Origin of the sequence: Enemella dayhoffiae (genome assembly GCF_002250625.1) — a bacterium.
Taxonomy (GTDB): domain Bacteria; phylum Actinomycetota; class Actinomycetes; order Propionibacteriales; family Propionibacteriaceae; genus Enemella; species Enemella dayhoffiae.
In genome coordinates this window covers 1-57,671 of record NZ_NMVQ01000043.1, presented here as the reverse complement: position 1 = coordinate 57,671, position 57,671 = coordinate 1, and the positions used below count along the sequence as shown (strand labels likewise).

Below are 57,671 nucleotides of genomic sequence, written 5' to 3'. Positions count from 1 at the left end.
ATCTCCTTCGTGACCAACACCAACTGGCAGTGGTACGGCGGGGACAACGCCGTCGGGCACCTGGCCCAGATGGCCGGCCTGGCGGTGCAGAACTTCGTCTCCGGTGCCACCGGGATCGCCGTCGCGTTCGCCCTCGTCCGGGGATTCGTCCGGACCGACAGCGAGCGACTCGGCAACTTCTGGGTGGACCTGACCCGGGTCACGCTGCGGGTGCTGCTCCCACTGGCGATCCTGGTGGCGCTGCTGCTGGTCGCCGGGGGAGCCCTGCAGAACCTGGCGGCGCCCTACACCGTCGATGCCCTGGCCGGTGGGCAGCAGACGCTGCCGATGGGCCCGGTGGCCAGCCAGGAGGCGATCAAGCAGTTGGGCACCAATGGCGGCGGCTTCTTCAACGCCAACGCCGCCCACCCGTTCGAGAACCCGAACCCGGTCACCAACGTGCTGCAGATCTGGGCGATGCTGGTGATCCCGTTCTCGCTGCCCCACACCTTCGGGCTGATGCTCGGGGACCGACGTCAGGGGCTGGCCATCGTCGCCGTGCAGGGCGTGCTGTGGCTCACCTCGGTGGTGCTGATCACGTGGTCCGAGGTGACCGCCCGGGGCGCGGTGCCGCAGGCGGCGGGTGGCGCGCTCGAGGGCAAGGAGTGGCGCCTGGGCGTGTGGGCCTCCGCCCTGTTCGGGGCCTCCTCGACCGGTACCTCCACCGGTGCGGTGAACTCGATGCACGACTCGTTCACCGCCGCCGGCGGCGGGATGATGATGCTGAACATGATGCTGGGTGAGGTCTCCCCCGGCGGTGTCGGCACCGGACTCTACGGGTTGCTGCTGCTGGCGGTGCTGACCGTCTTCGTCGGTGGGCTGATGGTCGGGCGTACGCCGGAGTATCTGGGCAAGAAGATCGGCCAGCGGGAGATCACCATGGTCGCCCTCGGCATCCTGGCGATGCCGTTCGCCCTGCTGCTGGGCGCCGCGATCAGCATCTCGACCCCGTCGGGGCTGGAGTCGCTGGCGAACGACGGTCCGCACGGGCTGTCGGAGATGCTGTACGCCTATGCCTCGGCGGCCAACAACAACGGCTCGGCGTTCGCCGGGCTGAGCGCGGGCACCCCGCTGCTGAACATCGGGCTCGGCCTGGCCATGCTGTGCGGCCGGTTCCTGCCGATCGCGTGCGTGCTCGCCCTGGCCGGCGCCCTGGCCCGGCAGCAACGGGTCCCGGTGACCGCCGGCACCCTTCCCACCCACGGCCCACTGTTCGTGGCCTTGACCGTGGCCATTGTCCTCATCGTGGCCGGTCTCACCTTCTTCCCTGCGCTCGCGCTGGGACCGATCGCGGAGGCGCTGCTGTGACCGGGCTGGGCGGGCTGATCAGGCGGGCGCTGCCCACCGCGGTGCGGCGGCTGGACCCGCGCCACCAGTGGCACTCCCCGGTGATGTTCGTGGTCTGGATCGGCTCGGTGCTCGGCACCGTACTGGCCGTGCTCCGGCCTTCGGTGTTCGCTGTCTCGCTGGTGCTGTGGTTGTGGGCCACCATCGTGTTCGCCAACCTGGCCGAAGCCGTCGCCGAGGGCCGCGGCAAGGCGCAGGCGGCCAGCCTCCGGGCGGCCAGGACCGAGACGATGGCGCGCCGGATCACCGATGGCTTCGAGACCCAGGTACCCGGCACCGACCTGGTACCCGGGGACAAGGTGGTGGTCGAGGCGGGCCAGATCATTCCTGGTGACGGGGACGTGATCGAGGGCGTCGCCAGCGTCGACGAGTCCGCCATCACCGGCGAATCCGCACCGGTGATCCGGGAGTCCGGCGGCGATCGCTGCGCGGTCACCGGCGGCACCACCGTGCTGTCGGACCGGATCGTGGTGCGGATCACCCAACGGCCCGGCCAGTCCTTCCTGGACCGGATGATCGCACTGGTGGAAGGTGCCTCACGGCAGAAGACACCCAACGAGATCTCGTTGAACATCCTGCTGTCGGCGCTGACGATCATCTTCACCCTGGCGGTGGTCACGCTGCAGCCGCTGGCTGCGTACTCGCAGGCCAAGCAGGACCTGCTGGTGCTGGTGGCGCTGCTGGTCTGCCTCATCCCCACCACCATCGGGGCGCTGCTCTCGGCAATCGGGATCGCCGGCATGGACCGGCTGGTGCAGCGCAACGTGCTGGCCATGTCCGGGCGTGCCGTGGAGGCCGCCGGTGACGTGTCGGTGCTGCTGCTGGACAAGACTGGCACGATCACCCACGGGAACCGGCGGGCAGTCGACTTCCACCCGGTCGACGGCCACGGCCGGGAGGTGCTCGCCAAGGCCGCGCTGCTGTCCAGCCTGGCCGACGAGACCCCCGAGGGGCGTTCCATCGTCGCCCTGGCCACCGAGCAGTACGCGGGCCTGGAACGCTACCGGGACACCGACGGGGAGGTGATCCCCTTCTCGGCCGAGACCCGGATGAGCGGGGTCGACCTGCCCGAGGAGAGGCTGATCCGAAAGGGCGCTGCCTCGGCCTGCCTCGCCTGGGCCCACGGGCAGGGGGGCCACTCCAGCGACGAGGTCGACCGGGTGGTCGAGCAGGTGTCCGCCCGTGGCGCCACCCCCTTGGTGGTGGCCAGCAGTGACGGGCACCGGGGCGCGCGTGTGCTGGGTGTGGTCGAGCTTGCCGATGTTGTCAAGGACGGCATCCGGGAGCGGTTCGACTCGCTGCGGGCGATGGGCATCCGGACCGTGATGATCACCGGTGACAACGCCACCACGGCGCGGGCCATCGCCGCGGAGGCGGGGGTCGACGACTTCCTGGCCGAGGCCAAACCGGAGACGAAGGTGGCCCTGATCGCCCACGAACAGGCCGGCGGGGCACTGGTGGCGATGGCGGGTGACGGCACCAACGACGCTCCCGCGCTGGCCCGGGCTGATGTGGGGGTGGCGATGAACACCGGCACCTCCGCCGCCAAGGAGGCGGGCAACATGGTGGACCTCGACTCCGACCCGACCAAGCTGATCGAGGTGGTCGAGATCGGAAAGCAGCTGCTGATGACCCGCGGGGCGTTGACCACCTTCTCCATCGCGAACGACGTGGCGAAGTACTTCGCGATCATCCCGGCGATGTTCGTCACCACGTTCCCGCAGCTGCAGGCGATCAACATCATGCGGCTGCACTCTCCGACCTCGGCGATCCTGTCGGCGGTGATCTTCAACGCACTGGTGATCGTGGCGTTGATCCCGCTGGCGCTTCGCGGGGTGGCGTATCGGCCCCGCTCGGCCGCTGAGCTGCTGCGCCGCAACCTGTTCGTCTATGGGCTTGGCGGACTGGTTGCCCCGTTCCTCGGCATCAAGCTGATCGATCTGCTGGTCGGGCTGCTGCCCGGCCTGTGAGAGGAGTTCAACCATGAAGCAACTGTTCCGTCAGCTGCTGCCCGGTGTCCGGGCGGTGGCCCTGTTCACCATCCTGCTGGGAGTGGCGTACCCACTGCTGGTCACCGGAGTCGCCCAGCTGGTCTTCCCCAGCCAGGCGAACGGGTCGGTGATCGAGGTCGGCGGTCGTCAGGCGTCGACCCACCTGGCCCAGCGCTTCGAGGGCCCGCAGTGGCTGCAGCCGCGTCCGTCGCAGGCCAGGAACTCCAGCGACCCCGATGACCCGGGTTGGAACGGGCTGTACTCCGGCGCCTCCAATCTGGGGCCGAACTCGAGTGACCTGCTGGCCCAGGTGCAGCAGCGCCGCGTCGAGATCGCCGCCGCCAACGGCGTACGCCCCGACCAGGTGCCGGCGGACGCGCTCACCGCATCGGCGTCCGGGTTGGATGCCGACATCTCCCCGGCGTACGCCGAACTGCAGGTGAACCGGATCGCCGCCGCCCGGGGCGTACCGGCGGACACGGTGCGGACCGCCGTCCTGGCCGGCACCCGCCAGCGTCCGCTCGGGTTCCTGGGTGAGCCCACGGTCAACGTGGTCGAGGTCAACGCGGCCCTGGCGCGGGGCTGAGTGGGGCTGCCCCCGATGAGCGAGACATCCCCGATGGGTGAGACTGGGGCGGTGAGCACAACCGGCACCCTGCCCCGCGGCGAGCTGCGGGTGCTGTTGGGCGCCGCCCCCGGGGTGGGCAAGACCTTTGCGATGCTCAACGAGGGACGACGGCGGGCGGCCCGCGGTACCGACGTGGTGGTCGCGTTCGTCGAGACCCACGGGCGCCGGCTCACCGCCGAGCAGCTCGCCGGGCTGGAGCTCATCCCCCGCCGCAGGGTGACCCACTCCGGCGCCGGCTTCACCGAGATGGACCTGGACGCGGTGCTGGCCCGCCGCCCGCAGGTGGCTCTGGTCGACGAGTTGGCGCACCACAACGTGCCGGGCTCCCGAAACACCCGCCGCTGCGAGGACGTGGAGGAGCTGTTGGCGGCCGGGATCGACGTGATCACCACCGTCAACGTGCAGCACCTGGAGTCGCTGAACGACGTGGTCGCCCAGATCACCGGGATCCGGCAGCGGGAGACCGTGCCAGACGCGGTGGTCCGCTCGGCCGACCAGATCGAGCTGGTCGACATGGCCCCCGAGGCGCTGCGCCGGCGGATGGCGCACGGCAACGTGTACGCCCCGGAGAAGGTGGACGCGGCGCTGCGGAACTACTTCCGGCCCGGCAACCTGGCGGCGCTGCGCGAACTGGCCCTGCTCTGGGTGGCCGATCGGGTCGACGCCGGGCTTACCGCCTATCGGCGGACCCACGCGATCGACGCCCCCTGGGCCACGCGGGAGCGGGTACTCGTCGCCCTGTCCGGCGGACCCGAGGGCGCCCACCTGGTACGCCGCGGTGCGCGTATCGCCTCTCGCGGGGTGGGCGGTGAACTGGTCGCGGTGTACGTGGCCCGCTCCGACGGGCTCGTTGATCGGGACCAGGCCCGGCTGGGGGCGCAGCAACGGCTGGTCGACGACCTGTCCGGCAGCTTTCAGACTGTGACCGGGGAGGACCCGGCGGAGGCCGTGCTGGAGCATGCCCGCTCGATCAACGCGACCCAGATCGTGGTGGGCCTGACCCGTCGCCGACCCTGGCAACGGCTTTTCGGCGCTCCGGTCAGTCAGCGGATCATCGAGGGCTCCGGCGACATCGACGTGCACATCGTCAGTCACGAGGAGGCCGGCCGCGGCCACGGCTGGCACCGCACCGCGGAACTGCCCCGGACCCGTCGGCTGGCCGGTACGCTGCTGGCCCTCCTCCTGCCGGTGGTGCTGACGATCCTGCTGGCTGCGTTACCTCCGGAGCACGTGCACCAGCTGGCGCTGATGGTGTTCCTGTCCAGCACGGTGCTGGTGGCCCTGGTCGGTGGGCTGGTCCCGGCGGTGCTCGCGGCGGTGGCGTCCTCGTTGCTGGTGAACTGGTTCTTCACCCCGCCGCTCCACACGCTCACCATCGCCGACCCGGCGAACATCGCCTCGCTGGCCATCTTCGTTCTGGTCGGGGTCGCCGTGGCCACCGTGGTCGACCGGGCCGCGACCCGCACCCGCCGGGGCGCCGAGGCGCGGGCCGAGGCGGACACCCTGCTCTGGCTCACCTCGCAGACTCTCGGGGAACGGCTCACCGTGGCAAGGGTGCTGGACCAGGTGCGGCGCACCTTCCTGTTGTCCGGGGTCCAGTTCCGCACTCGCGAGCAGGCCACCGCTCCGTGGCGGGTGGTGGAGCAGTCCGGCAGCCCGGTGGGCGACCCCGACTCGGTCCTCGCGCTCGACGACAACCGCGAGTTCGCCGTGTTCGGACGCGGCCTCACGGTGGCCGAGCAACGGGTGCTGGCCGCCTTCGGCGTCCAGGTGATGAACGAGCTGGAACGCGCGGGACTGGCCGAGCAGGCCGCGGCGGCCGGGGAGCTGGCCGACCGAAGCGCCTTCCAGACCGCGCTGCTGGCCGCCGTCTCGCACGACCTGCGCACCCCGTTGGCCGCCATCAAGGCGTCCTCCTCCTCGTTGCTGGCCAGCGACGTCGAGTTGTCGGCCGAGGATCGTCGTTCCCTTCTGGACATGGTTGACGACAACGCCGACCGGCTCGGCCGGCTGATCGGCAACCTGTTGGACATGACCCGCCTGCAGACCGGCACCATGTCGGTGCAATCCCGCCCGGCCCTGCTCGACGAGGTGGTCCGCCCGGCGCTGGTCGGGCTGCAGGACCGAGTGGTGTTCGAGCAGGAGCCGGGGCTGCCGCTGCTGCAGACCGATCCAGGTCTGGCCGAGCGCATGGTGGCGAACGTGGTCGACAACGCGCTGCGGCACCAACCGGCGGACCGTCCGGTACGCCTCTGCGCGGGCCTGGTCGGTGGCCGCGACGGCGGCCGGATCGAGCTGCGGGTCAGCGACAACGGCCCCGGGGTGCCGCCGGGACGCCGGGAACAGATGTTCCAGCCGTTCCAGCGACTCGGTGATGCACCGGCCGGGCAGGGTCTCGGGCTCGGACTGGCGGTGGTGGCCGGCTTCGCCCGGGCCATCGGTGCGACTCTGGAGATCGATGACACCCCCGGCGGCGGATTGACCCTGGTGCTCGGGTTCCCAGCAGGCAGCGACCATGACTGACCGGCCGACGATTCTGGTCGTCGACGACGAGCCGAGCCTGGTCAAGGCCGTCGAGATCAACCTGCACGCCCGCGGCTTCGCCACCATCAGCGCAGCCTCGGCGGCCGGGGCGCTGCGGGCCAGCAGCGAACGCCACGTGGACCTCGTGCTGCTGGACCTGGGGTTGCCGGACGCCGACGGCCTGGACGTCATCGCCGGCATCCGGGGCTGGTCCCAGGTACCGATCATCGTGCTCTCGGCCCGGCACACCAGCGATGACAAGGTCGAGGCGCTGGACGCCGGGGCCGACGACTACGTCACCAAACCTTTCGCGATGAACGAGCTGCTGGCCCGGATCCGGGCCGGGTTGCGACGCGCCGTGGCGACCGGTGGGGACGAGGCGCGGGTCGTCACGGCCGGCCCGATCGCCATCGACCGGAGTCGCGCCGAGGTCACCGTGGACGGAGTCGCCGTGCGGCTGACCCCGACCGAGTGGCGGATCCTGGACCTGCTGGCGCGCAACGCGGGTGCCCTGGTCAGCCAGATCCAGATCCTCAACGACGTGTGGGGTCCCGGTCACGAACGTGAGACCCAGTACCTGCGCGTCTATCTGGCCACGCTGCGCCGCAAGCTCGAACCGGACCCGAGTCACCCGGCGTACCTGATCACCGAACCCGGCCTCGGATATCGGCTGATCGCTGATTCGCAATCGCGAATCTGACCCCGATCGCAGCCTACGCTGGTGGTCATGACCCAGCCGTCCATGTCGTACCCGCCGCCGCAGCAGTCGCCGATGCCCTACCGCCCAGCGAGCCGCCCCGGCTGGCCGGTGATGCGCAAGAAGCAGATGCTCGTCCTGCCCATCATCACGATCATCCTCGGCTCCCTGGTGATGGGGGCGCTCGTGCTGCTGACCACCATCGGGACCAGCAACAAGGGGATCGCGCTGCTGGCAATCCTGTGCAGTGCGCTCGTCTCGAGCATCGGTGTCCTGCTGCTGCTGTGGCTCGACCGCTGGGAGCCCGAGCCGCCGCACCTGCTAGTGGCCGCCTTCTTCTGGGGTGGCGGGGTGTGCCTGATCCTGGTGGTGATCTTCAACCTCCTGCTGTCGGCGGTCGGCGGCAGTGGCGACTTCTTCGGCGCGACGATCGCGGCGCCGCTGGCCGAAGAGTCGGCGAAGGCGCTGTTCCTGGTGCTGATCCTGCTGACCAGCCGACGTGGCCGGGGTGAGTTCAACAGCCTGACCGACGCCCTGGTGTACGCCGGATTCATCGGGATCGGCTTCTCCTTCATCGAGGACCTGATGTACATCGCCGGCCAGAAGACCGTCGGCGAGGCGCTGCTGCTGGCCGGAATCCGGCTCGGCCTGGGCGCCTTCTCGCACTCGATCTATACCGCGATGACGGCGATCGGGATCTGGAAGGGGATGAACTCCCGCGGCGCGATGCGGTTCATCTGGCCGTTCCTCGGCTGGTGCGCGGCGGTGCTGCTGCATGCGCTGCACAACGGATCGACCTTCCTCGGCATCGGCGCCTTTTTCGGCATGCTCGTGCTGGTGGCGCTGCCCGCCTTCATCTGCATCGTGGTGATGGCCGTCTTCGCGTTCCGCCGCGAGGGCCGGGTGGTGCAGCAGCAGCTGCCGGTGATGGTGCACTCCGGTTGGATCTCGCCCACCGAGGCCGGCTGGCTGGGTCACCTGAAGGGCCGCAAGCAGCAGTTGGCGGCTGCGCAGTCGCGGGGCAAGGAGGAGCGGACCCGGCTGCAGGCGTTCCGCGACAACGCCACCGAGCTCGCGTTCGTCCGGGACCGGCTCGACGACCAGCAGCGGCGCAACCAGCAGCTCAGCCCCGAACTGCTCACCCAGCACGACGGACTGGTCGGCCTGCTCAGCAACAACAAGCAGTGGGTGGATCAGCAGTTGGCCCCGCACGCCAGCGGCTGGTCACCGATGCCGGGGGCGCCCGGCACGGCGTACCCCATGGGCTGAGCCTGTAGATTCTGGGCCGTGACGATCCAGGTAAGGACCATCTCGACCGCCAAGCACCTCGACTTCATCCGGGCCCAGCCCTCGGCGAGCTTTCTGCAGACGCCGGCGTGGGCGAAGGTGAAGTCGGAGTGGGGGTCGGAGTCGCTGGGCTTCTTCGACCTCGACGCCGACGGCAGCCCGATGGTCGGTGCGGCGCTGGTGCTCTACCGCCAGGTGCCCCGGTTGAAGCGCTATCTGGCCTACCTGCCGGAGGGGCCGGTGGTGGACTGGGCGAGCGTCGACGTCGAACGGCTGCTGCCGGCGTTGGTGCGGCACTGCCGCAATCAGGGCGCCTTCGGCGTACGCATCGGACCCACCGTGCTGGTCCGGGCCTGGGACGCCGACACGATCAAGGCCGCGATCTCCGACCCCGCGATCCACGCGCTGTCCGACGCGACGCCCGACGAGACGAACCTCGACGCGACCCGGGTGCGCAACCAGCTGCGCCACCTCGGCTGGCTGCCGCCGAAGCCGGAGAGCGCGGGCTTCGCGGCCGGGCAGCCGCGGTTCAACTTCTGGCTGCCGCTGGCGCATCCGAACGGTACGCCGAAGACTCCCGAGGAGCTGTTGAAGCGGATGAACCAGCTCTGGCGGCGCAACATCAAGAAGGCCGAGAAGGCCGGCGTGCAGGTCCGCCTCGGCGGGCGCGCCGAGCTGGGGCGTTTCCACGAGGTGTACGCCGAGACCGCCGAGCGGGACGGGTTCACCCCGCGTCCGCTCTCCTATTTCGAGACGATGTGGGACGCGCTGACCGCCGAGGACGGCGACCGGATCCGGCTCTATCTCGCCGAGCACGAGGGCGATCTGGTCGCCGCCACCACCTGGGTCCGGGTCGGCCAGCACGCCTGGTATTCCTATGGCGCCTCCACCAGCCACAAGCGCGAGGTGCGCGGTTCCAACGCGGTGCAGTGGCGGATGATCACCGACGCCCTGGCCGCCGGCGCGACCGTCTATGACCTGCGCGGGATCACCGAGGGACTGGAGGCCGACGACCCGCACCTGGGGCTGATCCAGTTCAAGGTCGGCACCGGCGGGCGGGCGGTGGAGTACCTCGGCGAATGGGACCTGCCGATCAACCGGGCGCTCTACCGCGCCTTCGACGCCTACGTGAACCGGGGCGCCCTGGTCGCCGCGGCCCGCGGCCTCGTCCGCAACCCGATGCGGGTGGTCACCGGGGCGGTGGGGGCCGGGCGCGGCCCGGCCCGGGCCGTGGGCCGCCTGGTCCGCGACGCGCAACGGTCTGAATGAGACAATTTTAAGGTTTTGCCCGGCTTTTCACGGCGCAGGCGTACAGTTGCGCAATGGCTACCACACCAACCGCCGCCCGCACCCCGCGGCGCGGCGAGGGGAGCTACGACGAGCGGCGCGACCGCCTCGCAGATTCTGCTCTGCGCACGCTCGGTGAGTTGGGATACGCCCGCACCAGCCTCCGCGAGATCGCGTCGAACTCGCCCTACACCCACGGCGTGGTCCACTACTACTTCCGGGACAAGACCGAGCTGATCCGCTACTGCGTGCGCCACTACAAGCGACAGTGCGTGCACCGCTACGACTCGGTGGTGGCCGACTCGAGTACACCGGAGGAGCTGCTCGAGGCCTTTGCCGACAAGCTCATCCAGACGATCCGCGACGATGCGCCGATGCACCGGCTCTGGTATGACCTGCGCACGCAGAGCATGTTCGATCCGCAACTACGACGCGATGTGCTGGACATCGACGGGCAGTTGGCGCAGATGATCGGCCGCGTCCTCGACCGCTACGCCGACCTGTCCGGGCTGGCGCTGACGATCCCCGTTGCCACGGCGTACGCGATGCTGGACGGGGTGCTCGAGCGGGCGCTGCTGCGCTCGCTGGCGGATCAGCCGGGCGCGCTGCCCGAGTTGCACCAGACCGCCACCTCCCTGCTGCCGACCCTGTTCGGCTGACCGGTTGGGCCCACCCGGTCCCTCGGATCGGGCGGTGCCGCATCGGACAGACACCGGGCTCGGTAACGTGGCATCCGTGACCGGACTGACACTGACCATCGACGTCGACCGCTGGCGCCAGCACCTGCGCCGTCAGGTGGACCGCACTCCCGGCCTGGTGCCGGTGGCCAAGGGCAACGGCTATGGCTTCGGCCTGTCCCGACTGGCCGCCGAGGCCACCGCCCTCGGCCTGGACACCTTGGCCGTTGGCACTCCCGGGGAGGCCGCCTCGATCAAGGACGAGTTCGCCGGCGACATCGTGATCATGCTGCCGTGGGAGCCGAACGATCCGCACGCGGTCGCCCAGGCCCGCGATCCGCGGGTCGTGGTGACCGTGTCGCGGCTCACCGATCTCGAGGTGCTCGCCAACCTGGGCGGGGACCGGATCCGGGTGCTGGTCGAGGTGTTGACCAGCATGAAGCGGCACGGCCTGCCGAGTGAGGACCTGCAGGCGCTGGCCGCTTGGCAGGAATTCCTGCAGCTCGACGGGTGGACCATCCACCTGCCGCTGGCCGGCCGCGGCAATCGGCAGGAGGCCGAGACCCTGGCCCGGATGGCGCGCGACGTGGCGGATGCGCCGGTGTGGTTCTCCCACCTGAGCACCGAGGACTACCAGGCGGTGAACGCCCAGCTCGGCGCCGGCCGGTGCCGACTGCGGATGGGGACCCAGCTCTGGCTGGGCGACCCCGGGGCGCTGAAGACCACCGCGACCGTGCTGGACGTGCACCCGGTCAAGCGTGGCGAGCGGATGGGTTATTGGCAGCGCCCTTCGGTGACCGACGGTTATGTGGTCGTCGTGTCCGGGGGCACGTCGAACGGGATCGGACTGGAGGCGCCCAGTGCGGTGCACACGGTCCGGCAGCGGGCGATCTCCTTCGCCACCGGCGGCCTCGAGGCGGCCGGCCTGGCGCTCTCGCCGTTCACCATCGGCGGGTCGAAGCGTTGGTTCGTCGAGCCGCCACACATGCAGACCTCCCTGGTTTTCCTGCCCAGCAAGGTGGATCCGCCGCAGGTGGGTGAGGAGATCCCGGTCGAGGTGCGCAACACGATCGCCACGTTCGACAACATCGTCGAGGCCTGAGGCGAGCCCCGCTCAGCAACCGGGGAACTCGGCCTGCTGCCAGCGGGTGAGCTGCTCCCCGGAGACCGCGACCCGGTATCGCTGACAGCCGGTGCCGATCACCGTCAGCGTGGCCACCGCCTCGGCACCGTCGGGCTCGACCTGGGCCGACACCACCACCCGTCCGGTCCAGTCGCGGGCCAGGCCCTCGCGCGGATGGGTCTGCTTCGCCTCCCCGTCGAGCTGGGCGTACGCCTCGTCGAGGCGGCCGGCGTTCAGGGCGGCGACCAGCCGGCCGATCGCCGCCCGGGTCGGCTCCGGAGCGCCACCGGTCACGGTCGGGGGAAACTTCGGGCCGGCCGGATGGGGGCAGCCCGCGGGCGGCGGAGGTTGCCCGGTCGGGCCGAGCAGCGGATCGATCAGGGCGCCCAGTTCGGCCAGTTGGAACTGGTGCGGGTTGGTCTGGTCCGGGGCGGTCTCGATCACCATGCCGAGCAGGGTCCCGTCCCGCCCCAGCACGGGAGCACCGGCCAGCCCGGGGTCGAACTCTCCGCCCATCCGGCTGATCTGCGCCTCCCCCTCCGGTGCCGGGGCGCGTTGGCCGACCTCCTGCACCTGACCGGTCCGGGCCGCGGGGCGACCGCGCAGCGGGTCGGGGCCGCGGGCGCTCCGGCCCAGCACCAGCGCCTCGTCGCCCACGGCCAGCGGCCTGGTGCCGATCGACAGGGCGGGGGCGCCGAGCGGCCGGGCGGTGCGCAGCAGGGCGAGGTTGGCCTCGGGCTGCACCTTGACCACCTCGGCCGACACCACCCCGGCGGCATCGACGACACCGACGGACCGCGCCCCCGCGACGGAGTGCCAGGCGGTGGCGAGGGTGTCCGGGCCGACCGCGTACGCCGACCCGATGCCGGTTCCGGAACAGGTGCTCGCGATCACCCGGCGTACGCTGCCGTCGGCTCGCGCGGCCACCTCCGCCCAGGCCCCGTCCAGGGTCGGTTCGGGCGGATCTGGGGCGACCGGCGGGGTGGGCGCTCGGGGCGTCGGACCGGGTGGGGACGTCGCGGAGGACGTGCCAGGGCTGGCGGAGGCGGCCGGACCCGAGCCGAACGGGTTCTGTCCGCGCAACTGGAAGGCGGTCAGAATCCCGGCGATCACGGCCAGCACGAGGAGCCCGGCGGTGACCGGAATCATCGCCCGGGCGCGTGGGCCCCGGGATTGCTCCGTGGGCTCGGCCAGGTGGGTCTGCGGACTGGGCGCCCGATGGATCGCGGTCGCCTCCTCGTCGCGACGGGGCAGGCCGCAGTTCGGGCAGGTGGGTGCCGCCGCAGTCACCTGCGCCTGACAGTTGGGGCAGCGGTCCACGGCACCCCCTTCCCTCACACTGGTCGGGACGTTACCGGGTCGACGGGCCGGGCCGGGCGACCGCGGCGGTCAGTCGCGGAGTTTGGCGCGCATCGCCCGGGTGTCCTCCTCGCGCCAGCCGAGGGTGTTCAGCATCGGTTCGATTCCCCCGTGCTCGCGGGTGGCGTACGCCAAGAAGGCGCGCATGGTCTCCGGACGGGTCATGTGCGAGTCGAGGCTGCGTCCGCTCAGGTTGGCCCGATAGGTCTCCGAACCGAGCAGCCGACCGATGATCAGCTCCATCCGTTCCGATGAGGCGGCATAGTCGGCGATCACCGCTTCCTCCTCGGCGCCGGCGAGCAGCAGGGCGAGAGCGACCGCGGTCCCGGTCCGGTCCTTGCCGGCGGCGCAGTGCACCAGGGTCGCGCCCTCGGCGTTGGCGATCACCCGCAGCGCACCGATCACCGACTCCGGCCGTTCGGCCAGGAAGGAGAGGTAGGTGGAGGCGTACGCGTCGTCGACCTGGATGCTCGGTTTCTTGCCCTGGAAGGGAAGCGCGTCACCGGGCAGTTCCTTGCCTGCGGTGTCGCGGCGGGCGCCTTTGCGTTCGGTGTTGTCTGGCAGCACGTCGTCCAGGTCGTCGCTGTCGGCGGCGTCATAGCGCTCGGGGATGAACGAATAGTGGTGCAGGCGGACTCGGTCATCGCCGACCAGCGGCCCGGCACCGGTGTGGTGCACCTCGTAGGCCGAACGCAGGTCGACCACGTCGGTCAGCCCGAGGGCCAGCAGCTGGTCGACATCGGCGGTGGTGAGGTCCTGCAGGTTGTCGCTGCGCAGCAGCCGGCCGGGGCGGATCTCACCGCCGTCGGTGGTCGGCGTACCACCGACATCGCGGGCGTTGACCAGGGAATCGAATTGCAGCCAGTTCACGTTCGCGATCCTAGGAGGCCCGGGTGAACCGTCAGTGACCGGTCTGCGACCTGGGTGCGGGCGACGATGATCACCCCCCGGGGGAGCGTTACGGTCCGCTCCATGCCACAGACCGTCGCCGAGATGTGGGTCCCGGTCGCACCGGAGGTCGCCTTCGCCGTGTCGCAGACCACCGGCCCGACCAGGCTCCGGTGGGACCCGTTCATCCGGCGCCAACAGCATCTCGACGGGGCGGTCGGCGGCGGCAAGGGAGTGCGCACGAAGACGTGGTCACGGCTCGGGCCGGTGATGGTGAGTCGGTACGCCGCCTGGCGTCCCCCGACCTCGGTCGGGATGACCATGGAGACCGGTCCCTGGTTCTTCGCCAGCTTCGCCGGGGGCTGGCGGTTCACCGCCGAGGGGTCGGGAACGCGGGCCGTGTGGAAGTACAGCTGGACGATCCGGCCGGGGTGGCTGCGTCCCATCGCCGAACCGATCGGCCGTTGGCTGCTCGGCCGCGAGATCCGCGCCCGGATCGCCGGCTTCGCCAAGGGATGCGAGGATCCCGTCGTCCTCGCCCACGCCGGCTGAGCCCGCCGAAGTCACTTTCCTAACCTCTACGTTCCACGAGTAGGTCAGGGAGCGTTCGGGTCACGGGGTCGGGGTATTCGGAAGCGGGCATGGCGGGTGGGCTTCCGGTCCGCGTTGAAACACGTCGGCGGGATCACGAACGGCAACCCGTCGGTGTCGAGTCTGATGGCCCAGCGTTCGGGGTTGTCGGCATTCCAGGGTCGGTCGCGGGCGGGTTCGACCTGGCGGTGGTGGTGTGGGCACAGCAGCACCAGGTTCCACAGTTTCGTGGGGCCGTACGCCCACCACGGTTGGATGTGGTGGGCCTCGCAGTCCTCGGGCGGATGGGTGCAGCCGGGGAACACACACCCCTTGTCGCGGGCCACGAGAGCGGCCCGGATTTCGGGGGTGACGAGCCGCTGCGGGGTGCCGACCTCCATCGGGACGCCTTTGCCGTTCATCACGATTGGCAGGATGTCGGCATCACACGCCAGCCGGCGGAGTTCGGTGGCCGAGAGGTGTTCCCCGCACGACACCTGCGCCGTACCGAGCCCGGTGCGCAACGTCTCCAACGACACCAGCACAGAGATCCGGGGACGATCACCGCCGTTGCGGGGTGCATCACCGACCTTCGCGGCCCGGCGGATGAGGATCATCAACGCATCCGCCCGCATTTGTGCCCGGGTCGGCGGGACCGCGTCGGTTCCCGTGACCACTCGCCACAGCGCCGACTCGTGGGCTTTCAACAACGCGGCGAGTTCTTCCCCGTCGGCGAGCGGGAGCTTGCCGGCCAGGAGGTAGGAACCGTGATGATCCGGCGCCAACGACAGCCGCCGGTTCTTCTCGGCCTGCAGCCGTTCGGCTTCCAGACGGGCGGCTTCGGCGGCGTCGGTGCCGTCGGGATCAATGGTTTGACGGACGTGCAGGGAAAGTTTGCGCAGGTCGTCGGGGGCGAAGTCGGCGGCGAACCCGACCATCAGCTCCTGCGCCTGCTGCAACTCTGCGGCCGACAGAGTCTCGGGGAGGTTCTGAAGCCCGTTGAGGATGCCGCGGATCTGGCTGTCCGACAGCAACCCCGCGCAGGCGGCGTCAGCGATCGTGGTGAAGCGGCCGAACAGAGTCGTTGCCTGGTTCACGATCCGGCGTGCCTCGCGGCTGCTGTGCCGATGCTGCCGAGTCAGGAAGGTGGCGGTCGAGCACAGGTGCAGCCGTTCGGCCGCTTCGCGCTGCTGCGCCTCCGCGACCAGCTGCGCGCGAGCGGTCTGGGCCGCGGCAACCTGCGCATCGGCCATCTCGATCAGGGCCAGGATTTGTTCGTCGGTGAGCAGTGCGAGGTTGTCGAGCTCGGGCAGCATCGACACCGCGGTGATCACCGTGGGGGTGGCGGCTGTTGTGCTCATGGTTCAAGTACATCAGTCGGGTCTGACAGTCCGACCCCTAAAACGGCCCAAAACCGCTGTGTGGGCAGAAAAAGTTCGGAAAAACTTTGGCCACTCCAGTCACAGCGCTTCCCGAGAGGCCTCGACTCACAAGCTCGCTCAGCCAACGTTCTGTGGGAAAGCGGCTTCGACAAGCTCAGCCACCGTGCGGCTTCTCGCAAGCTCGCTCAGCCACCGTGGGCCTGAAACTGGACGTTGGGCGCTGAGGTGGTGGAGGCGGAAAGGGCGTCGGGGCGTGGTCGGGCGTACCGAGCTGAAGACCAGACCGGCGGCAGCACAAACCCAGACCGCCAGCGAGGTGGGCGGGAGGCCCTTTCCGCCGCAACCACCGGAGGTGACCAGGACAAGCTTTCCCGGCAGGACCAGACCCCGGACCCGCTGCCGGTGCAGAACCCGCCGCCCCGCCGGTGCCCGGTGGGGAGCATACGCAACCGATAGAGCGGATGCCGGGTGAGTGCGGTCGGATCGTTCCACCGCTCGCGGAACAACGTGTCAACGTCATACACCGCCGGCCCGGTGATCGCCGCCTGCGTGTCGTGCCACGGCGGGGTGTCCCCATATTCCGCCGACATCGGCAGGCCCTGCTTATCCCCGTCGTGGCGAGCCGTGTCCCGGCGCGAGTGGCACAGGTCGATCCCACCCACGTAGGCGATGTCGCGGCTCGGGTCCTCGCCGTGCCTGATCACCACGAACTTCTGGTGGTGCGACCCTCCGGTGCGCACCCGCATGTCGAGCAGCACCTCGGCCCCGGCCTCCTGCAGCAGCTTCCCCATCTGCCGGTTCTCCGCGGCGGAGAAGGCGAACTTGTCCCAGTGCGAGCGCCAGATCAACCCGCGCACGTCGACCCCGCGCTTGGCCGCGGCGCTGAGCACGTCCTCGATCTCCGACTCGGGGTCGTCGGTCAGCTTCTGGTTCGCGTCCCCACGCCAGACGGTGAACAGCACCAGGTCTCCTGGGCCGGTCTCCTGCAGCCGCTGGTAGAGCTCGGCGAAGTAGGTCGCCCCGTGGATCAGCGGCCGCACCCGGTTGCCCGAGCACCACGCCTCGCCGTTCGGGTGGCGCTTGTCCGGGATCGTCGTCGGGTTGCCGCGCTCTGCCGCGGTGATCAGCCAGTCGGTGTAGTGGGCCACTCCACCAGCCAAGTTGCAAAACGGCGCAGGTCAAGGCGTACGCTCGGCGAGCGCTCGGGCCACCCGCTCCGCGACCTCGGCGTACGCCTCCGGCAGGATCACCTGGTAGGCCCACCGCCGACCCCCCACGATCACCTCCACCGACCCGACCAGGGCCGCCGGCAGCACCATCGCGGCAGCGGGGTGCTGCGGCTCTCCCTCGACGGCGGCGAGACCTGGTCCCGGTCGCGCACCCTGAACCCCGGCCACCACGTGTACCAGTCGATGACCGTGCTGCCGGACGGTTCGCTGGCGGTGCTGTGGGAGAACGAGATCCAGGGGCTCTACCTGACCGTGCTGCCGACCGACTGGTTCGACTGATCCCGGGCGCCGGGACCGCGCGTTTCGCTTTGGCTCGGCGGTTTGCTTTACTCAGCCGCGTCGTGCCCGTCGGGGCGGGAGCGGAGGAAGTGCAGATGTTCGAGCGGGTACGCCGCCGCCTCGCCACGCAGCCGGCCAGCGCCTGGGGCGGGGCGCTGGGGTCGTTTGTGATCTACACGCTGCTGTCCACCCTGCAGTGGCGCCGTTACGAGTCGCCGTCGTGGGACCTCGGCATCTTCACCCAGGTGGTGCAGCAGTACGCCCGGCTGCAGCCGCCGGTGGTGCACATCAAGGGTGCCGACTACAACATCCTCGGCGACCACTTCCACCCACTGCTGGCCGTGCTCGCCCCCATCTACGCGCTGGCACCCTCGGCGTACACGTTGTTGGTGCTCCAGGCGCTGCTGGTCGCGGTCTCGGTGTTCTTCATCGCCAAGGCCGCGCACGAGCAGCTCGGCCGCGCCGGCGGGTGGCTGATCGGGATCGCGTACGCCCTGTGCTGGGGGGTGCAGCAGGCGGTCGCGGTGCAGTTCCACGAGGTCGCCCTCGGCGCCCCGATCCTCGCCATCTCGCTGTGGGCGATGCTGCGGAGGTCGTGGTGGACCGCCGCGATCTGGGGCGGGCTGCTGGTATTCGTCAAGGAGGACCTCGGGCTGACCGTGCTGGTGCTCGGCCTGGTGCTCGCCTGGCGGTCGAAGAACTGGCTGCTCGGGGGCGGGCTGGCCGCCTGGGGACTGGCGATGTTCGCGCTGACCACCAAGGTGATCCTGCCGGCGCTGAACCCGAAGAACCAGTACGACTACGACAAGTATCTCGATTTCAGTGAGGTGCTGGCGAACCCGTTCGGGCACCTGGCGGAGATCCTGACCAACGACAAGAAGATGGCGACGGTGCTGCTGCTGCTCGCCTGCACCGGCTTCTTCCTGCTCCGCTCCTCGCTGGGCTTCCTGGTGCTGCCGACCCTGGCCTGGCGGTTCCTGTCCAACAACGACGGGCACTGGGGCCAGACCTGGCACTATTCGCTGCTGCTGATGCCGATCGCGTACGCCGCAGCGGTCGACGGGATCGCCACCCTGCGCGACTCGAAGGTGCCGTTCTTGAAGGCGTACGCCACCCACGGCGCGGTGGTGGTGCTCACCTTCGCCCTGGCCATCTCGAACCAGCTACCGCTGTTCGAGTTGCGCAACCCCCAGCAGTGGGTCACCGGAGGCCGGCAGGAGTCGGCCCAGCGGGTGCTCGACCTGGTGCCGCCCGAGGTGACCGTCGGCACCGACGTGTCCCTGATGGCCTACCTGGTCAGCCGACGCGACGTCTACTACATCGGCCAGGAAGGCAACCCGGTCGAGGACTACCTGGTCATCGACAACGTCGGCGGCGGCTGGAGCCAACAGGTCGACGTCGCCACCTACGGCGGCCAGATCCACCCCGGCACCCAGTGGCGCAAGATCTTCGACGAGAACGGCTACCAGGTCGCCCGCCGCGCCTGACCCCTCCCAGCGGTGCGGGTCAGGCGGTACGGGTGCGCGGCGAGACGACCGGGGCGACCCGGCGCCGCGCCACCGCGGCGATCGAGGCACCGAGGCCGACGACCAGCCAGAGCAGGGTCATCCCGACCGCACCGGCCACACCGCCACCGTCGGTCATCACCGCGCGGATCCCCTGCAGCACCGGCGTCAGCGGCAGGAACGGGACCACCGTGTCGAAGAATCCCGGTACCGCCGAGGTCAGCCCCGCGGCCGCCGTCAGCGTCACCAGCACCACCGACACCAGCCGACCGAAGCCGCCCCACCACGCCGCCAGCGCATGGTTCAGCACCGCGAACGTGGCCCCGCCGAGCAGCATCAGCGCCAGCACCCCCAGGGTCTTCGGCAGCGACAGCCCGAGCACCAGCTGCCCGACCACCGTGAGCAGCACCGCCTGCACCGCGGCAATGGCGGCACCGGGTGCGATCGCCCGGGCGGCGAGCTGCCAGGTGGGCCGGCGTGAGGTGAGCACCCGGGCGGCCACCGCACGCACCACCAGATAGGTGGCCAGGCCACCGAGCCACAGCGCGAGCACCATCAGCAGCGAGGTGGCGGTGGACTGGGCAATCAGCTCCGGGGTCCCCTGGCCGGCGACCGGCTGGGCGACGACCCCCTTGAGGTTGCCCCGGTCGGCCTCGGTGTAGTGCGGCACCTTGTCCGCACCCTCGGCGACGCCGTTGGCCAGGTCGCGCTGGCCCTTGGCCAGTTGCTGGCCACCGTCGGCGGCCTTGGCCAGTCCGTCGGCGAGCTGGGTACCACCGTCACCGAGCTTGTCGGCGCCGGGCTTGAGCCCGGTGGCAATGCCCTCGGACAGCTTGTGCGCGCCGTCGGCGGCGGTACCGATGCCGTCGACGTACTGGCCGACGCCGTCGGACAGCTTCCGGATCCCGGGGGCGAGTTGACCGACTCCGTCGGTGTACGCCTTGGTTCCGTCGGCGAGCTGGCGTACGCCGGCCGCCTGGCCGGGCAGCCCGTCGAGCTGGCTGATCAGCCCGTCGGCAAGCTGGTTCACCCCGCCGACATACTGAGTCAGGCCACCCGAGAGCTGGCTGGCCCCGTCGGCCGAGGCGGCCACCCCGGCGAAGTACTGTCCGGTCCCGTCCCGGTACTGCTGGGCACCGGCCTGATACTTCTGCACCCCCTGCTGGTACGCCGCAGCGCCCTGCTGGAGCTGGGTCACGCCGGGGCGGAGCTGGGAAACCCCGTCCCGCAGCGGTTCTGCCGCCTGGCTCAACTGCTGGGCACCCCCGGCCAGCTTCTGCCCTCCGGCCGGTAGCTGGGAGCCGCCCTGGACCAGGGTGTTCCCGCCCTGCTTCAGGGTCTGGCCCTGGCTGGACAACTGCTTGGATCCGGCGGCGAGGGTGCTTGCCTGCTGGCGGAACTGGGCCTTCTGGGCATCGCTCATCAGGTCGTACTGCCCGCTGGAGATGACGGCGAGATATTGCTGCAGGCCCGCGTCATAGGTCTTCACCCCGTCGGCGTACTTGCCCACCCCGCTGTTGAACTGGGTGACTCCGCCGACGTAGCTGCCGACCCCGTCGGCGTACTGCTTGGTCCCGGCCGCCTGTTGGGAGAGGCCGTTGCTGAAACCGCCGACCCCGTCGACCAGCTTGGCGGTGCCGTCGACCGCGCGGCTCAGCCCGCCGCCCAGGCCGGCCGCTCCCTGCCCGAGCTCGGCGGCGCCGTCGGCGAGCCCGACCGCCCCGCTCTGCACCGCGGGAGTGTTCTGCTTCAGCTGCTGCATCCCGTCTGCCAGCTTCGCGGCGCCACCGGCAATCGGCGCTCCGGCATCGCGCAGCTGCTGCACCTGCGCCTTCTTCTGGTCCGCGCCCGCGGCCTGCTGCTCGAGCCCGGCGGCCACCTGCTCAACTCCACCGGCGAGCTTGGGGCCGTTGGCGGCCAGCTGTTCGGCCCCCGAGGCGGCCTGGCTGGCACCGGTCTTCAGCTGCAGACCGCCCGTGTGAGCCTTGTCGAGCCCGTCGGCGAGCTGGCTCGAGCCGGTCGCGGTCTGTCCGATGCCGTCGGCCAACGACTTCTGACCGTCGGCCAGTTGCCGCGACCCGTCCTTGGACTGGTTCAGCCCGTCGGCCAGCCCCTGACCGCCGTCGGCGAGCTTGGCGGTGCCGTCGGCCAGTTCCTTGAACGACTCACCCGACTTGTTGAAACCGAGGTACACGTTGTCCAGGTAGGCCTCGGTGAGGGTGGTGTTCAGCTGCGCCCGGGCGGTCTCGGCGATCACCTGGGCGACCCCGGCGTCGGCGACGCCGACGGTCTCGGAGGTCTGCACCCGGATCGTCGCCCGGCGCGCCTTGGCCGGGTCCCCGGCGTACGAGGTGGCGTTGGCGGAGAAGTCCTTGGGGATGGTGATCACCGCGGCGTAGCGACCCGACTTGAGCCCGTCGCGGGCGTGCGACTCGTCGGCGAGCACCCAGTGGAAGTTGTCGTCGCGGCGCTCGGTCAGCCCGGCGGCAAGCTGGCGGCCGAGCGGCACCTTCTGCCCGTTCAGCTCGACCATCTCGTCCTGGTTGACGACGGCGGCCTCGACCCGGTGCAGGCGTTCCTGGGAGTTCCAGGTGGCGCCGAGGAATCCGAGCGCGACCAGGATCGGCACCAGCAGTACGCCGATGATCGACCACCAGCGCACCGGCTGGTCGTGGCCGGACCGCTCCAGGCTGAACAGTGGGTTGCCCATCAGTGCTCCTGCTTTCCGTTGCTGGCAACAAGTTCTGAGGTCTGGTGAGAGATGGGTTCGGCCAGGGTGAACGCGTCGAACCCGCGCGGGGCGAGATCGGCGACGACCTCCACGTCGGCGACGCCGAGGATCACCCCGGGACGTCGCTCGCCGTCGCCGGCCTCCTCGATCAGGCTGGCGATGGCGGCCCGCTCGTCGTGATCGCCGACCGCATCGGCCCCGTCGACGATGATCAGCTCCACCTTCTCGTCGCGCAGCGCCGCGGCCAGGTCGCCGCGGATCGACGCGTGGGCGGCGGTCCCGTCGGGGTGCCGGGCGTCGATCAGCGCGACCCGACGGCGTACCGCTCCCGCCTGCTCGGGCAGCACCAGGCCGGCCACCTTCACCTTGCCGTCAACCGCCCGGGTACGCCCGGCCAGCCCCAGTAGCAGCGGGCTGCGGACGTCGGGCTGACCCTCGATCACCAGCACCTGACCAGGCGCCAGGTGCAGATCGGCCGGTGCCGACAGCGGACCGTGGTGATCGCGTACGCCGAACCCCTCGGTGTGCAGCACGTCGGTGCACCCCGGGCAGGGCCAGTTCCGCAACGACAGCATGTGCTCCAGCGCCTCCCCCTCGACGTCGAACGCAGGCAGCCGCTCGTCCAGCCAGCGCGGCAGCCACCATGCCTTCTCCCCGAGCAGGGCGAGCACCGCGGGCACCAGGGTCATCCGGACGATGAACGCGTCGACGGCCACACCGACCGCGAGCCCGAACGCGATCGGCTTGATCGGGCCCTCGCCGTTGGGCACGAAGAACGCGAACACCGCAAACATGATCACCGCGGCGGCGGTGACCACCTTGGCCGAGCCGACGAATCCCGTGTGCACGGCCTTGTTGGCCCTGTTCGGGTCTCGCGGGTCACCGTGCACGTAATCCTCGCGCATCCGCGAGACCAGGAACACCTCATAGTCCATGGCCAGGCCGAACAGGATGCCCATCAGCAGGATCGGATAGAACGAGATCACCGGCTGCGGCTTCTCCAGGTTGATCAGCCCGGCGAACCAGCCATAGGAGAACACCATCGCGGTGGCGCCGAAGGCGACACCGACCGACAGCAGATAGCCGATGGTCGCCTTGATCGGCACCGCGATCGAGCGGAACACCATCGTCAGCAGGATCAGCGAGAAACCGACCACGAAGATGCCGAACGGCACCAGGGCCGCCGCAAGCTTGTCGGAGATGTCGATCTGGATCGCGGTGACCCCGGTCACCGCGGTGTCGGTGCCATAGCGCTGCAGCCACTCGTCGTGCTTGTCCCGCAGCGCCTGCACCAGTTCCTTGGTGGAGTCGTCGGTGGGTCCGCCGGTCGGCACGACCTGCAGGAAGGCAGTGTCGGCATTCAGGTTCGGGGTGCCCACCGGGACCGAGGCCACGCCCGGGATCCGCTGCACCTCCGCCTTGAGGTCGTCGACCAGCTTCAGCGGGTCGTTGGAGTGGATGATGTCGGCGGTGACGATCAGCGGACCGTTGTATCCCTTGCCGAAGTGCTGCTCGATCAGGTCGTAGGTGACCCGATCGGGGGCACCGGCGTGATGCATCCCGGAGTTGGGCAGCGACAGCCGCATGTCCTTGGCGGGCACGGAAAGCGCACCCAGACCCACCAGCACGATCACCACGGTGACGATCGGGAAGCGGGTGACCAGGCGTACCCATCGGGTCCAGATGCTCCGCTCCCGCCGCGCGGCCACCTGCTCATGGTCGATCTCGCCGCGGGCGTGCTTTGGCCGGAGCCGCTCACCGAGGAAGCCGAGGAAGGCCGGCACCAGGGTGAGCGCGACCAGCACCTGCAGGGCGACGGTGATCGCGGCGAAGATGCCCATCGCGGCGAGGAACGGGATCCCGGCCAGGCACAGCCCGACCAGGGCGATCACCACGGTCAGTCCGGCGAAGACGACTGCGGAGCCGGCGGTAGCGGTCGAGCGTGCCGCCGACTCCTCCACCTCCATGCCGTGGCCGAGCTGATCGCGGTGCCGGGAGATGATGAACAGCGCGTAGTCGATCCCCACGGCCAGGCCGAGCATCAGCGCCAGCATCGGTGTGGTGCTGCTCAGGCTGGTGAAGCGGGTGGCGAACAGCATCGGTGCCATCGACAGCAGGACCCCGATCAGCGCGGTGGCAACCGGCACGAATCCGGCCAGCACGCTGCCGAAGGTGAGGATCAGCACCACCAGCGCCACCCCGACGCCGATCGCCTCGACGGCGGAGATCTTCGGCACCTCGACCGAGAACGCCTCACCGCCCATGGTCACGCTGGTGCCGGGCGGCATCTGCGCCTGAACCTGGTGCGCCTGTTCCTGCAGGAGCTCCCGTTCGGCGTCGGTCACCTCGCTGGCGTCGGTGTGCTTGAGCGAGACGTTGATCATCGCCGCGTCGCGGGCCGGGTTGATCATGCCCTTGATGAACTCGTCGAAGGGGGAGCTGACGTTGTCGACCAGCGGCACCTGCTTGAACAGGTCGAGGCTGCGCTCGATCCCCTGCTTCACCTGCGGGTCGTCGACGGTAAGCCCCGGAGGCGCGACCACCAGCACCGTGGCGCGGACGCCGGCCACCTGCGGGAAGGTCTGCCGCAGATGGGTCAGCGCGGCCGCCGCCGGGGCACCGGGGATGTCGAACTTGTCGGAGAACTTGCCCATCGTCGCCGCACCCAGCCCGACCAGCAGGACGAGAGCGGCGAGCCACGCCGCCAGCACCTTGCGGCGGGCCCGATAGCAGGCCCGGCCGAGCTCGTAGAGGAATGACGACACCCGCACACCTTTCGATACAGATCTGTATGCGATACAGAAATGTATCCGATACAGTGGTGTACGCAAACTTTGTCAGTGGTTATGCCCGGCCGGAGCCCCCACCGTGCGAACCTCGAGATTCACGCCGCAACCGCGACCGGGGCAGGAGGACCGAATGATCGTGCAGCCCGAGGCCACCCTCTCTCCGCGGCGTGCCGAGACCCGCCGCAGGTTGATGACCGCCGCGATCGAGGTGTTCGCCGACAAGGGGGTGAACGGCGCCAGCGTCGAGGAGATCTGTGAGCAGGCCGGTTTCACCCGGGGGGCGTTCTATTCGAACTTCGACTCCAAGGACGAGCTGTGTGCCGCGTTGCTGCGCGACCTGTGCCAGCAGCACCTGGCCGCCGCGGAGACCGCGATCGCGCAGGTCCTGGACACCGGCGAGCAGCCGCTCGATGAGCTGATCGACTCGGCCGTGGACACCTTCGTGGCCATCCAGCCGACCGACCGCAACATCCAGCTGCTGCAGCTGGAGCTGCGCCTGCACGCGGCCCGCAACGCCGAGTTCGCGGTGATGTTCAACGAGTTGGACGCCGAGATGAGTGAGCTGTTCGGGTCCCTCATCGAGCTGGGGCTGCGCCGCCGCGGCGTACACCTCAGTCTGCCCGCGCGCCAGGCGATCGACCTGCTGCATGCGGTGCACGAGGCGGGCAACTTCGACCAACTGCTCGGCCGCACCACCCCAGGCGCCGGCACCTCCGACCTGAAGGCGCTGCTGCGCAACCTGGTACGCCCGGTACAGGACTGACGCACCTGGTCGAGCGCACCCAGCAACAGATCTGACTAGTATGACCGGTCAGAATGGTTGTACCGTCTGGGTATGAAAACGATCAGCAGCACCGAGGCCAAGGCCACGCTGAGTGCCCTGCTGGCCGAGGTCGAGTCGACGGGCGTCTCGATCACCATCACCTCCCACGGCCGTCCGGTGGCGGTGGTGGGCCCCGTCACGCCGCAGCAGCGGAGGTTCGGGCATCTCCCGGGCCTCGAGGTGCCCGACGACTTCGACGCGCCGCTGTCCGACGACGAGCTCGCTGCCTGGGAAGGGCGTACGGCGTGACCGCGATCCTTCTCGATACCAACGCCCTGCTCTGGCTGACGGCCTCGCCCGCGCGCGTGAATCCGCAGGCGCTGGAAATCCTCCAGGACACCGCGAACGAGCTGTACGTCTCCGCAGCCTCGGCCTGGGAGATTGCGACGAAGACGCGCATCGGCCGACTCAACGGTGCCGGACTGCTGGCGGGCTGGAGCGACACCCTCCGAGCCCTGACCGCGGACGACCTCCCGATCGACTCCGCCGATGCATCCCTGGCCGGTCAACTCAACTGGGAGCACCGCGATCCGTTCGACCGGATGATCGTCGCCCAGGCCACTCGGCGCGGCCTCGCGATCGCGACGAGCGACCGAACGCTGGGCGCGGGAGCGATGACCCCGGTCATCAGTACCCGCTGACCAGCCGGCCCAGTGCCGGGGTCGCGGCCGCCAGCGCGAGCAGCGCCGCAGTTCTGCTCGACCCGCTGCCAGAACCGGACCAAGGCCGCGGCCCACCGGGCCCGCCGCCGCTGAGCGGGCGGACTCACCCGACGGCCTGCTCGGCGTACGCCTCCCCCACCAGGCCGATGCCCTCATCGATCACCGCACCGGCGGTCGCGGCATACCCCAGCACGAGCCCGGGGCGACCGGGGAGCTGGGTGTGCCAGGACAACGGGTGCACCTTGACCCCGCGTTCGAGCGCCGCCGCAGCGAGCGCCACGTCGTCGGTGCCCGAAGGCAGCGTGATCGTCAGGTGCACCCCGGCGGCCGCGCCGTGCACCTCCGCGTGCGGCAGGTGCCGCTCGATCGCCTCGATCATGGCGTCGCGCCGCCGTTGCTGCTGCCGGCGCAGGTGGCGCAGCTGCCGCTCCAGCGCTCCGCTGGTGATCAGCCGGGCGAGCACGAGTTGCGGCAGGGTCGCATTCCCCAGGTCGGTGTCCCGCTTGAGCACCGCAAGCCGGTCCCGCATCCGGGCCGGCGGCAGCAGCCAGCCGATCCGCAGCGCCGGGGAGAGGGTCTTGGAGACGCTGCCGGTGTAGCAGACCAGGTCCGGGTCCAGGCAGCGCAGCGCCGAGACCGGCGCGCGGTCGTAGCGGTGTTCGGCATCGTAATCGTCCTCCACGATCAGCCCGCCGGTCCGCCGGGCCCAATCCAGCAGGGCGTGCCGGCGCTCGGGCGCCATCGCGACCCCGGTCGGGAACTGGTGCGCGGGGGTGACCAGCACCGCAGCCGCCCCGCTCGCCTCGAGCGCCGCGATGTCGGGCCCGTCGTCGTCAATGGGTACCGGCGGGGTGGCGAGCCCCCAGGCCCGCAACGCTCCCCGCGCACCGAGCGAGCCGGGGTCCTCCACCGCGAACCGGGTCACACCGTCTCGGTGCAGCAGCTGCGCGAGCAGGGTCAGCGACTGCGCCACGCCGGCGACGATGATCAGCTCACCCGGGTCGGCGACGATGCCGCGGAAGCGAGCCAGCCAACCGGCGACGGCCGCGCGCAGCTCCCGGGTACCCCGCGGATCGGGGTAGCCGAGCAGTGGGGCGGGCAACTCCTCCAGCACGGCCCGCTCGGCGCGCAACCAGGCGGCCCGCGGGAAGGCGGTCAGGTCCGGCCGGCCCGGGGCGAGGTCGATCCGCGCGGGCAGCTCGCGCAGATCGTCGACCAGCCCCGCGGCGGGTGCTCGGTCGAAGAATGCCGCCCGGTCCGGCGCGTCCGGCCGGGGCTGCGCGGCCCCGGTGGCCGTGCGCGCGGCTGCCTCGATCAGGGTTCCGGCGCGGCCGCGACCACGGATCCGGCCCTCATCGCCGAGCCGGCGGTACGCCTCGGTGACGACCCCGCGGGACAGGCCGAGCCCGTCCGCGAGCTCGCGGGTCGGCGGCAGGCGCGAACCGACCGGGAGCCGGCCGTCGTCGATGGCGGCCCGCAGTTCACCGGTCAGCCAGTCGGTCACGCCCACGCCGTCGGGCCGCGCCGCCGGGTCGAGCTGCAGGAAGTCCAGTCCCGACGGTGCCGCAGGCGAGCGTTTGGACTCATCGATCACGCCCACTTTGGCCCTGTTCACCGGTCCATCATGCCCGATTTGCTGGCTCCATGATGAAATCTGTTCTCGGCGGGGCCCTGGCGATGGGCATCGTCGGTGCCAGCACAGCTGTCTCCCACCTCCTGATCGACGCCCCGCTGTTCACCGCCCAGGCCATCCGGTACGCCGCCGCGGCACTGATGCTGATCCTCGCCGCGCGCGTCCTCGGCGTACGGGTCCCGATGCCGCGCGGACCGGAGTGGCTGTGGCTGATCGGGGTGGCCGCGATCGGCCAGGTGCTCTTCAACATCGGAGTGGTACGGGGGCTGGCGCATGCCGAACCGGCCGTGCTGGCGGTCGCGGTCGCCGGGGCGCCGGTCATCGTCGCCGTGGTCGGTCCCTTCCTGGAGGGTGGCCGGCCGCGGGCCGCGGCGCTGGCGGCGGCGGGCGTGGTCGTCGCCGGCTCCGGGCTGGTGATCGGCTTCGGGCGTACCGACCCGACCGGTGCGCTGCTCGCGCTGCTGTTGCTGGCCTGCGAGGCCGGGTTCACCCTGCTCGCGGTGCCGGTGATCGGTCGCCTCGGCGCCTGGGGTGTGTCGGTGCACGCGGTCTGGCTGGCGGCGGTGATGTTCGCCGTGATCGCGCTGCCTCTCGAGGGCCCGGCCGCGGCGCTGAGCCTGACTGGTCCGGCGTGGGCCAGCATCGCCTTCCTCGCCGTGGCGGTCACCGCGATCGCCTTCGTCTGCTGGTATTCCGCCGTGCGCGGGCTCGGCAGCGATCGGGCCGTGCTGCTCGCGGGGCTGGCACCGGTGGCAGCCGCCCTGGCCGGGGTCGCACTGGTCGGCGGGGTGCCCGGGCCGGGGGTCTGGGCCGGCATGGGCCTGGTGGCAGCGGGCCTGGCGGTGGGACTGCGTCGCCCGCGGTTGACCGCGGCCTCGACGCCTGGCGGCCTCGCATGAGCGAGTTCGGGTACGCCGAGGAGCTCCGCGCCGAGTTCGCAGAACTGTCCTTCGGCACCATGCTGGTCGAACTGGACCACGATCCCCGGCGGCCGGACACCGAGATCGCCGCGCTGCTCGACCGGGCGACCGCACGGTTCGCCGACGGGCCGGAGTCCGGCCTGGCCGAGATCCGGGCCTGGCGGGCTGCGTTCGCGCGGATGGGTCTGCGGCCGACCGACTACCGGTGCGCGGCCGAGGCGCTGCTGCGGCGGTTGCGGAAGTCTGGCGAGTTGCCGGCGATCCACCCGCTGGTGGATGCCTGCAATGCCGTCTCGGCGGCGTACGCGATCCCGGTGGCGCCGTTCGATCTGGACCGGGTCACCGGTCCGCTGCAGGTGTGCCGGGCCAGTGGCGAGGAGAGCTATCTGGCCTTCTCCGGGGAGCGGCAGCACCCCGAACCCGGCGAGGTGATCTTCGCCGACGCGGCCGGTGAGGCGCACGCCCGGCGCTGGTGTCACCGGCAGAGCGGGCACTCGGCGATCCGGCCGGAGACCCGCCGGGCGCTGATCGTGGTGGAGGCGATGCACACCGAGGGGGCGGTGTCGGTGGCCGACGCCCTGGCCGAGCTCGTGCGGATCGTGCCCGGTCGGGTGGTCAGAGGGGGCCGAGAACGCGCCTGGGGTCGGCGTTGAGCGCGAGAGTCTCGAGCACCTCGAGGAGTTGCCGTTCCTCGTAGTGGAAGTGGCTCTCCATGATCGCGGCGATCCCCTCCAGGTACCGGGCGAGTTCCGCCGGCGTCGCCGATCCAGTCACCGACGACTGCAACCCATTGACGAGGTGGGCGATCATCGAGTGATCCTGCTGCAGAGACCGCAATGTGTCCCGCAGCTTTGGATGCGCAGCCGCGATCGCCGGGAACAGTTCGCGATCCTCACCCTCGTGATGCCCCGTCAACGCCGCACAGAAGCCGTGACAGAACACCAGCAGTTCTCGCCCCGCGGTCTCGGGCGAGTGTCCCGCTGCGGCAGCAGCCTGCGCGACGCGCAACGCCTGACGGAGCCGGACATGAACCTGCCGCAGCTCGGTCGCCCAGGCGACCAATCGGGCACCCTCATCCCCGGATCGCGGCGCAGACTGCGCGCCGTCCGTGCTGTGGTTCCGGGTTGCTGGCCCGGTGTCATCGCCCTCAGTCACGAGAGAGCGAAGGGGTCGACATCACCATGTCGTCCTCCCTCAGATCCCACGCCTCCATGCCTGACACAGAGTGCCACCGACACGCGACGCTGACGCCAGCCTAACAGCGCCGCACACCGTCACCAAGATCGTGAGAGGTGGGCGTTCACAGGTGCTTGCTGGCCTCGCGGATCGAGAGCGGCGAGAGCTCGGGATGGGCCGCCAGATAGCCGCGTACCCAGTCCGGATCGGTGCGGGCGTACTGCCGCAGCGCCCAGCCGATCGCCTTGCGGGCAAAGAAATCCGGGTCATCGACCGACCCCGCGATGGCATCCGCCAGCAGCGCCAGATCCGTCCCGGCGCCCCGATGCAGCTGCGCGGTGATCGCCACCCGGCGTACCCAGACATCCGGATCGACCGCCCACCGGCGCAACACCGCCGCCGCGGCCTCCGGGTGCGCCACCAGCACGCCTTCCACCAGGTGCGCGGTCTCATCGACCAGATCCCACCAGGCCCCGGTGCGGATCAGATATTCATACAGTGCAAGCGATTCCGGCCGTTCGGCGTACCGCCGGTACGCCCGTGCCCGTGCCCGCGCCACCGACAGCGCCGCGAACCGCTCCTCGCGATACTCCGCACCGTCCCAGAGTTCGCGGATCAGCCGCTCCCACTCCGCGGCCGACAGCGCCACCCCGCGCAGCCGCGCCGCGACCAGCTTCCGCACCGCAGCGTTGCCGATCCCGTGACAGGGCAGTTCGGATTTCAGGTACGCCCGCATGGATTCGGCACGCGCCGGGTCCGCGGCCGCGGCCAGCTCGGCCCGGATGGCGTGGCCTAGCTGGACCACTGCCCCAGATAGAACATCCGCGCCCACCACATCATGGTGATCACCGACCCCAGCATCCAGCCGATGTGCAGGCCCCGGTGCAGCACGATCCCGCGGCGGGTGACGGGTTTCCAGGCGATCAACTCGGCGGCGATGATCCAGATCGGGAACCACAGCAGCACCGCGCGGTTGACCGAGAAGAGCCATTCCGAGGTGGAGAAGGCGAACGCCTGCACCCCGACCCAGGCCGCCTCGGCCCACATCCGCCGCCGCAGCAACCAGCCGACGGCCAGCAGACCGAACGCCATCGAGAAGAGCTCGAAGGTGAACACCAGGTCCCAGCCGGGGTTGCCGTCATATTGCGGGCCGAGGATCACATCGAGGGTGGTCTTCACGCTCTGCCAGGGCGGGGTCCAGTGCCGCGACCAACCCATCGCCTGCGCCTCATACCACATCATCCAGGAGCCGGTGAGCTTCTTCAGATAGGCGGCGTAGGCGAACATCACCAGCGCCGGCGGGATCAACCAGACCGCCCGCTTCAGCCAACCCACGATCCGCTGACCAAACGTGGTGCCCGGGGGCATCCGCCAGGTGAGCACCATGATCCCGAGCGCACCGATCAGGAACAGCCCTGACACCCGCACCGAACAGGCCGCCGAGGCCAGGATCGCCACCTGCCACCACTTGTCGGCCCGGGCGCGTTCCCAGGCCCAGAAGGCGAAGGCGCAGAACAGCGATTCGGTGTAGGGCATCATCGTGAAGATCGCCGCGGGGGCGCACAACCACAGCACGGCGGCCCAGACCCCGCCCATCCGATACAGCGCGGCGGCGGCGAACGCCGAGGCGATCAGCGAGATCACCAGCCCGACATATTCCCCCGGGATGCCGATCGTCATGAACGCCTTGAGCAGCGCCGGCAGCCCGGGGAAGAACGCCATCCGCTTGTCGATCTCAGGATTGCCGGTGTACTGGTACCAGTCCTGGGCCAGCCCGATGTAGTGCTCGGCGTCCCAGTTGAGCAGCACCTCCGAGAAGGTACGTCCGCTTTCTGCCATCGCGAACACCGCCACCGCGACCAGCAGCAGCCGGCTCACCACCCAGGTCACGCCGACCCAGCGGCCGCCGGCCCGGTCCCAGCGGTCGATCCGGGGAGTGACCCCGGGCAGTGGGGTGCCGGGCCGGGTGCGCGGCGGGATCACCGATCGTACGCCCGCCAGGGCCTGCGCCCCGCGGCGCTGCACGTTCCCCCAGAAGGGGGTGTCCGGCGCCCCGTCGAGTACGCCACCGCTCGGGTCGTCGGCGTACGCCGAGCGGTCCCCGGGCAGCGCACCGACCCGGACCAGGTCGTGCTCGGGGCGCAGGATGTCGCGTACCACCACCGCGCACACCCACAGCTGGGTCAGCAGCCGCAGCACCGTGGCGGCCCAGAACAGCTTGTCCGGACCACCGCCACCGGGGGTGAGGTATTGCCCGAGGTGGCCCCAGATGGCCATCACATAGAGCCACTCGCCGATGCCGAAGATGATCCAGTCCCGCCACCGGGGCCGGCACAGTGCCAGGAACGGCAGCAACCACAACACATACTGCGGGGAGTAGACCTTGTTGGTGGCGACGAAGGCGACCAGCACCAGGAAGCAGACCTGCCCGATCCGTGGCCGCGTCGGCGCGAGCAGGATCAGCACCCCAATCGCCGCGCAGCCGATCAGGAAGAAGGTGGTGGAGACCAGGTTGAGGTCGACCACCGGTTTGCCGGCCAGCACGAACAGGTACCACAGCGAGCCGAAGTCGCCGGCCCGCTCGGAGTTGAAGGTCCAGAACTCCCTCCACTGCACCGGCGCGAAGATCATCACCGGCAGGTTGCTCAGCGCCCAGGCGATCAGGAAGCCGCCCAGGGTGCGCAGAAATTCGCGCCACCTGCCGGTCCGCAGGCAGAGCAGCAGCAGCGGCCCGAGCAGGAACCCGGCGTACAACTTGGCGGCCATCGACAGCCCCAGCAGCACCCCCGCGACACCCGGTTGCCGGCGCTGCCAGAACAGGATGCCGAGGGCGGTCAGCGCGACCGGCAGCAGGTCCCAGTTGATCAGCCCGGTGAGGATGATCGAGGGGGAGGCGACGATCATCAGGGTGTCCCAGCGCCGCCCCGGAGTGGAGGCGAGCTGGGCCACGACGAGCACCACCAGCAGCACGAACAGCGCCACCATGTTGACCGAATAGAACGTGTTGGTGGCCGAGATGGCCTGTTCCTCGCTGAGCCCGGGGCCGACCGGCGCCCCGAGCAGGGCGGTGATCCGGCGCATCAGCTCCAAGAAATAGCCGGTCAGCACCGGATATTCGAGCACCTGATAGTCGCCGGAGTCGAAATAGGGGACGTTTCCGTCGACCAGCCCGCGGCCGCGATAGAGCAGCGGGATGTCGGAATAGCACTGCTCGATGAACCCGTTCGGGGCGACGTTCGGCAGCACCTGCCGACACGGGTCCTGTCGGATCACCGCCAGCACCCACATCACGGTGGCGACGGCCAGTGCGACCGTGCCCGGGTTGATCCACGAGTACGCCCGGCGTCCGGTGCGAGCGGCGTGGCGGCCAAGCGGTCCACCGATGAATGTGGTCACTGCCTGGACGAACGGCTCAACCGTCGTCTGGGCGCCAGGACGGGCCACACCGCTCCTTTCAGCCGGTCACCTGCACGTGCGGTGGCCAGCCTAGGGGGAAGAGGTTCGCGGCGCAGTCTGCTGCCCGGCCTGACCGCCCTGGCCACCCGGCCCACCCTGGGTGGCCTGTGCGGTGGCCGGCGGTCTGGTGGTCGGCGGAGGCCCGGTCGTCGTTGGCGGCCGGCTGCTCGGCGGCTGGGTCGTGGGGGGTTGCGTCGTCGGTGGCTGGGTCGTCGGCGGCTGGGTCGTCGGCGGTGCCGAGGAGGTCGGCGGTGGGGTGCTCGGCGCGGCGCTGGCCGACGGGGTCGGCCGGGCGGTCGGGTTGGTCGACTTGGTCGGGGCGGGGTTGCGCGCCTTGTTCCGGTTGACGAAGGCCGGGTCGGGGAAGTCGAGCACCTTCTGCCCCTTGGTCGCCACCTTCATGTAGTCGGCCCAGGTCATCGCTGGATAGGAGCCGCCGAAGAAGGTCTGGTCCCCCGGTCGGGCGAACGGGTCGAGGTCGGAGGTGCCGGCATCGCCGGCGACGTACATCACCGCGGTCGAGATCTGCTTGGTGTAGCCGACGAACCAGGAGGAGATGACGTCATCGCGTACGCCGGCGGTGCCGGTCTTGCCCGCGACCGGGCGGTCGAGGGTGGCGACCTGGCGGCCCGTGCCCTGCTCGACCACGTTGGACAGGGCGAAGGTCACATCGCGCGCCACCCCCTGGTCGAACGCCTGCTTGCCGGTGGTGTCGGCCTTGTAGATCGAGTTGCCCTTGTCGTCGAACACCTCGCGCACCACGTGCGGGGCGATCTGCTTGCCGTCGTTGGCGAAGGTGGCGTACGCCCCCGCCATCGCCAGCGGGCTCACCTCGGGGATGCCCAGGGTGATCCGGTTGGAGTTCGGGTCCCAGCCGCTGCCGCGCGGAGCGCCGGCGTCCTCGGCGCCCTTGAGCACCTTTTCGGGGCCGTTGCTGCGGCCCTTGTCGCTGAGCTGGACGGTCAGGTCGACGAAGGCGGTGTTGATCGACTGGGCGGTCGCCTCGATCAGGTTCACCGGACCGTACTGCTGGGAGAACTCGTTGCGCGAGGGCACCGAGTCGCCCTTGGGCGTGAACGTGTCGCCCTCGAAGGTGCTGTAGAGGTTGAACCCATCACGCAGCCCCGCGGCCAGCGCGAACGCCTTGAAGGTGGACCCGGTCTGGCGGGCGGTGGTCGCCCAGTTCCGCTGGCTCTTCAGATAGTCGGCGCCGCCATAGAGGGCGAGCACCTCGCCGCTGGCGTTGTCCACCGAGGCGATCGCCGCGTGCAGCTGGTTCGGGTCCTGCTTCTTCGAGGCGCGGGTGGCGGCCTGCTGGGTGTACTTCTGCGCGGAGGCGACCGCGGCGTCCTGGGCGGCGGTGTCGAAGGTGGTGACGATCTTCAGCCCGCCGCCGGCGATCTGCGCCTGGCTCATCCCCTTGGCCGCCAACTCCTGCTCGATCATCTTCAGCAGATAGCCGTTCGACCCGGCGTACCGCTGGTTGAGCGGGATCTCGGGGAAGTCCGGCAGCTTCTGGGAGAACTCCACGGTCTGGGCGGCGGACAGCTTGCCCATCTCCTCCATCCCCTGCAGCGTGTAGCGGTAGCGGTCGAGCAGGCGCTGGTGGTCCTCGGGGTCGCTCGGGTCGAGTGCGGACGGGTTGTTCAGCACGCTGGCCAGCACCGCGGCCTGGGGAACGGTGAGCTGGTCGGCGTTCACGTTGAAGTATGCCCGGCTGGCGGACTGGATGCCATAGGCGCCGCGGCCGAAATAGATGGTGTTCAGATAGCCCTGCAGGATCTGCTCCTTGGGCACCTCGCGGCCGAGTTTCACCGCCAGGAACAGCTCCTTGAACTTCCGGGTCAGGGTGCGGTCGGAGGTCAGGTAGAGGATCTTGATGTACTGCTGGGTGATCGTCGAGCCGCCCTGCATCTCACCGCCCTTGGCAATGGTGAACGCGGCGCGGATCATGCCCGGGATGGAGATCCCGCGGTCGGTCCAGAAGGTGCGGTTCTCCGCCGCGACCACGGCATCCTTGATCGAGGCCGGCATCTTGTCGTAGTCGATCGACTGCCGGTTCTGGATCATGAAGTTGCCCATCCGCGTTTCGCCGTCGCGGAAATAGACATAAGAGGTGTTCGACTGGAACTCGGCGTTCGGGTCGGGGATCTCGGTCCTCTGGTACGCCCAGGCGACGCCCACGACACCGGCGATTCCGGTGACCAGCCCGGCGATCAGCAGGACGGTGAGCGTGCGCAGCGCGATGGCCTTGAACCTGCCCCGCTGCTTCTTCGAGCCCTTCGCTCGACTCGACGTGCGCTTGGCGGGTTCAGCCATAGATATCCTCGACGGTCTGCTGACGGCGCGGTGGGCGGCGGCGTACGCCGTCACCGAGCAGGTAGGACTGGATCATGTGGTTCCATCCGCACTCGGTGCACACCTCGACCACGCACACCTTGAACTCACCGAACTCGGACTGCATCTCCTCGAGCTCACGGGTGTTCTTGATCCGCCCGGAGTATTGCCCGAGTTGATCGCCGAACACATAGTTCAGGTGGACCATCGGCGTGTGCGTGCAGATGGGGCAGGAGTCGGTGGACTCCTCACCGTGGTGCAGGGCGGCCCGGATCAGCATCGGGTCGGCGTCGCAGGCGTCGTTCGGGGTGAGCGTACGCACGCGTCGCCGCAGCGCGGACAACGTGTTCCGGCGCTGCAGCGAATAGTCGATGACCTCCCGGCGGCTCCACATGGCGTCCAGAGTACGACGGGGTTCCAGCGTTCAGCGGCGTCCGCGCGGCCCGCTCGGACAGTTTCAGTCGTGGCTCGGACCGGTGGCGTGGAAAACTGGACCAAGGTCGCAGACATGAGGAGTGGTAGTGAGTTACCAGGGTTACGGTTCGGGCACCTCGGGGCAGGATCCGTACGGACAGGGTTACGGACAGGGCGGGTCCGGTTACGGCCAGGACCCCTACGGTCAGGGCGGTTACGACTACGGCCAGGGCTACCAGGGCGGTTCGGCCTACCCGGGCAGCTCGGCGTACCCGGGTTCGGCCAACGAACCCAGCGGTTACGTGACCAACGACCCGTACGCCGCCCCCAGCTATCCGCCGGCGGTGCAGCACATGCCCTACGGCTACCCGAGCTACGGCTACGACGCCGCACACCCGCCGCGGCCGTCGGTCGGCTTCGGCCAGGCGATCAAGCTGATGTTCAAGAACTACGCCAACTTCTACGGTCGGGCCTCGCGCTCGGAGTTCTGGTGGGTGCAGCTGGCCAACTTCGTGGTGTACGCCGTCTTCATGGGCATGTTCATCGGGGTCTCCGTCGCCAGCGGCAACTCGAACGGCCCGGGCATGGCCGGTGGGCTGCTCCTGATCGTGATGGGGTTGGGTTATCTGGCGGTGCTCGTTCCGCTGCTGTCGCTGACGGTACGCCGACTCCACGACGCCGGCTTCTCCGGCTTCATGTACCTGATCTCGCTGTTCCCCTACGTCGGCTGGATCGCTCCGATGGTGATGTGCTGCATGGACTCCAAGCCCGAGGGCGTGAAATACGACAACCCGGACGGGACGCAGCCGGCGGTCGACTGACGTCCGCCAGCCGGGCAGTGGGTGCACTGACCCCCCGGCAGTGAAGGATTGGCTAAGAGTTCGGCCGCGCCAACGGCGATCGAGTGGCAATGGAACCATCCATGCGGCAGGCTCGTCAGCGCTGAGGCATTGCCACTCAACGAAGGGGAGAGAATGAGTTACGGCAACAACAACTACGGTCAGAGCGGTCAGGGTGGCCAGGGTGGCTACGGTCAGAGCGGCCAGGGCGACTACGGCCAGGGCGCCGGCTACGGGCAGCAGGGCGGTTACGGTCAGGACGCCGGCTACGGCCAGCAGCAGGGCGGTTACGGCCAGCAGTCCACTGGTGACTACGGTCAGCAGCAGGCGTACGGTCAGCCCTCCGCCAGCGACTACGGCCAGCAGCAGGGTGCCTACGGTCAGTCGTCGGCCAGCGACTACGGCCAGCAGGGTTACGGTCAGCAGGGTTACGACCAGGGCGCGGCCTACGGCTCGCAGGGTTATGGCACCGAGACCCAGCCCTACGGTGCCGCCGCGGCCGGTGGCGCCCGTCCGAGCGTCGGCTTCGGCACCGCGGTGAAGCTGTTCTTCAAGAACTACGCGCAGTTCTACGGCCGCGCCTCGCGCTCGGAGTACTGGTACGCCGTGCTGTTCGTCTTCCTGCTCCAGATCATTCCGGTGATCCTGATGATGGTGGGCGCCGCGGGCATCGACCCGCGGACCGGAGCTTTGCCGGCCACTTACTTCATCGGACTGGTGCTGAGCGGTCTGATCGGTTTGGCGACCATCGTTCCGATGTACTCCGCGTGGGTGCGCCGGCTGCACGACGCCAACTTCAGCGGGTATCTGGTGCTGCTGAACCTAATCAGCCTCGGCATCGTGCCGTTCATCATGGCGTTCATGGAGTCCAAGCCCGAAGGTGCCCGCTTCGACAACCCGGACGGTTCCCAGCCGGTCTCCGAGGCCTGATCCCCGCTCTCTGAGCGAGCGCAGCGAGTCGAAGGGGCGTCACCATCGCGGTGGCGCCCCTTTCGCCTTCCCGGTACGCATGATCCTCGGCCCGGCGTACGGGTCGATGGGGCTATGGCGCAATTGGTAGCGCACCTGCTTTGCAGGCAGGGGTTAGGAGCATTTCCCAAGACCCTTGCGGCGGGAGCGGGCGGCCTCTTACGATTGTAGTCATCTAGATGACTAGGAGGGTTTCCATGGGTCGGTTGCAGGAACGCTTGGACCAGGCCGCGGCCGCCTCCCGCGGAGTCCTGGTCGGTTATCTCCCCGCCGGCTACCCGACGCCGGACCTTTTCACGGCCAGCGCGCGGGCGGCCTTCACCGCGGGTCTGGATGCCCTCGAGGTCGGCCTCCCCGGACCGGTTCCCGACCTCGACGGACCCGTCATCCAGCGTGCGTGCCTCGACGCGGCCCAGTGGGGCCTCGACGTCCCGGCGGCCCTGCGTCTGGCTGCGGCGGCGCGGCACGACCCCGCCGACCCGCTCATCGCCCTCGCCTACCGCGCCACCGCCGACGAGCGGGGCGTCCCCGCACTGCTCGACTCCCTCGTCGAGGGCGACGCGGACGCCCTGCTGCTCCCGGAGCACTCGCTCGCCGACCAGCTCGACGTGGCCCAGCAGGCGTCCGCCGGCGGTGTCGACTCGGTGCTCTTCCTCTATCGCGAGGAAGACCTCGGGCTCATCAGCGGGTGCGACCTCGACCGTCCGATCATCTATCTGCAGTCCGCAGATCTGCGCACCGGGGGACGGTTCAACGCCGACAAGGCCCTCGAGCGCCTCGGCGAGCTGAACGACGCCATGGGTGGTCGGGCGTATCGGGTCCTCGTGGGCTTCGGCGTACGCGGTCCTGACGAGGTGCGGACCGTGGTGCGGGCCGGCGCCGACGGCGCCATCATCGGCACCCGTCTGGTGGCCGCCGCCGGTGAGTCGCCCGACGAGCTGGGCCGACAGGTCGCGGCCGCGGTCCCCGCCCTCGCTGACCGGGGAGCAGATTCCGTACGCCGCGGAGGAGTCGGCGGAGCCGTGGGGGGGTACGCCCGATGACCTCCCCCTACCCCGCCGGCCGCGCCGGGACCGCGCCGTGGTCGCCCACGCGGGTCGCCTTCGACCGCGACGACGGCACCCCCAAGTACACCGCCATCGCCCGCGCGATCGCGATGTCGATCACCGACGGCGACCTCCCCGACGGCCAGCCGCTGCCCTCGCAGAAGGAGCTCGCGCAGACCTTCGGCGTCACCGTGATGACGATCCGCCAGGCCCTGCGGGTGCTGTCGGACCAGGGCCTCATCACCGCCAAGCAGGGGCGCGGCACGTTCGTCAGCCACCCGCCCTTCGCGCTGGCCACAGGGGCGCTCAGCAGCTTCTCCCGCCAGATCGAGCGCTCCGGCCGCCAGCTGCGTACGGAGTTCCTGAGCTGGAAGCAGGTGACGGTCTCGCCGATGGAGCAGCTGCGCATGCACCTGCCCGGCCCGACCGCCCACGAGTTGACCCGCGTGCGCTACGTCGACGACAAGCCGGTGGTGCTGCAGGCCTCGCTGGTCCCCGACGAGGTCGCGCAGCTCCTTGACCCCGCCGACCTGTCACGGACGCCGCTGTACGCGGTGCTCGAGGACTCCGGCCTGCAGGTGAGCTCGGCCAACGAGCTGCTGCAGGCGACCACGCTCGACGAGGAGTCGGCCGGGCTTCTGGACCAGCAGCCGGGCGCCCCGGCCATGTTCAGCGCCCGTCTCACCTTCGACGCCCGGAACCGCCCGCTCGTCGACGACCGGGCCCTGATCGTGGGGGACGCGGTCGTCATCTGCGTCGAGCGCTCCGCGAGCGCGGTCGTCCCCATGATGTTGCGAGCCGACCTCGATCTGGCTGAGGAGCCGGTCCTCGCCCGCGAGGGGTGGTCCCGATGACGGACGCCCCCGTGCTGACCGCGACCGGTCTCACGAAGAGGTACGGGTCGGTCGATGTCGTGGCCGACATGGGCATGTCGCTGATGCCGGGGACGATCCACGGCCTGATGGGCGAGAACGGGGCGGGCAAGTCGACCGTCATCAAGATGCTCTCCGGAGCGGTGACGCCGTCGGGGGGCGCCATGATCCTCCGCGGGGAGACGTACGCCCCGGCCACCGTCCACGAGGCCCAGAACGCCGGTGTCGTGGCGCTGCCCCAGGAGCTGCTGCTGGTCGGCGCGCTCCCGGTCGCCGACAACATCTTCCTCGGCACCCGGCACGAGACCTCCGGCAGCCTGATCCACCGCCAGCGCCAGCGGCGTCGGGCCGAAGCCGTGCTGGCCGAACTCGGCCAGCGGTTGCCGATGACAGTGCCGGTCAGCGAGCTGTCCCCCGTGCAGCAAACCATGGTGGCGGTGGCCCGCGCCCTCGCCCGCGAGGCCCGCGTCCTCATCCTCGACGAGCCCACCGCCGCCCTGACTGACCAAGAGATCGAGCAGTTCTTCGCGGTGCTGGCCGGGCTGAAGGCCACGGGGGTGGCCATCCTCTACGTTTCTCACCGCATGAACGAGATCTTCGCGCTGACCGACGTCATCACGGTGATGCGCAACGGCCACCACGTGTGGACCAGACCGACCTTCGAGGTCGACGAGCCCACCGTGGTGGCGACGATGATCGGCCGCACCCATGAGACGCGCTCGCGCCCCAAGCTACCAGCCGGCGCCGAGGCCTCCCTCGTGGTCGAGTCCCTGACCGGCAACCGACTGCGGGACGTCTCGTTCACCGCGGAAGCGGGCCGCGTGCTCGGCGTGGCCGGGCTCGCGGGTTCGGGGCGCAGCGAGCTGCTCCGCACGCTCGCCGGGGCCCAGCGTGCCCGCACCGGGACGATCACGTTCGAGGGCACGGAACTGTCGGGCGCCTCCATCCGGACGCGGATGCGCCGCGGGGTCGCCCTCGTCCCCGAGGAACGCCGCTCCCAGGCCCTGGTGCTGGCCGACTCGATCGAGGACAACATCGCCCTCGCCAACCTCGACCAGGTCAGCAGCGGCGGTGTCGTCAGCAGGCGGCGGGTGTCCGCCCTGGCGCGGACGACGATGGACGACCTCGCCATACGCGCCGCGTCCATCCGCCAACCGGTGGAACAGCTGTCGGGCGGCAACCAACAGAAGGTCGTCCTCGGCAAGTACCTGCGCCGCCAACCGCGGCTGCTGCTGCTCGACGAGCCGACGCGCGGGATCGACGTGGGCACCAAGCAGGAGATCCACGACCTGATCGGCGACCTGGCCGACGCCGGGGTGACCGTGCTCGTGGTGTCCAGCGAGATCACCGAGCTGCTGAGCGTCTGCGACGAGATCCTCGTGCTGCGGGAGGGCCGCGTGAGCGCGCGGATCCCCGCGGCCGGCGCCACCGAACAACAGGTCCTGACCCACTGCTACCGCAAGCCGGAGGAATCATGAGCTCCCACGCCGACGTGACGCCCGCACCGAAGAGGGCCGGGAGGGACCTCTACCGCCGAGTCGCCCAACTGGGCACGCTGCTGGGTCTGGTCGCGCTCCTGCTGCTGTTCACCGCCCTGCGGCCCGAAGTGTTCGCCACGCCCGAGAACGGGATCAACATCCTCGAACAGCTCGCGGTCCTGGCCATCGTGGCGATCGGCCAGACCGTGGTGATGGCCGTCGGCGACTTCGACCTGTCGGTGGGCAGCCTGGCCTCGCTCGTCGGTGTGGTCGCCGCGGGCCAGTTGCTGGCCGGACGACCCATCGTGCTCGTCGTGGCCCTGGCCCTCGCCATCGGCCTCGCTGCCGGGCTGTTCAACGGGTTCCTCGTCTCCTATCTCGGGTTGTCGGCGTTCATCGCCACCCTGGCCACCATGACGGCCTTCAGCGGCCTTGCGCTGCTGCTGAGCAACGGCACGACGATCTTCGGGCTGCCCCCGGCGTTCGTGAACCTCGGCCAGGAGCGGGTGGGCGGGATCCCGCTCGTCGTGCTCTATGCCGTCGTGGTCGGGGCCGTCGTGTGGTTCACGCTCAGCAAGACCACCCTCGGCCGCTCCTGGTACGCCGTGGGCGGCAACGCCGAGGCGGCGCGGCTGTCGGGGGTCAATGCGCGCCTGGTTCGCTTGCTGGCGTTCTGCGTGTCGGGGGCCAGCGCGGCGCTGGCGGGCACGATCCTCACCGCGCGGCTGGCCTCGGGACACCCGACGGCCGGCGACGCGATGATGCTGAACTCGATCGCCGCGGTCTTCCTCGGCATCACCCTGTCGCGTGCGGCCGTCCCGACCATCGGGGGAACACTGGTCGGTCTGGGCATCGTCGGCGTACTCAACAACGGCCTCAACATCGTCCAGGTCAACAGTTACGTCCAGCAGGTGCTCACCGGCCTCATCATCATCCTGGCCGTGAGCCTCAGCCGGTTGTCGCGGAGGCCGTCATGACGGTCCTCGGCGTCGACCTCGGCACCAGCGTCGTCAAGGCCGCGGTGTTCGACCCGGCGGGCCGCGTGCTCGGGGCCGGCCACGCCCCCCTGACGACCCATTGGGCGGGCCGTGTGCACGAGCAGGACCCCGCGGACTGGTGGAACGCCCTCGTGCAAGCCGTGCGTGCGACCGGAGCCGCCGACGACTCCGTCTCGGCGATCGGGTTCACCGGCCAGATGCAGACCCTCACCTGCGTGGGGCCAGACGGTGCGGCGTTGCGTCCGGCCATCCTCTACAGCGACGACCGGGCGACGGCCGAGGCCGACGAGGTACGCAGCGATGTCCCGGAGTGGGACGCCCTGACGGCCAACGAACAGGACGGGACGAGCATCACGGCCAAGGCCCGGTGGCTGGGGCACCACGAGCCGGGCGTGCTCGAGCGGACCGAGGCGGCGCTGCTCGGGGCGCCGGGCCACGTCATCGTGCGGGCCGGGGGCGCCGCGGTCTGCGACGCGACCACCGCCGCCACCACGGGGTTGATGGACTTCGGCCGCCGCCGCTGGGAGCCGACGCTCGTCGAGGCCGCGGGCCTGCCGCCGCACGCCATGCCGCGCCTCGAGGACGCCCCCGCGGTGGCCGGCGTCCTTGCTCCCGACGCGGCCCGCGAGCTGGGGCTGCGGGCGGGGATCCCGCTCGTGCACGCGCTGGGCGACGCCGGATCGACGACCCATGGGTTCATCGGGCTCGACCCGGGCAGCGCGTACCTCTATCTGGGGACCTCCGCGTGGGTCGCCGCGGTGGGTCCCACCCCCGAGGTCCCCCGGGTCGGCGCGGTGCACCACCTCTCGCTGCCGGGCTCAGCGTGCCTGCGGATCGGCGCGGTCCTCAGTGGCGGTGCGGCGGCCGACTGGGCCCGCCGCTACCTGCTCGGCGATGTCGATTTCGCCACGGCCGACCGCCGCGCCCGGGAGCGGCTCGACGTCGTCGATCCTGCCCACCTCCCGCTGTGCCTGCCCTCGCTGAGCGGCGCGCGTACGCCGGTGCGCGACATCGCGGCCCGGGGGGCGTTCGTAGGGGTCGACGCGGGGACGCAGCCCGAGGACCTGTACCTGGCCGTGCTGCTCGGAGTGGCGCTGGACCTGCGCTGCGCCGCCGACCTCATGGGTGGCCCGCCCTCGGCGCTGCCACTGGTGGGCGGCGGATCGCGTTCGCCGGCGTGGCGCCAGCTGCTGGCCGACGCCTTCGGCGCCGACATCCTCACCACTTCCGCCGATCTCGACATGGTGGGAGCGCGGTCGGCGGCGGCCTGGGCGGCCGAGGCGACCGGCGACGCCCTCGCCCTGGACCCCATCTTCCGACAGGACGACGGAGTCGTGCGTACGCGACCCCGCTCGCCGCTGTCCGACGCCCGTATCGCCCAGCACCTGCGTTTGTACGAGGCGCTGGCGACGACCTTTCACGACCTGTCCAACCGAATTCCTTGACACAACGACGTGGGAAGAGAGATCACGATGTTCACAGCGCGCATCCGCGCCATCATTGCCGTGTTCGCAACGGCAATGCTGGCCCTGACAGGCTGCTCCGGCGGCTCCTCCGGCTCCGAAGGTGGTGCGACGGCTAAGCAGGTCAAAATCGCCATCGTCACGCCCTACCTCGCCAACGCGGCCACCAAGAAGGCCGTCGACGAATTCAAGTCGCAGGCCAGCCCGCTGGGCTGGTCGGTGTCGGTGACCGACACCGCCGGTGACATGAGCAAGCTCAACAGTGCGTTCCAGGACGCAGCGGTCCAGAAGCCGAGCGCCATCGTGATGGTCTCGGGCGATCCCACCCAGGCCTCCCTGGGGCTTAAGGCCGCCAAGAACGCCAAGGTGCCCGTCTACACCATCGACGCCGCACCCGTCGACGGCGTCACCGCCAACGTGGCGTCCGACAACGCGGGGCTCGGCAAGATGAGCGCGGAGTCCCTCGTCGCCTCGATGGGTGGCACCAAGGGGCTCGTGGTCATGCTGACCCACGACCCGCACCCCGGGGTGAACGCGCGGGCCAAGGGCGCCGAGAAGGTGCTCACAGAGCAAGGCATGACAATCCAGAAGATCCACGTGAACGTCCCCGGTCCGGTCGACAACGCCCGCAAGTCCGTGCAGGACGCGATCTCGGCCAACGGCGACGCCATCAAGGGCATCTGGGGTGGCTGGGACGAGCCGGCTCTCGGCGCGGTGCAGGCACTGGACGCCGCAAGCAAGAAGGTGCCGGTCGCCGGCGTCGACGGCCAGGACTTCGCGCTCGCCGAGATCAAGAAGCAGGGCAACTTCAAGTCCACCGTCGCGCAGGACTGGCGCGCGATCTCCGGCAAGGTCGTCGAGCTCATCAAGGCCCAGGTCGAGACGGGCAAGGCCCCCGAGAAGAACGACTTCCAGCTCCCGGGCCAACTCCTGCAGGACTGACGGTCACTGCGTACGCCCACGGCGCCGGCCCCCTCGGGGCTGGCGCCGTTGGCATTTGCCGTGTCCGCGCCGGTGGCATAGCCTGTGCCATCGGCCGTACGCGGCCGCGGGGCTATGGCGCAATTGGTAGCGCACCTGCTTTGCAAGCAGGGGGTTAGGGGTTCGAGTCCCCTTAGCTCCACCCCGCGCACAAGGCTCGAACCCTTGCCCGAAGAATCATTGGGCTGGGTTCGGGCCTTGTCGCCGTTCTGAGCCCAGTTGAGGGCGTTGGCGTTGACCTCGGGGTCGAGCAGCATCTCGAAGGGCTGGTTGTTCTCGACGCGGAGTTCGTCGTCCTCCTCGATGTAGACCTTGGTGAAGAAGGCCTGGTTGCACAGGCGCCGGTTGGCGTCGTCGCACCGGGCGTAGATTTCGGCGCAGTTCTCCAGCAGGTTCAGAGCGTCGTCCAGATGGGCGCGGGCGTCGGCGTACTCGCCGTGGTGGGCATCGATGCGGCGGTTGATGCTGTCCAGTTCGGTGAGGATGCGGTCTTGTTCTCGTTTGAGCAGGGACAGCGGGATGGCGTCGGCGTAGTGGGCTTGCAGCAGTCGTTCTTGTTCGTGCTGGAGCCGGTCGCGACGGATGGTGAGGCGGGCGAGTTCGTCGGTCTCGGCGGCCATGAGCTGGTCGAACTCGTGGTGCAGCATCCCGGCGAGGGCTTCGCAGTGGGCGGGGGTGATCTGGATGCGCTGGTAGTAGTCCTCGATCAGCTTCTCCACGTCGGCGATCAGGACCGCCCCGCGGGCACAGTCGGTGCGCTTGGAGTGCCGGCCGGAGCAGAAGAAGTAGCAGTAGACGTTGCCGTGCCGGTTCTTCGCGTTGGACACGATCAGCCGGGACCCGCACAGCCCGCAGTGGATGGTGCCTTTGAGGTAGTGGTCGTGGACCTGCGTGGCCTCGGCGGCAGACTTGTGCGCGGTGAGCACCGCCTGCACCTGGTACCAGACCTCGGCCGGCACGAGCGGTGCGTGGGCGCCCTTGTAGTTGACGCCGCGGTAGGTGACATCGCCCTTGTAGTACGGGTTGGTCAGCAGCCGGTGCACTGAGGACACCGCGAGCGGCTTGGACGGGCGTTTCGGGGTGGGCAGGCTGAGCAGTCCACGGGAGGTGAGTTCGTCGTGGAGCTGGCTGACGGTCCAGTTCCCCGAGGCGTAGGCCTTGAACGCCCACTCGATCAGCGGAGCACGTTCGGGATCGAGCTGCACGGTGCGGACCTCACGGCCGTTCTGGTCACGTTCGCGGACGTTGAGGTAGCCCCAATCGGGCCCCGACACCAGCCGCTCGACCGCGCCGGTCAGCTTCTCGTGCAGCTCGTCGAGCTTCGCCTCGCTTGCTTCGCGGGCTTCCTGCCTCGTCGCCATCTGCTCTGGCCTCCTCCCGGCATAGACCGCGCCCAGCAGAGGGCGGCGGTGCACCAACGAGGTGCGCCAGGAGAACCAGCAGGTATGTCGAGACGGTCAGCGGACTACGAGGTCGGTAGGGTGGCCGTCAGGAGAACTCGTGGTGCGCCTGACGTAGGACATACCGGCCTACCGGAAGTCTCCAGCCCGGTGGGGTTCGGTGCCGGGATGCTCCCGATATCCCGCTCGTGATGCTCAGATCGGGAGCGGCGTTCAGCTCGCGCGCAGGGTCAACTGCCGGTACCGGGTGGGGGTGAGCCCGACGTATTTGCGGAACTGCTGGGCAGCGTGTCCGCGGCTGCGCCAGCCGACCTCCCGCATCGCCGTCTCGATCGGCAAGTCGGTCTCCCGCAACGACTTGGCAAGGTGTTCGGCGCGGAGCATGGTCAGATACGCTAGGGGCGTCTTGCCGTAGGCGTCGATGAACACCCGGCTGAGCTGCGAGGGCGACAGATGCACCCTGGAGGCCAGGACGTCGAGGGTCCAGTGTTCCTCCGGTGCCCGGTGCAGCAGCTCCGCTGTGCGGCGGGCTTCGGCGCGCAAGGGCGCGAACTGGCGATGCCGTGGCAGTGTGGGTCGGATGTGCGCGCGCTGCGACGCCGATATCCGTACCGGCGAGACCTTGACGAACGGGGCGATTTGCGTGGGCGATGCTGAACCACACCGCCTGCATCCGGTAGAAGTTCCGGGGAAAGCCACCCTCGATGCTCCGCTCGACCAGCTCATCCAGCCACGGCATCAGCATCCCCGCGCGCTCTTCACCGAGGCGAAGTACCTGCGCCGGCTCTGAGTAAACAGTCTCGGCCAACCCCTGGGCTTCGAGCCGATCCTGCAACAGCCCGGCGTGCTGCCAGAACACCTGGTCGATCACGTAGTCGGTGTCCAGGTAGATGGTGGTGACAGTGATCTGCCCTTCGGGCTCCGAGCCGCACAGCACGTTCGCACCGAGAATCACCGCGTCGCCGACGTTGACGGGCTTTTGCCCGAACTCGCTGAACAGGATCGCCGAGCCGGACCGGACGACGATCACCTTCACACAGTCGTACGCCACCGGGCCGACCGGCGAATGGACCGTCCGCGTCCGCGCCAGGATCGGCTGAAACGATTGAGTTTCGGGCGTAACCGAACGCTTCGCAGCTTCAGCTCGGAGTCCCATCGGTCAGCTCATCACTGGTCGCACTTGCCCGGCGTCAGACGAACGAGACGGTCTTCGAGGACGGTGGTGCCGTAGGGAGCGATGCTCGATCTGCTGTGCGCCATGATTGGCCCTTTTTCTCTCGCCCCGTCTGCTCGAGTGGTGCGAGATGGTGACACCATGTTGGGGATCGAGGCGCGAGTCGGGCGCTCCATCAGAAGCAAACGAGATCGGGGAGGAGGCCCGCAGCTGAGCACCGACGCCGCTAATTATTCCGCGAGCGCGTTTTGGCGGTCACTGGCGCCTGATGTCCTGCGAGATGCGGTGATGAGACGGGTGGCGATTGCTCCGATGACAGCTATCGCGCACGAGGCCCACAGCGCCGCCGCGAAACCTGTCGTGAGTGCGATTGGTCCGGTTCCCGCATGGTCGGTCTTGACGTCAGCCAAGAGGGCGAGGAGGGCTAGCCCTATTGCGCCGCCTCCTTGGTATGAGGTGGTCGCGAGTCCGGATGCGGCTCCGGCAAGTTGTGGTGTTGCGTCGGATGTACAGACGACGAATGAGCACACGATCGAGACGCCGAGACCGAGCGCCCATACGGTGGCGGGAACGACGAAGGTGAGGAGCAGACTGCCTTCTATTCGCATGAGCACCGCCCATGCGGCGAGGGATATCGCCTGGAGAACCAGGGCGCCCATCAGGGTATTGGGCGCTCCTACTCGGAGAAACTTGGGTGCGAGCTGGGTGCCGGCCAACATCGCGGCCGGTACGGGCAGATAGACCAGGGCGGCCGACAAGGGGTCCAGTCCCCGAACTTGCTGGAGATAGAGGGTGGTGATGAAGAACGTGCCGAGCAGGATGGTGCCGACAAGCACGAAGATCAGGTTTCCGATCGCGATGGTTCGTGATCGCAGCAGCTCACGTGGGACCAGAGGATTGCGGCCGACCGCCTGACGGAGGCTGAACGTGAGCAGCAATGCTGCGGCGGCTCCGAATTGCAGCAATGTTGGGACAGACTCCCAGCCCTGCGCTCCACCGCGCAGCACTGCCACGGTCAAGAAGACGAGGCCGCCGGTCAATCCCAACGCGCTGAGTATGTCCAGGTGTGCCCCGGTTCGGCGCTGCCCGCGCGGGAGGAGGTGCAGTCCGGCCACGACAACGAACAGTCCAATTGGGATGTTGATCAGGAAGATCCAACGCCAGCTCGTCGCGGTGAGTGCGCCACCGAGCACGAGGCCGATCGGAGCAGCCACCCCAGCCATGCCGCTGAACGCGGCGAGGGCCTTGTTCCGAGCTGCCCCCGCCGGGAACAGGTCGGTGATCAGGGCGATCGCCGAGGGCATGGCCAGTGCGGCTCCGACGCCTTGGCCGACCCGGCTGGCGATCAACTGCCACGGTGCAACAGCAACCGCGCACAGGACGGAGAAGCCAGTGAAGGCCACGACGCCGGCGAGGAAGAGCGCCCTTCGGCCTACCAAATCGGTTGCGCGACCGGCGACCAGCATGAAACCGGCCAGCCCGATCAGGTAGCCGTCGACGACCCAGGCCAGCATGGTGGGTGAGAAGCCGAGCGAATCGCCGATCGACGGCAAGGCGATGTTGACGATCGAGGCGTCCATGACCGCCAAGAACTCGATGAGTGCCAGGACGCCGAACGCCCGCCAGGGGCTTCTGTCGCTCATATCCCGGCTCCGCCCGAAGCCTCGATCCGCTGTCCGGTCAACCAGCCGCTGTCGCTGGACGCCAGGAAGGCAACGACGTCTGCGACGTCAGTCGGTTTCGCGACTCGACCGAGCGGTGACAACCCCGAGACGAACGCCCTGGCCTGCTCGTTTCCGAGCCAACCGGTGTTCATGTCGGTGTCGATCACGCCGGGTGCCACCGCGTTGACGGTGACGCCACGAGGCCCGAGCTCTTTGGCCAAGGCGACCGTGAAGGTGTCGATTGGAGCCTTGCTCATGGCATAAGTCATGAGATATCCCTCGACGCCGCCGCGAGTCAGATTGGCCGACATGTTGATGACGCGGCCCCCGTCTCGCAAGATCGGCAACAGCGCCTGAGTCACGAAGAAGACGGCCTTGGCGTTGACGCTGAAGAGCCTGTCGAACTCCGCCTCCGTCACGTCGGCCATCGGCTTGCGAACATCCCCGATGCCCGCGTTATTGACCAGGACATCCAGGCGGTCGGCGTGCTGTTCCAGGTTCTGCCGGATCTGAGACGCGGCGTCAGAGGCCGTGAAGTCCGCCCGCATCGCGAAAGCCTCACCACCGTCGCCAGTGATGGCTGAGACTGCCTCAAGAGCGGCCTTCTCATTGTGCCCGTAGTGAATCCCGACTCGTGCGCCGTCCCTGCCGAGTCGCTCCGCGATCGCCCGGCCAATGCCGCGTCCGCCTCCGGTCACCAAGGCCGTCTTACCGTCCAACACGCCCATCGCTACACACCTCATCTGTTCTGTAGGAGTCATTCCAGAAGGACCGTAGCACGTTCTGTAGCGATCGTTGTAGAATGGTTGGCATGCCGAGCAACCGTGGACGCCCGCCCGGGTTCGACCGGTCTGCTGTGCTGCGAGAGGCGATGCTGGCCTTCTGGCGTCACGGCTACCAGGGTGTGTCGATCGCAGACCTCACGACCCTCACCGGCCTTCAGGCGTCCAGTCTCTACGCGGCCTTCGGAAGCAAGCAAGAGCTCTTCGAGCTCGCTGTGGACTGCTACGCCAAGGAGTTCGGCAGTTACGTCACCAGCGCGCTTGCCGATCAGCCGACGGCCTATCGTGCAGTGCGGCAGTTGTTGCGGGAGGCCGCCAGAACCCAGAGCCTTCCCGGACTGCCACACGGCTGCCTCATCATCCAGGGCGCGACGAACACACCGCCGAGATCGACCGATGTCGTAGAAAGTCTCGCGCGACGGCGAAGGATGACGGTCACGCTGATTCAACAGCGCATCGACGCTGACATCGACGCCGGTAAGCTCCCCACCGAAACCGACGCGCGGAACCTTGCCGAGTACGTGGTTGCCGTTCAGCAAGGCATGGCTCAGCGGGCACGAGACGGCGCAGACACGGAGACGCTCGAAGCGATCGCCGACGCGGCGATGTTGGCTTGGCCCTCCAAGGTCCCGTAGCCGAAGGCTGCCGTCAAAGCCGAGACCGAGTACGTCACTCCCGTTCCGTCGTCCTGCCACCCTTCTACGCCGGAAAGGCCGCGACGGCGCCCGATGACCGTGGCTCGATCGGGCCACCCCGCTGAGCCGCCACGCGTCTTGCAGGTCGAGGTGTCAACCAAAGTTGACGGCGCATTCGCGTGGTCAGCGCCCGCTCACCTGGCCGTCGAGAGTCGGTGGCGTGGTGACGGTTTCGATGCGCGTGATGAGGGCGGGCGATGGCTAAAAGTACCTGCTGCGCACGGTCGCGGCCGCGGACGGTGACCGCGAGCTGTCCACGCCTTTGACGAGGTACTACGTGGAGGCGGGCACCCCGCCGGGCCAGTGGCTTGGGTCCGGCGTCGTCTCGCTCGGGAAGGGGCAGCTCGCGGTGGGTGATCGGGTGTCGGAGGCTCAGCTCCAGCTCTTGATGGGGATGGGACGTGACCCGATTACCGGCGGCCCGCTTGGTCGCGCGTTCCCCGCCTACAAGTCCGTGTCGGAGCGAATCGGAGCTCGGATCGCTGACCTCGACCCGAGCCTGAGTCCGGGCGCGAAGGGTGAGGCGGTCGCTCGGATCGAGGCCGAGGAGACCGAGCGCGGCAGACGGCGGGCGGTGGCCGGGTTCGACTTCACCTTCTCTGTTCCGAAGTCGGCCTCGGCGTTGTGGGCGGTTGCCGACGCAGGGACGCAGGCGCTCGTCGGGGAGGCGCATCATCGGGCGGTTGCGGAGGTGGTTGCGTTCATGGAGCGCGAGGTTGCAGCCACCCGCTCTGGTGCAACCGCCGGTGACGGTGCGGTTGCGCAGGTCGATGTGACTGGGTTGGTGGCGACGGCGTTCGATCACTTCGATTCGCGCGCCGGCGACCCCCATCTGCACACCCATGTCGTCATCTCCAATAAGGTCCAGACCGCGTTTGACGGAAAGTGGCGGTCGCTGGATGGGCGGCCGATGCACGCCGCCGTGGTTGCCCTGTCGGAGTTGCACGAGGCGGTGTTCGCCGATCACATGACCCGCACTTTCGGCGTCGAGTGGGAGGCCCGAGACATGGGTCGGGACCGGAACCCGGCGTGGGCGATCAGCACCGTGCCGGAGAAGTTGGTCCAGGAGTTCTCCACCCGTGCCCGGCACATCGACGCCGAGAAGGACCGGTTGATCGCCGAGTACGTCGCCCGGCACGGCCGCCAACCCTCCACAGCCACGATCATCAAGCTGCGCGCCCAAGCCACCCTCGCCACGCGGCCGGAGAAGGAGGTGCGGTCGCTGGCCGACCTCACCGCCGAGTGGCGCACCCGCGCAACTGGTGTGCTCGGTCAGGACGCCACCGCCTGGGCGCGCACCGTGACGGACAACGACAAGCCGCTGCTGTTGCGAGCCGATGACGTGCCCTTGGATGCGATCGGCGAACTCGGGCAGACCGTGGTCGAGGTGGTGGGTGAGAAGCGGTCCACTTGGCGGCGGTGGAACCTGATGGCCGAGGCGTCGCGGCAGACGATGGGCTGGCGCTTCGCCACCATGCACGACCGCGAAGCCGTCGTGGCGATGATCGCTGACGCCGCCGAGTCCGTGTCGCTGCGGTTGACGCCGCCCGACCTCGCCACCAGCCCGGCCGCGTTCCGGCGGGTGGATGGCACGAGCGTGTTCCGCCCGAAGCACTCGACCCTGCTCTCCTCCGAGCCGCTGTTGGCTGCCGAGGACCGGCTGCTCGACCGCTCCCACGCGATGACCGCACCCACCGTCGCGCTGCGCACGGTGGAGAGGATCACCAAGCGGCCAGACCCCGAGGGACGAATGCTCGGCGACGACCAGGCCGACGCGCTGATGAAGATCGCCGTTTCAGGCCGCACCCTGGATGTGCTCATCGGCCCGGCCGGCGCCGGGAAGACCACCGCCATGTCCGCGCTGCGCCGCGCGTGGGAGAAGGAACAAGGCACCGGGTCCGTGGTCGGGCTCGCACCGTCCGCCGTGGCCGCACAGGTGCTCGCTGACGACCTCGGGATCGCGACGGAGAACACCGCGAAGTGGTGGCAGAACCACCTCATCCACGGTGAGGACTTCCACGCGGGTCAGCTCGTCATCATCGACGAAGCCTCGCTAGCAGGCACCCTCTCGCTGGACCGGATCACGCACCTGGCCGAACGAGCCGGGGCGAAGGTGCTGCTGGTGGGCGACTACGCGCAGCTCCAGTCCGTGGACGCTGGCGGCGCCTTTGGACTCCTCGTGGGCGATCGCGGCGATGCGCCGGAGCTGGTCGACGTGCACCGGTTCACCCACGAGTGGGAGAAGACCGCCTCCCTCGCCCTCCGTCACGGACGTACGCAGGTGATCAACACCTACTTCGACCACGACCGCATCCGCGACGGTGACGCCGAGGCGATGACCGACGCCGCCTACACCGCTTGGCGCGCCGACCGGGAGCACGGGTTGGTGTCGGTGCTGGTCGCCGAGACCCGCGACGACGTGACCGCCCTCAACCAGCGTGCTCGTGCGGACCTGATCCTCGACGGCACGCTGAAACCCGGTCGGGAGGTCGAGTTGAACAATGGCACCGCGGCGGGGGTCGGGGACACGATCATCACCCGCCGCAACGACCGCCGCCTACGCAACGGCAAGGACTGGGTCCGCAACGGCGACACCTGGACCATCACCGGCGTCCGCGACGACGGCTCGGTCACTATCCGCAAGACCGGCCGCCAGTTCGGCGGCTCCATCGTCCTCCCCGCCGCCTACGTGTCCGATCATGTCGATCTTGGATACACGATCACCGCCCATAGGGCGCAAGGTGTCACCGTCGATACCGCGCACGTGCTGGTGGAGCCGACCACCACGCGGGAGAACCTCTACGTCGCGATGACCCGCGGCAAGCACTCCAACCACGCCTACGTGATCCTCGATCGGGACGACGAGCACGCCCACCCGCAGCCGGGCGACAACCCTGACGCCACCGGCCGATCAGTGCTCTACGGCGTGCTCCAACACGTTGGCGCGGAGCTGTCCGCGCACGAGACCATCACCGCCGAACAGGAGCAGTGGGGTTCGATCGCCCAGCTCGCCGCCGAGTACGAGACCATCGCCGCTGCAGCCCAACACGACCGCTGGGCCACCCTCATCCGTGCCTCTGGTCTGACAGCCGAACAGGCCGACACCGCGATCGAGTCCGAGGCGTTCGGGGCACTCACCGCCGAACTGCGCCGCGCCGAAGCCAACCACCACGACCTCGACACCTTGTTCCCGCGACTGGTGGCCGCGCGCGGGTTCACCGATGCCGACGACATCGCCTCCGTCCTGCACTACCGGGTGGCTCGCGCCACCGCACGCCCGGCGGGCTCGGGCCGCACCCGCAAGGCACCACGGCTGATCGCGGGACTGATCCCATCCGCGGACGGCCCGATGACCCGCGACATGCGGCAGGCACTCGATGAACGGCGCGAGCTGATCGAGACCCGCGCCGACGCCGTGCTCGACACCGCCCGCGATGCCGGAGAAGCCTGGATGCGGCCAGTCGGTGACCCGCCGCGCGACCCGCGCAAGACAGCGGCGTGGCGACGGCACGCCCGCACGGTCGCGGCCTACCGCGACCGGTACGGCATCACCGAGGACACGCCACTCGGGCCGGTACCGGAGAACGCGGCGCAGAAGATCGACGCGGTTCGCGCAAGAAGTGCACTTGCACAGGCAGAGCAGGCCGCTCGCCAGTCCGGGGATCCCACCGAACGTCGCCCGATCGAGCGGACCTCCCCCGAGCGGAGCCTTTGATCTGAGCCCGAGGGAGTGTCGGTGCGGCGGCGTAGAATAGTTACATGGGTGTAGTTCCTGCAAGTTCGACCGGTCCCGGAGGCGAGATGCCTACCGGACAGGTCTCCGTGCCCGGACGGCAGGACCACCCATCTACGACGATCGAGCCAACCACCCCATCCGTCAATCGCTTCCAGATTCTCACCCTCGACGGTGGCGGAGCCAAGGCACTGTTCACCGCTCACATGCTGGCGCGGCTGGAGCAGGACGTCGGAGTGAGCATCACCGACTCCTTCGACTTGATCGCCGGGACGTCGGCGGGCGGGATCGTCGCGCTCGCGCTGGGCGCCGGCCTCACCCCGAGCGAGATCGTCGGGCACTATGAAGAACTGGTCAAGGCGGTCTTCCCGGCGGCGCGCCGGCGATTCTGGCGGCGTCCGCGTCAACTCACTGCACCCATCTACGACGGCGATGCGCTGCGCAACGCCTTGACGAAGGTGCTCGGCGACCGGCTGCTCGGAGACAGCGCGAAACGGTTGGTCATCCCCGCGTGGGACGTTCAACGAGGCGCCGTGCACATCTTCAAGACGCCGCACCACCCGCGACTGCGTCGCGACGGCCGCATTCCGATGGTCGACGTCGCGATGGCGACGAGTGCTGCACCGGCCTTCTTCAAGGCTGCGCGTGTCGACGGGCAACGACTAATCGACGGCGGCGTCTGGGCCAACAACCCTTCCGTCGTTGCGATCAGCGAGGCGGTGAGCATGCTAGACGTGCCGTTGGAAGCCATTCGGGTACTCAACGTCGGTGCTGTTGACCAGCGGACCACTCACCCTGAACGACTCGACATCGGTGGCTGGCTCAATTGGGCCAAGCCCGCCGTCGACCTCACGATCACCGCGACGAGCCGGGGTGTGCAAGGCACCGCCATGCACCTGGTTGGCAAGGACGACTTCGTCCGCTTCGACGCTTCAGTGCCCGGCAAGGTCTTCACGATCGACCGAGCCAGCCCCGGAGCGCTCGCGGGCCTGGCGGCTGGCGAAAGTCGAGCACTGAGCCCGCTTTTCACCGAACGCTTCGCTGACCACGTCGCGAGGCGCTACACGCCTATCTCTTCGCCGGGTAGCGACCGCACGGTCGAATCCGGTACTTCGACGACGCCTGGAGGCACAGCATGAAGCACACCGACTACTTCAAGAACTTTCTGGAAAACACTGTCAACTTGCCCGATTCCAAGGTCAACCTGCTTAGCGCGAGGGTTGACGCGATCTACAACTGTCTGAAGAACGATCCCGACCTGAAGCCTCGGATCAAGAAGAAGGTGCCCCAGGGCTCCTGGCCTCAGCGCACAATTATCAAGCCAGTCAACGGCAAGGCCTTTGACGGCGACTTTATGATCCAGATGATCGAGGAACCCGACTGGGCATACGACCTGAAGAAGTACGGCGACGCCATCTACAACGTGCTGCATGCAACCTCGCCCTACAAGAACATGCCGCACGGTCGTAAGTGCCGCTGCGTCTACGTCAATTATGCCGAGAACGCGATGCACGTCGATGTTGTCCCCTTCGTGCTACGTGACGACGGCACGCAGTGGATCATCAACCGCGATGACAACAAGTGGGAACGCACCGACACTGACGGCTTCACCGACTGGATGAAGAAGAAAGACGGGATCGCGAACAAGCGCTTGCGAGAGGTCATCCGTATCATGAAGTTCCTGCGCGACCACAAGAACTCCTGGACTGGTACCAAGTCGATCCTGTTGACGACGCTGCTGGGCGAGCGGGTCGAAGAGTGGCGCAAGGTGCTCGACAGCGGGTACTACAGTGATCTCCCGACAACTCTACTGCACATCGTCTCCGACCTGGACGACTACCTACAAGCCAACCCGTACAAGCCGGTCATCATGGACCCATCTGGTTCGGGCACGTCGTTCGACCACCGCTGGAGCCAGGAGACATACTCCCACTTCCGCAAGCGGATCAACGTGCATGCCGCTGAAATCAAGGATGCCTATGACGAGACTGACTTCGACGAGAGTGTGAAGAAGTGGCAGGCGTTGTTCGGTGATGGCTTCAAGGCGCCAGCCAGTTCGGGGTCTTCCGGGTCCTCCGGAGCAGGCAAGTTCAGCGCTGTCTCTAGCGCCGCTGCTGCCGCCTCAGTGTCAACCGTCAAGCATTCGGGTCGCGCTGGGTGAGCACGAAACGCACCAGCGAGTGGCAAGCTAGGGTTCTCACGGACCTGGCCGCCTTCGCTGCCGCGTTCCCGGGGGAAGTCGAATTGATCGGCAAGCCGCGGCACAGCGATGGCGAGATGCGCCTTCGGCTAAGGGTCCTTACCCGGGAACTTGAGTATGTGGATGGTGGGCTCCGGCTACACGACCACGAAGAGTTCCACGTCATCGTAGGGCCGTCCGACCTCTCACCTCCGAGAGCCGAGGTCGATCACCTCCGGTTCCTCGACCATGCACATGTGCTTCAGGGCACCCGACTGTGTCTGTACCTCGACCCCTCCCGGGAATGGGACCCGATTGGAGGATTCGGGGGTTTCATCGACAGACTCATCGAGTGGCTTGGCGACGCTGCCGCTGGACGTTTCGATCCTCAAACCGCCCTCTACCACGCGGTAGGTGGTGTGTTGCACGAGACACCTGGCGCGCCGAGCGTGGTCGTGCGCGACTCACTCTCCTCGGGCCGGCTCGTCCGCCACGGCTGGTTCATCGAGCGTTCGCCTCTGCGCTACGACCTGGTGCTCGACCGTGACTATGCGCAGAGCGGGCCTGCACGTGACTCGGCTCAGCACGTACCGATCGTCCGCCTCGATGCCGCGTTGCCTCTGGGGGCCGGCACCACCTTGCTCTCCCTGCTCAGTCTTGTCGAAGACCCGTACGCAGGACACATTGCGCCTGGTGATGCCTTTACTATCGAGCGCTACCTGACGGGGCATGCCGTCCCACTGCTGACTGCCCTTGCTGCAAGCGCAATTCGCAAACCCGCTGGCACGCCACAACGGCTCATCATCGCAGTCCCTCACCCTGCTGGTGGCCCACCGCACCTACTGGCTGCCAGCGTGCCGGGGGCGGGCGCCGACCGAATCCGGGCACTGGCCCGCGCCAGCACAAAGAGGAATTCCGTGATCACCATCGATCCCGCCAGAATTGACCCCGATGTAGAGATGGACTGGTTACCAATCTCCGACCAGCGCCCCGAGATAACGACGCGACGCGACGCGACGCGACCGGTCTCCTCGTTCGCAGGCAAGACCGTGCATGTCTGGGGCTGCGGCGGTCTGGGCTCGTGGGTTGCGGAGTTTGTCGTCAGAGCGGGGGCCACGAAGGTTGTGCTGTGTGATCCAGGCCGTATCGCAGGCGGGCTCTTGGTTCGTCAGAACTTCATTGAGACTGATGTGGGCGAGTCAAAGGTGCAAGCTCTGGCCACGCGCTTGCGCGCAATAAGCGACGCTGTCGAGGTGGAACCTCGTGAAGCGCATGTCCCCGAAGCCTCGGACCTAGACGATGCTGACGTCATAATCGACGCGACCATCAGCGTCGCGGTTGGCCGCATCCTCGACGCTGTGGCCGCAGCCGCCAAGCGCCCGGTTCTGGCGCAGATGGCATGCGACGTCCGAACCGGGACGCTTGGGATTCTCAACGTTTCAATGCCACCGGAAACCGCAGGCTGTTGGACGATCGACCAGCGCGCCGGGAACGCGGTGAGGACGGACGGCGCACTAGATGTACCCGGCCATCAGGTTGGTAGCCGGCTGATCGGTGGTTTGCCTCCGAGTGCGCTGTGGCATCGTTCAGTGTTGTAGTGCTCGAGCCAAGGGGCAAGTGCGGCGGCACGTTCGGTGTTGCTGGTG

General features: G+C 69.1%; 48 protein-coding genes, 1 tRNA gene and 2 pseudogenes (1 of these 51 running past the window's edge). 33 read left to right on the top strand and 18 right to left on the bottom strand.

The features are described from left to right. The 9 genes from kdpA to CGZ93_RS14220 all read left to right on the top strand — a co-directional run. Positions 1 to 1,347: the 3' portion of a potassium-transporting ATPase subunit KdpA gene (gene kdpA, locus CGZ93_RS14260; RefSeq protein WP_094364822.1), read on the top strand. 315 nt of this gene lie to the left of the window's left edge; the window shows 1,347 of its 1,662 coding nt (coding positions 316–1,662); the start codon falls outside the window, past its left edge; the stop codon is at positions 1,345 to 1,347. Beyond that, on the top strand, positions 1,344 to 3,356 hold the full coding sequence (kdpB, locus tag CGZ93_RS14255) for a potassium-transporting ATPase subunit KdpB (protein ID WP_094364821.1): 2,013 nt from the start codon (positions 1,344 to 1,346) through the stop codon (positions 3,354 to 3,356). The genes kdpA and kdpB overlap by 4 nt, the downstream gene beginning before the upstream one ends. Before the next feature lie 13 nt (positions 3,357 to 3,369). Then, positions 3,370 to 3,963 (top strand): K(+)-transporting ATPase subunit C, encoded by a 594-nt coding sequence (gene kdpC / locus CGZ93_RS14250; RefSeq protein ID WP_094364820.1) that lies wholly within the window; start codon positions 3,370 to 3,372, stop codon positions 3,961 to 3,963. A gap of 51 nt (positions 3,964 to 4,014) precedes the next feature. Continuing rightward, on the top strand, positions 4,015 to 6,528 hold the full coding sequence (locus tag CGZ93_RS14245) for a DUF4118 domain-containing protein (RefSeq protein ID WP_176451780.1): 2,514 nt from the start codon (positions 4,015 to 4,017) through the stop codon (positions 6,526 to 6,528). Then, the gene (locus CGZ93_RS14240; protein WP_094364818.1) at positions 6,521 to 7,228 is read left to right on the top strand and encodes a response regulator; all 708 of its coding nucleotides are present in this window, start codon (positions 6,521 to 6,523) and stop codon (positions 7,226 to 7,228) included. Before CGZ93_RS14245 ends, CGZ93_RS14240 begins: the two co-directional genes overlap by 8 nt. A gap of 27 nt (positions 7,229 to 7,255) precedes the next feature. Further along, entirely contained in the window at positions 7,256 to 8,494 is a 1,239-nt protein-coding gene (locus CGZ93_RS14235) for a PrsW family intramembrane metalloprotease (RefSeq protein WP_094364817.1), read from the top strand. A gap of 18 nt (positions 8,495 to 8,512) precedes the next feature. After that, a complete protein-coding gene (locus tag CGZ93_RS14230) occupies positions 8,513 to 9,781 on the top strand; it encodes a lipid II:glycine glycyltransferase FemX (protein WP_094364816.1) in 1,269 nt (422 codons plus the stop codon). 53 nt (positions 9,782 to 9,834) lie between these two features. Continuing rightward, the gene (locus CGZ93_RS14225) at positions 9,835 to 10,458 is read left to right on the top strand and encodes a TetR/AcrR family transcriptional regulator (RefSeq protein ID WP_094364815.1); all 624 of its coding nucleotides are present in this window, start codon (positions 9,835 to 9,837) and stop codon (positions 10,456 to 10,458) included. A gap of 76 nt (positions 10,459 to 10,534) precedes the next feature. Continuing rightward, positions 10,535 to 11,578 (top strand): alanine racemase, encoded by a 1,044-nt coding sequence (locus CGZ93_RS14220; protein WP_229117476.1) that lies wholly within the window; start codon positions 10,535 to 10,537, stop codon positions 11,576 to 11,578. A 12-nt stretch (positions 11,579 to 11,590) separates the two neighbouring features. On the opposite strand, the gene CGZ93_RS14215 is transcribed toward CGZ93_RS14220, so the two are convergent. Continuing rightward, the gene (locus CGZ93_RS14215) at positions 11,591 to 12,919 is read right to left on the bottom strand and encodes a S1 family peptidase (RefSeq protein ID WP_094364814.1); all 1,329 of its coding nucleotides are present in this window, start codon (positions 12,917 to 12,919) and stop codon (positions 11,591 to 11,593) included. 69 nt (positions 12,920 to 12,988) lie between these two features. Further along, positions 12,989 to 13,828, bottom strand: a complete 840-nt coding sequence (locus CGZ93_RS14210) for a tyrosine-protein phosphatase (RefSeq protein ID WP_229117475.1) — start codon at positions 13,826 to 13,828, stop codon at positions 12,989 to 12,991. Positions 13,829 to 13,930: 102 nt separating this feature from the next. On the opposite strand from CGZ93_RS14210, the gene CGZ93_RS14205 reads away from it, so the two are divergent. Next, positions 13,931 to 14,398 carry an SRPBCC family protein gene (locus CGZ93_RS14205; protein WP_094364952.1) on the top strand — a complete coding sequence of 156 codons (468 nt, stop codon included), beginning with the start codon at positions 13,931 to 13,933 and terminating at the stop codon, positions 14,396 to 14,398. Positions 14,399 to 14,442: 44 nt separating this feature from the next. On the opposite strand, the gene CGZ93_RS14200 is transcribed toward CGZ93_RS14205, so the two are convergent. From CGZ93_RS14200 to CGZ93_RS19025, 3 genes are all read right to left on the bottom strand, one after another. Beyond that, positions 14,443 to 15,777 carry an HNH endonuclease signature motif containing protein gene (locus CGZ93_RS14200; RefSeq protein WP_094364813.1) on the bottom strand — a complete coding sequence of 445 codons (1,335 nt, stop codon included), beginning with the start codon at positions 15,775 to 15,777 and terminating at the stop codon, positions 14,443 to 14,445. A gap of 206 nt (positions 15,778 to 15,983) precedes the next feature. After that, positions 15,984 to 16,946: a phospholipase D-like domain-containing protein gene (locus CGZ93_RS14195; protein ID WP_094364812.1), complete on the bottom strand. Its 963-nt coding sequence runs from the start codon at positions 16,944 to 16,946 to the stop codon at positions 15,984 to 15,986. Positions 16,947 to 16,976: 30 nt separating this feature from the next. Next, positions 16,977 to 17,117 carry a hypothetical protein gene (locus CGZ93_RS19025; protein ID WP_171197109.1) on the bottom strand — a complete coding sequence of 47 codons (141 nt, stop codon included), beginning with the start codon at positions 17,115 to 17,117 and terminating at the stop codon, positions 16,977 to 16,979. Positions 17,118 to 17,129: 12 nt separating this feature from the next. Between CGZ93_RS19025 and CGZ93_RS14190 the strand changes: the two genes are divergently transcribed. Next, entirely contained in the window at positions 17,130 to 17,306 is a 177-nt protein-coding gene (locus tag CGZ93_RS14190) for a sialidase family protein (RefSeq protein ID WP_176451779.1), read from the top strand. A gap of 95 nt (positions 17,307 to 17,401) precedes the next feature. Next, complete coding sequence (locus CGZ93_RS14185) at positions 17,402 to 18,793, top strand: DUF2079 domain-containing protein (RefSeq protein WP_094364811.1); 1,392 nt, start codon at positions 17,402 to 17,404, stop codon at positions 18,791 to 18,793. Positions 18,794 to 18,812: 19 nt separating this feature from the next. On the opposite strand, the gene CGZ93_RS14180 is transcribed toward CGZ93_RS14185, so the two are convergent. Both CGZ93_RS14180 and CGZ93_RS14175 read right to left on the bottom strand, forming a co-directional pair. Beyond that, positions 18,813 to 21,521 (bottom strand): YhgE/Pip domain-containing protein, encoded by a 2,709-nt coding sequence (locus CGZ93_RS14180; RefSeq protein ID WP_094364810.1) that lies wholly within the window; start codon positions 21,519 to 21,521, stop codon positions 18,813 to 18,815. Beyond that, the gene (locus CGZ93_RS14175) at positions 21,521 to 24,307 is read right to left on the bottom strand and encodes an MMPL family transporter (RefSeq protein WP_141211223.1); all 2,787 of its coding nucleotides are present in this window, start codon (positions 24,305 to 24,307) and stop codon (positions 21,521 to 21,523) included. The genes CGZ93_RS14180 and CGZ93_RS14175 overlap by 1 nt, the downstream gene beginning before the upstream one ends. Positions 24,308 to 24,461: 154 nt before the next feature. On the opposite strand from CGZ93_RS14175, the gene CGZ93_RS14170 reads away from it, so the two are divergent. The 4 genes from CGZ93_RS14170 to CGZ93_RS20135 all read left to right on the top strand — a co-directional run bounded on the left by CGZ93_RS14170 (position 24,462) and on the right by CGZ93_RS20135 (position 25,909). After that, on the top strand, positions 24,462 to 25,094 hold the full coding sequence (locus CGZ93_RS14170; RefSeq protein WP_094364808.1) for a TetR/AcrR family transcriptional regulator: 633 nt from the start codon (positions 24,462 to 24,464) through the stop codon (positions 25,092 to 25,094). Between the two features lie 72 nt (positions 25,095 to 25,166). Continuing rightward, positions 25,167 to 25,403 (top strand): type II toxin-antitoxin system Phd/YefM family antitoxin, encoded by a 237-nt coding sequence (locus CGZ93_RS14165; protein ID WP_094364807.1) that lies wholly within the window; start codon positions 25,167 to 25,169, stop codon positions 25,401 to 25,403. Beyond that, positions 25,400 to 25,795, top strand: coding sequence for a type II toxin-antitoxin system VapC family toxin (locus CGZ93_RS14160; protein ID WP_094364806.1), 396 nt, complete (start codon positions 25,400 to 25,402; stop codon positions 25,793 to 25,795). Before CGZ93_RS14165 ends, CGZ93_RS14160 begins: the two co-directional genes overlap by 4 nt. A 12-nt stretch (positions 25,796 to 25,807) precedes the next feature. Continuing rightward, a complete protein-coding gene (locus CGZ93_RS20135) occupies positions 25,808 to 25,909 on the top strand; it encodes a CGNR zinc finger domain-containing protein (RefSeq protein ID WP_141211222.1) in 102 nt (33 codons plus the stop codon). 10 nt (positions 25,910 to 25,919) lie between these two features. Here the strand turns inward: CGZ93_RS20135 and pdxR are convergent, their stop codons facing one another. Next, positions 25,920 to 27,431 (bottom strand): MocR-like pyridoxine biosynthesis transcription factor PdxR, encoded by a 1,512-nt coding sequence (gene pdxR, locus CGZ93_RS14155; protein ID WP_094364805.1) that lies wholly within the window; start codon positions 27,429 to 27,431, stop codon positions 25,920 to 25,922. A gap of 29 nt (positions 27,432 to 27,460) precedes the next feature. Here pdxR and CGZ93_RS14150 point away from each other — a divergent pair, with 29 nt between their 5' ends. Then, positions 27,461 to 28,348, top strand: a complete 888-nt coding sequence (locus tag CGZ93_RS14150; protein WP_094364804.1) for an EamA family transporter — start codon at positions 27,461 to 27,463, stop codon at positions 28,346 to 28,348. Next, positions 28,345 to 29,022 carry a B3/B4 domain-containing protein gene (locus CGZ93_RS14145; protein WP_229117474.1) on the top strand — a complete coding sequence of 226 codons (678 nt, stop codon included), beginning with the start codon at positions 28,345 to 28,347 and terminating at the stop codon, positions 29,020 to 29,022. The genes CGZ93_RS14150 and CGZ93_RS14145 overlap by 4 nt, the downstream gene beginning before the upstream one ends. On the opposite strand, the gene CGZ93_RS14140 is transcribed toward CGZ93_RS14145, so the two are convergent. From CGZ93_RS14140 to CGZ93_RS14120, 5 genes are all read right to left on the bottom strand, one after another. Next, a complete protein-coding gene (locus CGZ93_RS14140; protein WP_229117473.1) occupies positions 28,985 to 29,431 on the bottom strand; it encodes a hemerythrin domain-containing protein in 447 nt (148 codons plus the stop codon). The genes CGZ93_RS14145 and CGZ93_RS14140 overlap by 38 nt on opposite strands. Before the next feature lie 238 nt (positions 29,432 to 29,669). Then, positions 29,670 to 30,350 carry a DNA alkylation repair protein gene (locus CGZ93_RS14135; protein WP_176451777.1) on the bottom strand — a complete coding sequence of 227 codons (681 nt, stop codon included), beginning with the start codon at positions 30,348 to 30,350 and terminating at the stop codon, positions 29,670 to 29,672. Beyond that, entirely contained in the window at positions 30,338 to 32,941 is a 2,604-nt protein-coding gene (locus tag CGZ93_RS14130) for a glycosyltransferase 87 family protein (RefSeq protein ID WP_094364802.1), read from the bottom strand. Before CGZ93_RS14130 ends, CGZ93_RS14135 begins: the two co-directional genes overlap by 13 nt. Before the next feature lie 90 nt (positions 32,942 to 33,031). Further along, positions 33,032 to 35,320, bottom strand: coding sequence for a transglycosylase domain-containing protein (locus CGZ93_RS14125; protein WP_094364801.1), 2,289 nt, complete (start codon positions 35,318 to 35,320; stop codon positions 33,032 to 33,034). Then, a complete protein-coding gene (locus CGZ93_RS14120) occupies positions 35,313 to 35,732 on the bottom strand; it encodes a DUF5318 family protein (RefSeq protein WP_094364800.1) in 420 nt (139 codons plus the stop codon). Before CGZ93_RS14120 ends, CGZ93_RS14125 begins: the two co-directional genes overlap by 8 nt. Positions 35,733 to 35,859: 127 nt before the next feature. Between CGZ93_RS14120 and CGZ93_RS14115 the strand changes: the two genes are divergently transcribed. The 9 genes from CGZ93_RS14115 (at position 35,860) to CGZ93_RS14070 (ending at position 44,540) form a co-directional block, all read left to right on the top strand. Next, positions 35,860 to 36,573 carry a DUF805 domain-containing protein gene (locus CGZ93_RS14115; protein WP_094364799.1) on the top strand — a complete coding sequence of 238 codons (714 nt, stop codon included), beginning with the start codon at positions 35,860 to 35,862 and terminating at the stop codon, positions 36,571 to 36,573. 153 nt (positions 36,574 to 36,726) lie between these two features. Then, positions 36,727 to 37,521, top strand: a complete 795-nt coding sequence (locus tag CGZ93_RS14110; protein WP_094364798.1) for a DUF805 domain-containing protein — start codon at positions 36,727 to 36,729, stop codon at positions 37,519 to 37,521. A gap of 236 nt (positions 37,522 to 37,757) precedes the next feature. Further along, positions 37,758 to 38,603 carry a tryptophan synthase subunit alpha gene (locus tag CGZ93_RS14100; RefSeq protein ID WP_176451778.1) on the top strand — a complete coding sequence of 282 codons (846 nt, stop codon included), beginning with the start codon at positions 37,758 to 37,760 and terminating at the stop codon, positions 38,601 to 38,603. After that, on the top strand, positions 38,600 to 39,460 hold the full coding sequence (locus tag CGZ93_RS14095; protein ID WP_094364796.1) for a GntR family transcriptional regulator: 861 nt from the start codon (positions 38,600 to 38,602) through the stop codon (positions 39,458 to 39,460). Before CGZ93_RS14100 ends, CGZ93_RS14095 begins: the two co-directional genes overlap by 4 nt. After that, positions 39,457 to 40,956 carry a sugar ABC transporter ATP-binding protein gene (locus CGZ93_RS14090; RefSeq protein WP_141211221.1) on the top strand — a complete coding sequence of 500 codons (1,500 nt, stop codon included), beginning with the start codon at positions 39,457 to 39,459 and terminating at the stop codon, positions 40,954 to 40,956. The genes CGZ93_RS14095 and CGZ93_RS14090 overlap by 4 nt, the downstream gene beginning before the upstream one ends. Then, positions 40,953 to 41,933, top strand: a complete 981-nt coding sequence (locus CGZ93_RS14085; RefSeq protein ID WP_094364794.1) for an ABC transporter permease — start codon at positions 40,953 to 40,955, stop codon at positions 41,931 to 41,933. The genes CGZ93_RS14090 and CGZ93_RS14085 overlap by 4 nt, the downstream gene beginning before the upstream one ends. Next, positions 41,930 to 43,399, top strand: a complete 1,470-nt coding sequence (locus tag CGZ93_RS14080) for a xylulokinase (protein WP_094364793.1) — start codon at positions 41,930 to 41,932, stop codon at positions 43,397 to 43,399. The genes CGZ93_RS14085 and CGZ93_RS14080 overlap by 4 nt, the downstream gene beginning before the upstream one ends. A 27-nt stretch (positions 43,400 to 43,426) precedes the next feature. Continuing rightward, complete coding sequence (locus CGZ93_RS14075; protein WP_094364792.1) at positions 43,427 to 44,359, top strand: sugar ABC transporter substrate-binding protein; 933 nt, start codon at positions 43,427 to 43,429, stop codon at positions 44,357 to 44,359. Positions 44,360 to 44,467: 108 nt separating this feature from the next. Continuing rightward, a tRNA-Ala gene (locus tag CGZ93_RS14070) sits at positions 44,468 to 44,540 on the top strand. Positions 44,541 to 45,150: 610 nt separating this feature from the next. Here CGZ93_RS14070 and CGZ93_RS19575 read toward each other — a convergent pair. Further along, positions 45,151 to 45,759, bottom strand: a pseudogene (locus tag CGZ93_RS19575) (recombinase family protein); the annotation flags it as partial. A 252-nt stretch (positions 45,760 to 46,011) separates the two neighbouring features. Beyond that, positions 46,012 to 46,341 carry a helix-turn-helix domain-containing protein gene (locus tag CGZ93_RS19570; protein ID WP_229117472.1) on the bottom strand — a complete coding sequence of 110 codons (330 nt, stop codon included), beginning with the start codon at positions 46,339 to 46,341 and terminating at the stop codon, positions 46,012 to 46,014. 37 nt (positions 46,342 to 46,378) lie between these two features. Between CGZ93_RS19570 and CGZ93_RS19565 the strand changes: the two genes are divergently transcribed. Next, on the top strand, positions 46,379 to 46,588 hold the full coding sequence (locus CGZ93_RS19565; RefSeq protein ID WP_229117471.1) for a hypothetical protein: 210 nt from the start codon (positions 46,379 to 46,381) through the stop codon (positions 46,586 to 46,588). Positions 46,589 to 47,202: 614 nt separating this feature from the next. Here CGZ93_RS19565 and CGZ93_RS14055 read toward each other — a convergent pair. Then, positions 47,203 to 48,615, bottom strand: coding sequence for an MFS transporter (locus tag CGZ93_RS14055; RefSeq protein WP_094364791.1), 1,413 nt, complete (start codon positions 48,613 to 48,615; stop codon positions 47,203 to 47,205). Then, entirely contained in the window at positions 48,612 to 49,364 is a 753-nt protein-coding gene (locus tag CGZ93_RS14050; RefSeq protein ID WP_094364790.1) for an SDR family oxidoreductase, read from the bottom strand. The genes CGZ93_RS14055 and CGZ93_RS14050 overlap by 4 nt, the downstream gene beginning before the upstream one ends. Positions 49,365 to 49,447: 83 nt before the next feature. On the opposite strand from CGZ93_RS14050, the gene CGZ93_RS14045 reads away from it, so the two are divergent. The 5 genes and pseudogenes from CGZ93_RS14045 to CGZ93_RS14025 form a co-directional block, all read left to right on the top strand. Further along, on the top strand, positions 49,448 to 50,053 hold the full coding sequence (locus CGZ93_RS14045; RefSeq protein WP_094364789.1) for a TetR/AcrR family transcriptional regulator: 606 nt from the start codon (positions 49,448 to 49,450) through the stop codon (positions 50,051 to 50,053). A 322-nt stretch (positions 50,054 to 50,375) separates the two neighbouring features. After that, positions 50,376 to 53,828 carry a MobF family relaxase gene (mobF, locus tag CGZ93_RS14040; RefSeq protein WP_229117470.1) on the top strand — a complete coding sequence of 1,151 codons (3,453 nt, stop codon included), beginning with the start codon at positions 50,376 to 50,378 and terminating at the stop codon, positions 53,826 to 53,828. An 86-nt stretch (positions 53,829 to 53,914) separates the two neighbouring features. Next, positions 53,915 to 54,985: a CBASS cGAMP-activated phospholipase gene (locus tag CGZ93_RS14035; protein WP_229117469.1), complete on the top strand. Its 1,071-nt coding sequence runs from the start codon at positions 53,915 to 53,917 to the stop codon at positions 54,983 to 54,985. Further along, complete coding sequence (locus tag CGZ93_RS14030) at positions 54,982 to 56,007, top strand: SMODS domain-containing nucleotidyltransferase (RefSeq protein WP_094364787.1); 1,026 nt, start codon at positions 54,982 to 54,984, stop codon at positions 56,005 to 56,007. Before CGZ93_RS14035 ends, CGZ93_RS14030 begins: the two co-directional genes overlap by 4 nt. 116 nt (positions 56,008 to 56,123) lie before the next feature. After that, positions 56,124 to 57,467 (top strand): annotated as a pseudogene (locus CGZ93_RS14025) (ThiF family adenylyltransferase); the annotation flags it as partial. A gap of 89 nt (positions 57,468 to 57,556) precedes the next feature. Here CGZ93_RS14025 and CGZ93_RS19560 read toward each other — a convergent pair. Continuing rightward, positions 57,557 to 57,671 (bottom strand): integrase core domain-containing protein (locus CGZ93_RS19560; protein WP_141211006.1); only part of this gene is annotated, 115 nt, incomplete at its 5' end.

Excerpts from the sequence above, each read along its gene's own strand:
- CGZ93_RS14200 (WP_094364813.1), bottom strand. The coding sequence starts at position 15,777 with ATGAGCACAACAGCCGCCACCCCCACGGTGATCACCGCGGTGTCGATG.
- CGZ93_RS14165 (WP_094364807.1), top strand. The coding sequence starts at position 25,167 with ATGAAAACGATCAGCAGCACCGAGGCCAAGGCCACGCTGAGTGCCCTG.
- CGZ93_RS14150 (WP_094364804.1), top strand. The coding sequence starts at position 27,461 with ATGATGAAATCTGTTCTCGGCGGGGCCCTGGCGATGGGCATCGTCGGT.
- CGZ93_RS14205 (WP_094364952.1), top strand. The coding sequence starts at position 13,931 with ATGCCACAGACCGTCGCCGAGATGTGGGTCCCGGTCGCACCGGAGGTC.
- CGZ93_RS14125 (WP_094364801.1), bottom strand. The coding sequence starts at position 35,320 with ATGGCTGAACCCGCCAAGCGCACGTCGAGTCGAGCGAAGGGCTCGAAG.
- CGZ93_RS14085 (WP_094364794.1), top strand. The coding sequence starts at position 40,953 with ATGAGCTCCCACGCCGACGTGACGCCCGCACCGAAGAGGGCCGGGAGG.
- CGZ93_RS14235 (WP_094364817.1), top strand. The coding sequence starts at position 7,256 with ATGACCCAGCCGTCCATGTCGTACCCGCCGCCGCAGCAGTCGCCGATG.
- CGZ93_RS19565 (WP_229117471.1), top strand. The coding sequence starts at position 46,379 with ATGTGCGCGCGCTGCGACGCCGATATCCGTACCGGCGAGACCTTGACG.
- CGZ93_RS14225 (WP_094364815.1), top strand. The coding sequence starts at position 9,835 with ATGGCTACCACACCAACCGCCGCCCGCACCCCGCGGCGCGGCGAGGGG.
- CGZ93_RS14095 (WP_094364796.1), top strand. The coding sequence starts at position 38,600 with ATGACCTCCCCCTACCCCGCCGGCCGCGCCGGGACCGCGCCGTGGTCG.
- CGZ93_RS14090 (WP_141211221.1), top strand. The coding sequence starts at position 39,457 with ATGACGGACGCCCCCGTGCTGACCGCGACCGGTCTCACGAAGAGGTAC.
- CGZ93_RS14055 (WP_094364791.1), bottom strand. The coding sequence starts at position 48,615 with ATGAGCGACAGAAGCCCCTGGCGGGCGTTCGGCGTCCTGGCACTCATC.
- kdpC (WP_094364820.1), top strand. The coding sequence starts at position 3,370 with ATGAAGCAACTGTTCCGTCAGCTGCTGCCCGGTGTCCGGGCGGTGGCC.
- CGZ93_RS14185 (WP_094364811.1), top strand. The coding sequence starts at position 17,402 with ATGTTCGAGCGGGTACGCCGCCGCCTCGCCACGCAGCCGGCCAGCGCC.
- CGZ93_RS14045 (WP_094364789.1), top strand. The coding sequence starts at position 49,448 with ATGCCGAGCAACCGTGGACGCCCGCCCGGGTTCGACCGGTCTGCTGTG.
- CGZ93_RS14050 (WP_094364790.1), bottom strand. The coding sequence starts at position 49,364 with ATGGGCGTGTTGGACGGTAAGACGGCCTTGGTGACCGGAGGCGGACGC.
- CGZ93_RS14080 (WP_094364793.1), top strand. The coding sequence starts at position 41,930 with ATGACGGTCCTCGGCGTCGACCTCGGCACCAGCGTCGTCAAGGCCGCG.
- CGZ93_RS14170 (WP_094364808.1), top strand. The coding sequence starts at position 24,462 with ATGATCGTGCAGCCCGAGGCCACCCTCTCTCCGCGGCGTGCCGAGACC.
- CGZ93_RS14075 (WP_094364792.1), top strand. The coding sequence starts at position 43,427 with ATGTTCACAGCGCGCATCCGCGCCATCATTGCCGTGTTCGCAACGGCA.
- CGZ93_RS14110 (WP_094364798.1), top strand. The coding sequence starts at position 36,727 with ATGAGTTACGGCAACAACAACTACGGTCAGAGCGGTCAGGGTGGCCAG.
- CGZ93_RS14120 (WP_094364800.1), bottom strand. The coding sequence starts at position 35,732 with ATGTGGAGCCGCCGGGAGGTCATCGACTATTCGCTGCAGCGCCGGAAC.
- CGZ93_RS14100 (WP_176451778.1), top strand. The coding sequence starts at position 37,758 with ATGGGTCGGTTGCAGGAACGCTTGGACCAGGCCGCGGCCGCCTCCCGC.
- CGZ93_RS14180 (WP_094364810.1), bottom strand. The coding sequence starts at position 21,521 with ATGGGCAACCCACTGTTCAGCCTGGAGCGGTCCGGCCACGACCAGCCG.
- CGZ93_RS14240 (WP_094364818.1), top strand. The coding sequence starts at position 6,521 with ATGACTGACCGGCCGACGATTCTGGTCGTCGACGACGAGCCGAGCCTG.
- CGZ93_RS14035 (WP_229117469.1), top strand. The coding sequence starts at position 53,915 with ATGCCTACCGGACAGGTCTCCGTGCCCGGACGGCAGGACCACCCATCT.
- CGZ93_RS14145 (WP_229117474.1), top strand. The coding sequence starts at position 28,345 with ATGAGCGAGTTCGGGTACGCCGAGGAGCTCCGCGCCGAGTTCGCAGAA.
- CGZ93_RS14030 (WP_094364787.1), top strand. The coding sequence starts at position 54,982 with ATGAAGCACACCGACTACTTCAAGAACTTTCTGGAAAACACTGTCAAC.
- CGZ93_RS19025 (WP_171197109.1), bottom strand. The coding sequence starts at position 17,117 with ATGGTGCTGCCGGCGGCCCTGGTCGGGTCGGTGGAGGTGATCGTGGGG.